The sequence below is a fragment of the Pseudomonas sp. H3_E07 genome (assembly GCF_054668895.1).
This window is the reverse complement of record NZ_CP162795.1, coordinates 1799023-1855639: the sequence shown is the minus strand read 5'-3', so window position 1 is coordinate 1855639 and position 56617 is coordinate 1799023. Positions and strand designations below refer to the sequence as shown.

General features: G+C 59.7%; 53 protein-coding genes (2 of these 53 running past the window's edge). 26 read left to right on the top strand and 27 right to left on the bottom strand.

What is annotated here, in order from left to right; genetic code table 11:
- Window positions 1–1516, bottom strand: the 5' portion of a protein-coding gene (locus tag AB4O08_RS08460) for a TonB-dependent receptor (protein WP_038452691.1). The gene continues 770 nt to the left of window position 1, outside the view; the window shows 1516 of its 2286 coding nt (coding positions 1–1516); it begins with the start codon at window positions 1514–1516; its stop codon lies beyond the left edge, outside the window.
- A gap of 204 nt (window positions 1517–1720) precedes the next feature.
- Here AB4O08_RS08460 and AB4O08_RS08455 point away from each other — a divergent pair, with 204 nt between their 5' ends.
- Both AB4O08_RS08455 and AB4O08_RS08450 read left to right on the top strand, forming a co-directional pair.
- Window positions 1721–2401 carry a Fe2+-dependent dioxygenase gene (locus tag AB4O08_RS08455; protein ID WP_187517334.1) on the top strand — a complete coding sequence of 227 codons (681 nt, stop codon included), beginning with the start codon at window positions 1721–1723 and terminating at the stop codon, window positions 2399–2401.
- Window positions 2402–2403: 2 nt separating this feature from the next.
- A complete protein-coding gene (locus AB4O08_RS08450) occupies window positions 2404–3156 on the top strand; it encodes a tetratricopeptide repeat protein (protein ID WP_021491900.1) in 753 nt (250 codons plus the stop codon).
- A 49-nt stretch (window positions 3157–3205) separates the two neighbouring features.
- On the opposite strand, the gene AB4O08_RS08445 is transcribed toward AB4O08_RS08450, so the two are convergent.
- The 5 genes from AB4O08_RS08445 to AB4O08_RS08425 form a co-directional block, all read right to left on the bottom strand.
- Window positions 3206–4369 carry a type III PLP-dependent enzyme gene (locus AB4O08_RS08445; RefSeq protein WP_010213203.1) on the bottom strand — a complete coding sequence of 388 codons (1164 nt, stop codon included), beginning with the start codon at window positions 4367–4369 and terminating at the stop codon, window positions 3206–3208.
- A gap of 478 nt (window positions 4370–4847) precedes the next feature.
- Entirely contained in the window at window positions 4848–6005 is a 1158-nt protein-coding gene (locus tag AB4O08_RS08440; RefSeq protein WP_010213202.1) for an osmoprotectant ABC transporter ATP-binding protein OsmV, read from the bottom strand.
- Window positions 6002–6655, bottom strand: a complete 654-nt coding sequence (locus AB4O08_RS08435; RefSeq protein ID WP_010213201.1) for an ABC transporter permease — start codon at window positions 6653–6655, stop codon at window positions 6002–6004. The genes AB4O08_RS08440 and AB4O08_RS08435 overlap by 4 nt, the downstream gene beginning before the upstream one ends.
- Window positions 6656–6666: 11 nt before the next feature.
- Complete coding sequence (locus AB4O08_RS08430) at window positions 6667–7563, bottom strand: glycine betaine ABC transporter substrate-binding protein (RefSeq protein WP_010213199.1); 897 nt, start codon at window positions 7561–7563, stop codon at window positions 6667–6669.
- Window positions 7564–7583: 20 nt separating this feature from the next.
- Window positions 7584–8336, bottom strand: coding sequence for an ABC transporter permease (locus AB4O08_RS08425; protein WP_232920563.1), 753 nt, complete (start codon window positions 8334–8336; stop codon window positions 7584–7586).
- Window positions 8337–8630: 294 nt separating this feature from the next.
- Here AB4O08_RS08425 and AB4O08_RS08420 point away from each other — a divergent pair, with 294 nt between their 5' ends.
- The 3 genes from AB4O08_RS08420 (at window position 8631) to AB4O08_RS08410 (ending at window position 10978) form a co-directional block, all read left to right on the top strand.
- Window positions 8631–10214, top strand: a complete 1584-nt coding sequence (locus AB4O08_RS08420) for a peptide chain release factor 3 (RefSeq protein WP_010213196.1) — start codon at window positions 8631–8633, stop codon at window positions 10212–10214.
- A gap of 83 nt (window positions 10215–10297) precedes the next feature.
- The gene (locus AB4O08_RS08415; RefSeq protein ID WP_021491899.1) at window positions 10298–10627 is read left to right on the top strand and encodes a hypothetical protein; all 330 of its coding nucleotides are present in this window, start codon (window positions 10298–10300) and stop codon (window positions 10625–10627) included.
- A 96-nt stretch (window positions 10628–10723) separates the two neighbouring features.
- Window positions 10724–10978 (top strand): hypothetical protein, encoded by a 255-nt coding sequence (locus tag AB4O08_RS08410; RefSeq protein ID WP_106118868.1) that lies wholly within the window; start codon window positions 10724–10726, stop codon window positions 10976–10978.
- Window positions 10979–11091: 113 nt separating this feature from the next.
- Here the strand turns inward: AB4O08_RS08410 and AB4O08_RS08405 are convergent, their stop codons facing one another.
- The 10 genes from AB4O08_RS08405 to AB4O08_RS08360 form a co-directional block, all read right to left on the bottom strand.
- Window positions 11092–12063 (bottom strand): peptide ABC transporter ATP-binding protein, encoded by a 972-nt coding sequence (locus AB4O08_RS08405; protein ID WP_010213193.1) that lies wholly within the window; start codon window positions 12061–12063, stop codon window positions 11092–11094.
- Entirely contained in the window at window positions 12063–13031 is a 969-nt protein-coding gene (locus tag AB4O08_RS08400) for an ABC transporter ATP-binding protein (protein ID WP_010213192.1), read from the bottom strand. Before AB4O08_RS08400 ends, AB4O08_RS08405 begins: the two co-directional genes overlap by 1 nt.
- Window positions 13032–13041: 10 nt before the next feature.
- Entirely contained in the window at window positions 13042–13953 is a 912-nt protein-coding gene (locus tag AB4O08_RS08395; RefSeq protein WP_460114798.1) for an ABC transporter permease subunit, read from the bottom strand.
- Between the two features lie 10 nt (window positions 13954–13963).
- Window positions 13964–14974, bottom strand: a complete 1011-nt coding sequence (locus tag AB4O08_RS08390) for an ABC transporter permease subunit (protein ID WP_003171721.1) — start codon at window positions 14972–14974, stop codon at window positions 13964–13966.
- Between the two features lie 76 nt (window positions 14975–15050).
- Complete coding sequence (locus tag AB4O08_RS08385; RefSeq protein ID WP_045791318.1) at window positions 15051–16649, bottom strand: ABC transporter substrate-binding protein; 1599 nt, start codon at window positions 16647–16649, stop codon at window positions 15051–15053.
- Window positions 16650–16729: 80 nt separating this feature from the next.
- Complete coding sequence (locus AB4O08_RS08380) at window positions 16730–18145, bottom strand: OprD family outer membrane porin (protein WP_010213189.1); 1416 nt, start codon at window positions 18143–18145, stop codon at window positions 16730–16732.
- 170 nt (window positions 18146–18315) lie between these two features.
- Window positions 18316–19893 (bottom strand): ABC transporter substrate-binding protein, encoded by a 1578-nt coding sequence (locus tag AB4O08_RS08375; protein ID WP_370737437.1) that lies wholly within the window; start codon window positions 19891–19893, stop codon window positions 18316–18318.
- 331 nt (window positions 19894–20224) lie between these two features.
- Window positions 20225–21853, bottom strand: a complete 1629-nt coding sequence (locus AB4O08_RS08370) for an ABC transporter substrate-binding protein (protein ID WP_010213186.1) — start codon at window positions 21851–21853, stop codon at window positions 20225–20227.
- A gap of 258 nt (window positions 21854–22111) precedes the next feature.
- Window positions 22112–23713, bottom strand: a complete 1602-nt coding sequence (locus AB4O08_RS08365; protein ID WP_010213185.1) for an ABC transporter substrate-binding protein — start codon at window positions 23711–23713, stop codon at window positions 22112–22114.
- Between the two features lie 90 nt (window positions 23714–23803).
- Window positions 23804–24517, bottom strand: a complete 714-nt coding sequence (locus AB4O08_RS08360) for an SIMPL domain-containing protein (protein WP_010213182.1) — start codon at window positions 24515–24517, stop codon at window positions 23804–23806.
- A gap of 205 nt (window positions 24518–24722) precedes the next feature.
- Here AB4O08_RS08360 and AB4O08_RS08355 point away from each other — a divergent pair, with 205 nt between their 5' ends.
- The 3 genes from AB4O08_RS08355 (at window position 24723) to AB4O08_RS08345 (ending at window position 28374) form a co-directional block, all read left to right on the top strand.
- Window positions 24723–25985: an ATP-binding protein gene (locus tag AB4O08_RS08355; RefSeq protein ID WP_010213179.1), complete on the top strand. Its 1263-nt coding sequence runs from the start codon at window positions 24723–24725 to the stop codon at window positions 25983–25985.
- Complete coding sequence (locus AB4O08_RS08350) at window positions 25978–26538, top strand: response regulator transcription factor (protein WP_010213178.1); 561 nt, start codon at window positions 25978–25980, stop codon at window positions 26536–26538. Before AB4O08_RS08355 ends, AB4O08_RS08350 begins: the two co-directional genes overlap by 8 nt.
- Before the next feature lie 111 nt (window positions 26539–26649).
- Entirely contained in the window at window positions 26650–28374 is a 1725-nt protein-coding gene (locus tag AB4O08_RS08345; RefSeq protein WP_460114797.1) for an ABC transporter ATP-binding protein/permease, read from the top strand.
- A gap of 188 nt (window positions 28375–28562) precedes the next feature.
- Here the strand turns inward: AB4O08_RS08345 and AB4O08_RS08340 are convergent, their stop codons facing one another.
- Window positions 28563–29000 (bottom strand): Z-ring associated ZapG family protein, encoded by a 438-nt coding sequence (locus AB4O08_RS08340; protein WP_003171734.1) that lies wholly within the window; start codon window positions 28998–29000, stop codon window positions 28563–28565.
- A 147-nt stretch (window positions 29001–29147) separates the two neighbouring features.
- On the opposite strand from AB4O08_RS08340, the gene AB4O08_RS08335 reads away from it, so the two are divergent.
- From AB4O08_RS08335 to zapE, 3 genes are all read left to right on the top strand, one after another.
- On the top strand, window positions 29148–29777 hold the full coding sequence (locus tag AB4O08_RS08335; protein ID WP_021491894.1) for an alpha/beta hydrolase: 630 nt from the start codon (window positions 29148–29150) through the stop codon (window positions 29775–29777).
- A 24-nt stretch (window positions 29778–29801) separates the two neighbouring features.
- Window positions 29802–31157, top strand: a complete 1356-nt coding sequence (locus tag AB4O08_RS08330; RefSeq protein ID WP_010213173.1) for a tryptophan--tRNA ligase — start codon at window positions 29802–29804, stop codon at window positions 31155–31157.
- 79 nt (window positions 31158–31236) lie between these two features.
- Complete coding sequence (gene zapE / locus AB4O08_RS08325) at window positions 31237–32331, top strand: cell division protein ZapE (protein ID WP_010213172.1); 1095 nt, start codon at window positions 31237–31239, stop codon at window positions 32329–32331.
- 148 nt (window positions 32332–32479) lie between these two features.
- On the opposite strand, the gene AB4O08_RS08320 is transcribed toward zapE, so the two are convergent.
- Window positions 32480–33400 carry a GlxA family transcriptional regulator gene (locus AB4O08_RS08320; RefSeq protein WP_175439681.1) on the bottom strand — a complete coding sequence of 307 codons (921 nt, stop codon included), beginning with the start codon at window positions 33398–33400 and terminating at the stop codon, window positions 32480–32482.
- A gap of 220 nt (window positions 33401–33620) precedes the next feature.
- On the opposite strand from AB4O08_RS08320, the gene AB4O08_RS08315 reads away from it, so the two are divergent.
- A complete protein-coding gene (locus AB4O08_RS08315) occupies window positions 33621–34757 on the top strand; it encodes an acyl-CoA dehydrogenase family protein (protein WP_010213169.1) in 1137 nt (378 codons plus the stop codon).
- Between the two features lie 112 nt (window positions 34758–34869).
- Here AB4O08_RS08315 and AB4O08_RS08310 read toward each other — a convergent pair whose 3' ends face one another.
- Window positions 34870–35910, bottom strand: coding sequence for an NADP(H)-dependent aldo-keto reductase (locus AB4O08_RS08310; protein WP_021491892.1), 1041 nt, complete (start codon window positions 35908–35910; stop codon window positions 34870–34872).
- 248 nt (window positions 35911–36158) lie between these two features.
- Between AB4O08_RS08310 and rplM the strand changes: the two genes are divergently transcribed.
- From rplM to AB4O08_RS08270, 8 genes are all read left to right on the top strand, one after another.
- A complete protein-coding gene (gene rplM, locus AB4O08_RS08305) occupies window positions 36159–36587 on the top strand; it encodes a 50S ribosomal protein L13 (protein WP_003188508.1) in 429 nt (142 codons plus the stop codon).
- 14 nt (window positions 36588–36601) lie between these two features.
- Entirely contained in the window at window positions 36602–36994 is a 393-nt protein-coding gene (gene rpsI / locus AB4O08_RS08300) for a 30S ribosomal protein S9 (protein WP_002555064.1), read from the top strand.
- A 266-nt stretch (window positions 36995–37260) separates the two neighbouring features.
- Window positions 37261–37854, top strand: a complete 594-nt coding sequence (petA, locus tag AB4O08_RS08295; protein WP_010213167.1) for a ubiquinol-cytochrome c reductase iron-sulfur subunit — start codon at window positions 37261–37263, stop codon at window positions 37852–37854.
- Window positions 37854–39065 carry a cytochrome b gene (locus tag AB4O08_RS08290; RefSeq protein WP_003171746.1) on the top strand — a complete coding sequence of 404 codons (1212 nt, stop codon included), beginning with the start codon at window positions 37854–37856 and terminating at the stop codon, window positions 39063–39065. Before petA ends, AB4O08_RS08290 begins: the two co-directional genes overlap by 1 nt.
- Window positions 39065–39844 (top strand): cytochrome c1, encoded by a 780-nt coding sequence (locus tag AB4O08_RS08285; protein WP_010213166.1) that lies wholly within the window; start codon window positions 39065–39067, stop codon window positions 39842–39844. Before AB4O08_RS08290 ends, AB4O08_RS08285 begins: the two co-directional genes overlap by 1 nt.
- 145 nt (window positions 39845–39989) lie before the next feature.
- The gene (locus tag AB4O08_RS08280; RefSeq protein ID WP_010213164.1) at window positions 39990–40607 is read left to right on the top strand and encodes a glutathione S-transferase N-terminal domain-containing protein; all 618 of its coding nucleotides are present in this window, start codon (window positions 39990–39992) and stop codon (window positions 40605–40607) included.
- A gap of 17 nt (window positions 40608–40624) precedes the next feature.
- The gene (locus AB4O08_RS08275; RefSeq protein ID WP_021491891.1) at window positions 40625–41044 is read left to right on the top strand and encodes a ClpXP protease specificity-enhancing factor; all 420 of its coding nucleotides are present in this window, start codon (window positions 40625–40627) and stop codon (window positions 41042–41044) included.
- Between the two features lie 158 nt (window positions 41045–41202).
- Window positions 41203–41952, top strand: coding sequence for a FadR/GntR family transcriptional regulator (locus AB4O08_RS08270; RefSeq protein ID WP_010213160.1), 750 nt, complete (start codon window positions 41203–41205; stop codon window positions 41950–41952).
- Window positions 41953–41962: 10 nt separating this feature from the next.
- On the opposite strand, the gene AB4O08_RS08265 is transcribed toward AB4O08_RS08270, so the two are convergent.
- Window positions 41963–42148, bottom strand: a complete 186-nt coding sequence (locus tag AB4O08_RS08265) for a hypothetical protein (protein ID WP_010213158.1) — start codon at window positions 42146–42148, stop codon at window positions 41963–41965.
- Window positions 42149–42300: 152 nt separating this feature from the next.
- Entirely contained in the window at window positions 42301–43458 is a 1158-nt protein-coding gene (locus AB4O08_RS08260) for a phosphatidylcholine-hydrolyzing phospholipase (protein WP_045791315.1), read from the bottom strand.
- Between the two features lie 234 nt (window positions 43459–43692).
- On the opposite strand from AB4O08_RS08260, the gene kdgD reads away from it, so the two are divergent.
- The 5 genes from kdgD to AB4O08_RS08235 all read left to right on the top strand — a co-directional run bounded on the left by kdgD (window position 43693) and on the right by AB4O08_RS08235 (window position 50264).
- A complete protein-coding gene (gene kdgD, locus AB4O08_RS08255) occupies window positions 43693–44604 on the top strand; it encodes a 5-dehydro-4-deoxyglucarate dehydratase (RefSeq protein ID WP_010213155.1) in 912 nt (303 codons plus the stop codon).
- Window positions 44605–44658: 54 nt separating this feature from the next.
- Window positions 44659–46104: an aldehyde dehydrogenase family protein gene (locus AB4O08_RS08250; RefSeq protein ID WP_010213153.1), complete on the top strand. Its 1446-nt coding sequence runs from the start codon at window positions 44659–44661 to the stop codon at window positions 46102–46104.
- 99 nt (window positions 46105–46203) lie between these two features.
- Window positions 46204–47568, top strand: coding sequence for an MFS transporter (locus tag AB4O08_RS08245; RefSeq protein ID WP_010213152.1), 1365 nt, complete (start codon window positions 46204–46206; stop codon window positions 47566–47568).
- Between the two features lie 11 nt (window positions 47569–47579).
- A complete protein-coding gene (garD, locus tag AB4O08_RS08240; protein WP_010213151.1) occupies window positions 47580–49133 on the top strand; it encodes a galactarate dehydratase in 1554 nt (517 codons plus the stop codon).
- A 189-nt stretch (window positions 49134–49322) separates the two neighbouring features.
- Complete coding sequence (locus AB4O08_RS08235; protein ID WP_010213150.1) at window positions 49323–50264, top strand: AEC family transporter; 942 nt, start codon at window positions 49323–49325, stop codon at window positions 50262–50264.
- Here the strand turns inward: AB4O08_RS08235 and AB4O08_RS08230 are convergent.
- The 6 genes from AB4O08_RS08230 to gatC all read right to left on the bottom strand — a co-directional run bounded on the left by AB4O08_RS08230 (window position 50261) and on the right by gatC (window position 55483).
- Window positions 50261–50641, bottom strand: a complete 381-nt coding sequence (locus tag AB4O08_RS08230; RefSeq protein WP_010213149.1) for a carboxymuconolactone decarboxylase family protein — start codon at window positions 50639–50641, stop codon at window positions 50261–50263. The genes AB4O08_RS08235 and AB4O08_RS08230 overlap by 4 nt on opposite strands.
- On the bottom strand, window positions 50638–51684 hold the full coding sequence (locus AB4O08_RS08225; protein ID WP_010213148.1) for a calcium/sodium antiporter: 1047 nt from the start codon (window positions 51682–51684) through the stop codon (window positions 50638–50640). The genes AB4O08_RS08230 and AB4O08_RS08225 overlap by 4 nt, the downstream gene beginning before the upstream one ends.
- Before the next feature lie 58 nt (window positions 51685–51742).
- Window positions 51743–52114 (bottom strand): septal ring lytic transglycosylase RlpA family protein, encoded by a 372-nt coding sequence (locus AB4O08_RS08220; RefSeq protein WP_176332062.1) that lies wholly within the window; start codon window positions 52112–52114, stop codon window positions 51743–51745.
- Window positions 52115–52271: 157 nt separating this feature from the next.
- The gene (gene gatB / locus AB4O08_RS08215) at window positions 52272–53717 is read right to left on the bottom strand and encodes an Asp-tRNA(Asn)/Glu-tRNA(Gln) amidotransferase subunit GatB (RefSeq protein WP_010213144.1); all 1446 of its coding nucleotides are present in this window, start codon (window positions 53715–53717) and stop codon (window positions 52272–52274) included.
- Between the two features lie 10 nt (window positions 53718–53727).
- Entirely contained in the window at window positions 53728–55179 is a 1452-nt protein-coding gene (gene gatA, locus AB4O08_RS08210) for an Asp-tRNA(Asn)/Glu-tRNA(Gln) amidotransferase subunit GatA (protein WP_460114796.1), read from the bottom strand.
- Between the two features lie 16 nt (window positions 55180–55195).
- Window positions 55196–55483, bottom strand: a complete 288-nt coding sequence (gatC, locus tag AB4O08_RS08205; protein WP_010213142.1) for an Asp-tRNA(Asn)/Glu-tRNA(Gln) amidotransferase subunit GatC — start codon at window positions 55481–55483, stop codon at window positions 55196–55198.
- Between the two features lie 210 nt (window positions 55484–55693).
- On the opposite strand from gatC, the gene mreB reads away from it, so the two are divergent.
- Window positions 55694–56617, top strand: partial view of a rod shape-determining protein MreB gene (mreB, locus tag AB4O08_RS08200; RefSeq protein ID WP_002555108.1) — the 5' portion only. 114 nt of this gene lie beyond the right edge of the window; 924 of the gene's 1038 nt are visible here — the first part of the coding sequence; the start codon lies at window positions 55694–55696; its stop codon lies off the right edge, out of view.

Below are 56617 nucleotides of genomic sequence, written 5' to 3'. Positions count from 1 at the left end.
CTTCTTTGATTTTGCTGCGGCCGGTCGCGGAGTCGGTGTTGGCAACGGTGTCGAAGGTGTCGTAGCGCAGGCCGACGTTCAGCAACCATTTCGGGTCCAGCTCGATGGTGTCGAACACATAGGCGCCACGGCTGGTGGCCTTGGTGGCGGTGCCGTAATAGTTGCGCGCGATGCTGCCGGTCCAGGCGTCATCCGGGTTCGGGTTGCTCAGGGAGGTGCACTGGCCGCCCAGGCTGCCTTTGGCCACGGTGCAGACCGGGTTGGTGTTGGGGCTGATGGTGTAGTTGCTCACGCGGGTTTCTTCGCCGGTGAACTCCAGGCCGGTGGAGTAGCTGTGCTTGAAGCCCAAAGCCTGGAAGCTGCCAAACAAGTCCGTCTGGTTGGTGGTGGTGGTTGTGGTCGAGACCCGGCTGTTGGCGCGGCGCCACACGGTGCCGAACCGGTTGACGTTGAATTTGCTGTCGTCCGGCTGCGTCAGGATGTAATCCTGGCCAGTGCTGCCATGGCGCAGGGTGTTTTTCAGCGTCATGTTGTCGTTCAGGTCGTGCTCGATGGAGAACGTGCTGATATCGGCGCGGGTCTTGCGGAAGTCGCGATCCTTGAGGCCGTAGAAATTGTTGCTGTCGCCGCCGTCGTTGGGTTTGTCATGCACGTGGGCAGTGGCGGTCGATGAGCCGTAGCCATAAGGAATCCCCGAATCCGGCAGGTCGTCGCTTTCCATGTGGTAGTAGCTGAGGTTGACGCGGGTAGGGGTGCCCAGGCCGAACGTCAGCGACGGCGCTACGCCCCAACGGTCGTAATTCACTGCGTCGCGGCCGGCGACGTTCTGTTCGTGGCTCATCAGGTTCAGGCGGAACGCGGCGCTGTCGTCGAGGAACTGACGGTTCACGTCGAGCACGTAGCGGCGGGTCTGGTCGGAACCATAGGTGAAGCCGCCGTTGGTGAAGTCCCGCGCTTGTGGGGTTTTGCTCACCAGGTTGAGGCTGCCACCGGCCGAGCCACGACCGCCGAACGAAGAGTTCGGGCCTTTGCTGACTTCGATCGATTCGATGTCGAAAATCTCACGGCTCTGGCCGCCGGTATCGCGCACGCCGTCCAGGTATGTGTCGCCCTGGGCGTCAAAACCACGGATGAACGGGCGGTCGCCCTGAGGGTTGCCGCCTTCACCGGCACCGAACGTGATGCCCGGTACGGTGCGCAAGGCATCCTGTAACGACGTGGCGGCGGTGTCCTTGAGCACTTGTTGCGGCACCACGGTGACCGAGCGCGGTGTGTCCACCAAGGGCGCGGTGTATTTCTGCGACGAGGCTTTTTCCACTTGGTAGGAGGTGTTGTCCTGTTCTTCCCCGGTGATGCTGGTGGCGCCGAGGGAGATGCTGTTGCGCTGGCCTTTTTGTTCAGTGTCTTCAGCCGCCTGCGCCTGATGGGCGATAGCGCTGGCGCTGAGGGCAACGCCGATGGCCGAGGCCAACATGCGAGGTGAACTGGCAGGTATTTTTGTAATGGTGCGCGACATGACGTGTCCCTTCCCCAAGGATGTGAGGCGGCGGAATATAGGGTGAACACGACTTTCTATCAATTGCGATACATTGCTAATTGCACTAAATTTACATTCTTTACACTTTTGACTTACGGTTTTTACGGACTCGTTCGTCCCGGCGTTTTACAGGGCGGATAAGAATCAATACCATTGGCGCCTTTCCGAATTCAGGTATTGCCCATGCTGCTGCACATCCCCGGCCTGTTCTCTCGTGAGGAAGTGCAGCGCATTCGCCAAGCCTTGGAAAACGCCGATTGGGCCGACGGTAAAATCACCGCCGGGCACCAGTCCGCCAAAGCCAAGCACAACCTGCAATTGCCTGAAGGCCACCCTCTGGCCAAGGAAATCGGTGCGGCGATGCTGGAGCGCTTGTGGCAGAACCCGTTGTTTATGTCGGCAGCGTTACCGCACAAGGTCTTCCCGCCGTTGCTCAACTGCTACACCGCAGGCGGCAGTTTTGATTTTCACATCGACAACGCCGTGCGCCAGCCCAAAGGCAGCCACGAACGCGTGCGCACCGATTTGTCGTCCACCTTGTTTTTCAGCGACCCCGATGAATACGACGGCGGCGAGCTGGAGATCCAGGACACCTTCGGCCTGCAGCGTGTAAAGCTGCCGGCCGGCGACATGGTGCTGTATCCCGGTTCCAGCCTGCATAAAGTCAACGCCGTGACCCGCGGTGCGCGCTATGCCTCGTTCTTCTGGACCCAAAGCCTGGTGCGCGAAGACAGCCAGCGCACCCTGCTGTTCGAGATGGACTGCGCGATCCAGCAACTGAGCGCCGATGTGCCCGACCACCCTGCGTTGATCCAACTCACCGGCACGTATCACAACTTGCTGCGCCGCTGGGTCGAGGTCTGAGCATGGGCTTTTTATTGCGCCGCGAAGAAGTGCTCAATGTCGAGCAACTGCAACGCATGCTTGACGATTCCCCCGTCCGTGCCGCCCAAGCGATCCTGATCGCGGCGAAGGAGGGCGCGGTGGATGCCCAGGCGCTGCTCGGGCAGATCCTGCTGGAAGGGCGTGGCATTGCGCGCGATGAAGCGCTGGCCTTGCGCTGGTTCCGGATTGCAGCCCAAAGCGGGCACTTGATGGCACGCAATATGGCAGGCCGTTGCCAGGAGCATGGCTGGGGGTGTGCCGTCGATGAGGTGGCCGCTGCGCGGGAATACCGGATGGCAGCAAAGGCCGGCCTGGATTGGGGTCAATACAACTATGCCAATCTGCTGGCGACCGGACGCGGCGTCGCTGAAGACCAACAACAGGCACTGGCCTTCTACCGTCAGGCGGCGGAGCAGGGGCATGCCAAGTCGATGAACTTGGTGGGGCGTTATCTGGAAGAGGGCCAGTTCTGCCCACGGGACCTGGACGCTGCCGTGGATTGGTATCGACGCTCAGCCGAAGCCGGGGATTTTCGCGGGCAGTTCAGCTATGCGGCGGTGTTGGCTGACAGCGGTCAAATCGAGGCGGCGCTGGCGTGGCTGCGCAAGGCATTGGCGGGCGGGAATCTGAAGTTCCTGCGCACGGCGCACAAGGCACTGGCAGCAGCGAATGATCCGCAGATTCGGGCGATGGCGGAGGCTTACAAAGAGCGCGCCACACACCTGAACCTGTAGGAGCCGGCAGCCGGCTCCTACAGCGGTTGATCGTTCCCGGGAGGGACGATCAGACGTAGAACGATTTCAACGGCGGAAATCCATTGAACTCAACCGCGCTGTAGCTGGTGGTGTACGCACCGGTCGACAACCAGTACAGACGATCACCAATCGCCAGGTTCAGCGGCAGGCCGTACTTGTAGTTCTCGTACATGATGTCGGCGCTGTCACAGGTCGGGCCGGCGATGACCACTTCTTCCATCTCGCCTTTCTTCTCGGTCCAGATCGGGAACTTGATGGCTTCGTCCATGGTTTCGATCAGGCCGGAGAACTTGCCCACATCCGTGTACACCCAACGCTCGACGGCGGTACGGGATTTACGCGCCACCAGCACCACTTCGCTGACCAGGATACCGGCGTTGGCGATCAACGAACGGCCTGGCTCCAGGATGATTTCCGGCAGGTCGTCGCCGAAATCCTCCTTGAGGAAGCGGATGATTTCTTCGGCGTAGGTTTCCAGGCTGTTGGTGCGGGTGATGTAGTTGGCCGGGAAGCCGCCACCCATGTTGATCAGCTTGAGGTGAATGCCGTCTTCTTCCTTCAGGCGTTCGAAGATCACTTTGACCTTGGCGATCGCCGCGTCCCACACGCTGATGTCGCGCTGTTGCGAGCCGACGTGGAACGAGATGCCGTAAGGCACCAGGCCCAGGTCACGGGCGAGGATCAGCAGGTCCATGGCCATGTCGGTCTGGCAGCCGAATTTGCGCGACAGCGGCCAGTCAGCCGTGGTCGAGCCTTCGGTGAGGATACGCACATACACTTTCGAGCCCGGTGCGGCCTTGGCGATGTTGCGCAGGTCGGCTTCGGAGTCGGTGGAGAACAGACGCACGCCCTTCTCGTAGAAGTAGCGGATGTCCTTGGATTTCTTGATGGTGTTGCCGTAGCTGATACGGTCGGCGCTGACGCCGCGATCCATCACTTTATCCAGCTCGTAGATCGAAGCGATGTCGAAGCTCGAACCCTTCTCTTTGAGCAGGTCGATGATCTCGACGGCTGGGTTGGCCTTGACCGCGTAATAGACCTTGGCGAATTCGAAACCGGCGCGCAGGTCATCGTAGGCCTGGCTGATCATCGCGGTGTCGATCACCACGAATGGGGTTTCTTGCTTGTCGGCGAACGCCTTCATTTTGTCAAAAGTGGCGCGCGCGAAATAGTCTTCGACGTTGATCGACATGCTGGGAACTCCTAAGGGCAAACTGTAGTAATCAATGGGTGCAACTGAACGTCCTCCGTATCCCCACTTTGGTTCGCCTACTTCCCAAGGCATGTCGCCGAAAGCAAAAAGGCCATGGGACTAACCGCTTCCCTTGGCCTTGCTGTCTCGTCGTCAGTACTTGAGCCGGATGGATCGTTTCCAGCATGGACGTTCGGCGCGAACTTTAGGACGTGAGAGGCCATAGATCAACTAAAAATGTCGCGTTTTTGCACGCGTTCGTCGCGGGAACCGGTGCAGCTACTTATGTAACCGACAGGTATGACGGAATGATGTTCCCCGGAAGGGGCAATTCGCTGGGATTTCCCTGGCACACCTTAGACCAAATGTGGGAGCGGGCTTGCTCGCGAATGCGGTGGATCAGTCACGCATGTGTTGACTGTCACAGCGTATTCGCGAGCAAGCCCGCTCCCACATGATTTAACCGAGTCGAGTCAGATCAGGCCAGGGCGGTCTCGGCAGGCGACACAATACTGGTCTTGCCCCCACGGGACTTACCGGAACTCAGGTACTCGGCAATCGACTCCTGGGTGACTTCGCCGAGGAATACCCGCTCCGCATCCATCACCGGCAGCCACGACCGGTTGAACTCATACATGCGCGACAACAGGATGCGCAGATGCTCGTCATACGCCGCCGTGGCGTTGAACTCGCGCAGGTACTGGCCGCAAGTCCCGGTCTGACGGTGCAGGTCGCGACGTCGTACATACCCCAGTGCCTTGTTCTCGGCACAGGTGACCACCATGTAGCGGCGGTCATGCTCATCCATCAATTCCAATGCATCGGCCACCGGCGTCTCGGGGCTCACCGAAGGCGCGTTGTCCGCCGCATCTTCGGCCTTCACCAGCAACAGGCGCTTGAGGGTACTGTCCTGGCCCACGAAGTTACTGACGAATTCGTCGGCCGGGTGGGCGAGCAGGGTGTCCGGATGATCGATCTGCAACAGCTTGCCGGCGCGGAAGATGGCGATCTTGTCGCCCAGCTTGATGGCTTCGTCGATGTCGTGGCTGACCATGATCACGGTCTTGTTCAGCGCGCGCTGCATCTCGAAGAACTCGTTCTGGATCATCTCGCGGTTGATCGGGTCGACCGCGCCGAACGGTTCGTCCATCAGCAGCAGTGGCGCATCGGCCGCCAGGGCACGGATCACGCCGATGCGCTGTTGCTGGCCACCCGACAGCTCACGCGGGTAGCGGTGCAGGTATTGCTTGGGCTCCAGCTTGATCATGCTCATCAACTCGCGGGCGCGGTCATGGCATTTCTGCTTGTCCCAGCCGAGCAATTTAGGCACGACCACGATGTTTTCCTCGATGGTCATGTTGGGGAACAGACCGATCTGCTGGATCACATAACCGATGTTGCGACGCAGGGTCACTTCGTCGAGGTCGGTGGTGTCTTCGCCATTGATCAGGATCTTGCCCGAGGTGGGCTTGATCAGGCGGTTGATCATTTTCAGCGTGGTGCTCTTGCCGCAGCCCGACGGGCCGAGAAAGACGCAAATCTCGCCTTCATTGACGGTCAGGCTTACATCGTTCACGGCCGTCACAGTCTTGCCGTTGCTTTGGAAGGTCTTGGACAGGTTTTGAAGTTCGATCATTTGAGCAATCCTTTTGGAGTCAGCGAGCGTTGCAGCCATTGCAGAAGCAGGTCGGCGAAGATGGCCAGGAGACTGACCAGCACGGCGCCAACGATCAGCATCGACATGTCGCTGCGGCTGATGGAAGCCAGAATAAGTACACCCAGGCCACCGGCGCCGATGGTGGCGGCGATGGTCATGACACCAATGTTCATCACCACGGCGGTGCGCACACCGGCGAGGATCACCGGCACGGCGATGGGCAGCTCGACCATGCGCAGGCGCTGGCCGAAGGTCATGCCGATGCCGCGTGCGGCTTCGCGAATGCCCGGTTCCACCCCGGTGAGGGCCAGGTAGGTGTTACGCATGATCGGCAGCAGGGAGTAGAGGAACACGGCGGTGATCGCCGGCATCGGCCCCAGGCCCTGGCCGAACTTGGAATAGAACGGCAGCAGCAGACCGAACAGCGCGATGGACGGTACAGTCAGCAACACGGTGGCGCTGGCTTGCAGCGGACCGGCCAGGGTCGGAAAGCGTGTCATCAGAATGCCCAGGGGCACGCCGATCAGGATCGCGAGGATCACGGCGATGCCGACCAGGGTGATGTGCTGTCCGGTCAGTTGTAGGACTTGGGCCCAATCAAGATGGGAAAAGGCGTTCAGGAATTCCATGTCTTCTCCTCTTATTGATTGATGGGATGTTGGCGCAGGAAGTCGGCGGCAACAGCGGATGGGCTTTCATGGTCGACGTCGACCCGCGCGTTCAACTGGCGCATGGTTTCGTCGTCGAACAGATCGGCCAGCGGCTTGAGTTCAGCCGCGAGGGTTGGATGCTGGTCGAGATACGCCTGACGGATCACCGGTGCGGCGGTGTAGTCCGGGAAGTAATGCTTGTCGTCTTCCAGCAGCTTCAGTTTGAAGGCGTTCAGGCGACCATCGGTGGTGTAGACCAAACCGGCAAACACTTGACCGTTACGCAGGGCGGTGTAGACCAGGCCGGCGTCCATCTGCCGGGTGTTTTTACGCGTGAGGTTCATGTCATACAGCTTGACCATGCCGCCCATGCCGTCGGACCGGTTGGCGAACTCGGTGTCCAGCGCCACCAGGCGCGTGCCTTTGGTTTTTTCCGCCAGGGCGTGGGTCAGGTCGCTGATGCTGTTGATCTGCGGGAACTCCTTGGCCACGTTCTCGGGCAGGGCCAGGGCGTAGGTATTGCTGAAGCGCGACGGCGAGAGCCAGATCAGGCCTTTTTTAGCGTCGAGTTCTTTGACTCGAGCGTAGGACTGTTCGCTGTCGAGTTTCTCGTCGACATGGTTGTAGGCCACCAGCGACACGCCGGTGTACTCCCAGATCAGGTCCAGTTGCCCGCTTTCCTGGGCACTGCGCGCCAGGTTGCTGCCCAGGCCGCCAGTCACACGGGCGTCGTAGCCCTTGGTGCGCAGGTACTGGGAAGTGATTTCGGCGAGCAGGGTCTGTTCGGTGAACACCCGGGCGCCGATGCGGATCACCGGTTTTTCGGCGGCTTGCGCAATGCCTGCAAACAGCAGGACGCAGCTCAATATCAGGGTCAGTCTTTTCATGTGATTTCCTTTGCCAAGCCTTAAGACGGACGCAACCCGCGTTCCAACCAGAGGCGGCTGGCCATGGTCACCAGACCGTCAAGCAACAACGCCAGCAGCGCGGTGCACGCGGCGCCGAGTAGCAATTGCGGCTGGTTGTTCAGGGCGATGCCGGGGAAGATCAGGCTGCCCAGGCTGTTGGCGCCGATCAGGAAGGCCAGCGGTGCGGTACCGACGTTGATCGCCAGCGCCACGCGCACGCCACCGATGATGATCGGCACGGCGTTGGGTAATTCGACGCGAAACAGCACTTGGCGCGGTGTCATACCGATGCCGACGGCGGCTTCCTTCAAGGAACCCTGCACGTTTTTCAGGCCTTCGTAGGTATTGCGCACAATGGGCAGCAAGGAGGCGAGGAACAGGGCGAAAATCGCAGGGCCGCTGCCGATGCCGAGGACGCCGAGGGCGATGGCCAGTACGGCCAGGGGAGGGACGGTGTTGCCGATGTTGAAGATCTGCATGAAGCGTTCTGCACGCCCGACCATGTTCGGTCGACTGAGCAGGATACCGGCGGGGATCCCCACAATCAGGGCGGCCAGCATGGAGACAAGAACCAGGATCAGATGAGCTTGCAGGTAAAACAACAAATCGTCGCGGTACAGTTCGATCGTGTTGATGCCGATCCAGTGGACCAGCAGGGCCAAGAGGGCGACGACAACCGCTCCTCCTATCAGCCCTTTGCCATAGCGAATAGCCACAGGCGGACTCCTTTTTTCTTCTGTCGGCGAACACATTCCTTCGTGGCATGCCATGCCTGGCTGCCTCTGAATGTGGTCGCGAAATGCAGCTCGCCGATACCGGCAACGCGGTATGCGATCGAGCCATGAGCGCAGCCTCGTCAGGCTAACTTGCTGATTTATCAGCCCCTGTTCCGAGTGCGGTAGCAGGGGAGTGGACGTCTCTACCTTTTAAAAGGTTCCACACTTGGCAGCATTTAGCCACCCCCAATGGGCTGAACGGTGGTCTGGCTGCCTGGGTTTGCGCTATACTCGCCGCCCTTTTTTGACTCACCTGCCAGGCGATTTCCCATGACCCACCAGGCCGCCGAAGTCGCGAAACGCCGCACTTTCGCCATTATTTCCCACCCCGATGCCGGTAAAACCACCATCACCGAGAAGCTGTTGCTGATGGGCAAGGCAATCGCGGTGGCCGGCACGGTGAAATCCCGCAAATCCGACCGCCATGCCACCTCTGACTGGATGGAAATGGAAAAACAACGGGGTATTTCCATTACCACGTCGGTCATGCAGTTCCCGTATCGCGACCACATGGTCAACCTGCTCGACACCCCGGGCCACGAAGACTTCTCCGAAGACACCTACCGCACCCTGACTGCGGTGGACTCGGCACTGATGGTCCTCGACGGCGGTAAGGGCGTCGAGCCGCGCACCATCGCGCTGATGGACGTGTGCCGTCTGCGTGACACGCCGATCGTCAGCTTCATCAACAAACTCGACCGCGACATCCGCGACCCGATCGAGCTGCTCGATGAAATCGAAGCCGTCCTGAAGATCAAGGCCGCACCGATCACCTGGCCGATCGGTTGCTACCGCGACTTCAAGGGCGTTTACCACCTGGCCGACGACTACATCATTGTCTACACCGCCGGCCATGGTCACGAGCGCACCGAAACCAAGATCATCGAGAAACTCGACTCCGACGAAGCCCGCGCCCACCTGGGTGACGAGTACGACCGCTTTGTCGACCAGCTGGAACTGGTGCAGGGCGCCTGCCATGAGTTCAACCAGCAGGAATTCCTCGACGGCCAGTTGACCCCGGTGTTCTTCGGTACCGCCCTAGGCAACTTCGGTGTCGACCATGTGCTCGACGCTGTAGTGGATTGGGCCCCGCGCCCGTTGGCACGTGTCGCCAACGAACGTACCGTAGAGCCGGTCGAAGAGAAGTTCACCGGATTCGTGTTCAAGATCCAGGCGAACATGGACCCTAAACACCGCGACCGTATTGCCTTCATGCGCATCTGCTCCGGTAAATACGAAAAAGGCATGAAGATGCGCCACGTGCGCACCGGCAAGGACGTACGCATCGGCGACGCCCTGACGTTCTTCTCCTCCGAGCGTGAACAGCTCGAGGAAGCCTACGCGGGCGACATTATCGGCCTGCACAACCACGGCACCATCCAGATCGGCGACACCTTCACCGAAGGCGAAGCGCTGGGGTTCACCGGTATCCCGCACTTCGCCCCGGAACTGTTCCGCCGCGTCCGCCTGCGTGACCCGCTGAAATCCAAGCAACTGCGCCAAGGCTTGCAGCAATTGGCGGAAGAGGGCGCCACCCAGGTGTTCTTCCCCGAGCGCAGCAACGACATCATCCTCGGCGCCGTCGGCGTGCTGCAGTTCGATGTGGTCGCCAGCCGCCTGAAAGAGGAATACAAGGTTGAGTGCTCGTATGAGCCGATCACTGTGTACTCCGCGCGCTGGATCGATTGCAGCGATAAGAAGAAGTTGGAAGAGTTCTCCAACAAGGCCGTGGAAAACCTGGCGGTGGATGGCGGTGGTCACCTGACCTACCTGGCCCCGACCCGAGTCAACCTGGCGCTGATGGAAGAGCGCTGGCCAGATGTGAAATTCCGCGCAACCCGTGAGCACCATTAAGTTCTGAGCGGTTTATAAAAGGGCGAGGCTGTCATGGCTTCGCCCTTTTTTGTGGGCGCTGAACACCACATTTTGATCTGCGCATGGCGATCGATTGGCAAGAAGCCCGCATCGGGTCTAGCGTATTCAACTACTTCACCCACTCACCGACGGATCAGGAGGCGACCTTGCGTATAACTCAACGTGCCGTTCAGCTGATGTTGCTGGCGGCTCTGGGGCTGGCCGGCAATTGGGCGCTGGCGGGCGCTGGAACGCCCCAATGGAAAGACACCGGCCCTGTCACCAAGAAAAAGCAGCAAGAGGTCAACTCCGGCAGCTGGAAACCGCAAGCCCAGCCCGCCCCGAAGGAAGATCAGGAAAATCCCTACAACGATGGCGAGGACAGTGAAACCTACGACGACGGCGAAACCTGATACCTGGCGCAATCCCGGCATCGCGACTAGCGTCAACGATGGCGGCGGTAAACGGCTGTCGCGTGGGATCTACCTACTGACTGGACGGAATCAACCATGAGTATTTTTCAACGAGTCGTGCTGTTGATAAAGGTGCTGGTGCTGTTGTCGTTGGGGATGTCGTCGGCCTGGGCGCATAACCCGCTGCAGAGCAGTGTTGGGTCTTCTGGGCATCGCCAGGATCTGCAATTGGCGAAGTCTGAGGCGGAGCCTGGCGACAAGGACCAGGGTGGCAGTGAGGGCGATGATGATCCCACCACCGACGAACCGGACAGTGATGATCCGGACGATGAGGGCGACAGCCAGACGTAGGCATCGCCCAAAAGAAAGCCCCTCCCACCCGGCTGATGCGCAACCTGATGGGAAGGGCTGTAGAACACTTGCAATGCCTTGGGCTGATCACCCAGGGCATTTTTGTTGCGATGTCACGCGACGAACTGCTCCGCGTAGTGGCAAGCCACCTGACGGTTATCCAACGGCCGCAGTTGCGGCTCCTCGGTGCTGCATCGCGCGGTCGCATACGGGCAGCGCTTGTGGAAGGCGCAGCCTGGCGGCGGGTTCAGCGGGTTGGGCAGCTCGCCGACGATTTTGATCTTCGGCTTGTTCGGGTCTGGATGGATGGTCGGGGTCGCCGACAGCAGCGCCTGCGTATACGGATGCAGCGGGCGTGCGTAGATGTCTTCCTTGGGACCGACCTCCACTGGGCGACCGAGGTACATCACCATCACGTCGTCGGCAACGTGTTGCACCACTGCCAGGTTGTGGGAAATGAACACGTAGGCGGTGTTGAATTCCTGCTGCAGGTCCATGAACAGGTTGAGCACCTGGGCCTGGATCGACACGTCCAGCGCGGAAGTCGGTTCATCCGCCACCAGCACTTTCGGTTGCAGCATCATGGCGCGGGCCAGGGCGATCCGTTGGCGCTGGCCGCCGGAGAACATGTGCGGGTAGCGCTGATAATGCTCAGGGCGCAGGCCCACTTGCTTCATCATTGCCTGTACCTTCTCGCGGCGTTCGGCGGCAGACAGGTTGGTGTTGATCAGCAGCGGCTCGGCCAGTTGATCACCGACTTTCTGCCGTGGGTTCAGCGAGGCGTACGGGCTCTGGAACACCATCTGCACGTCTTTGCGCAGTTGCTTGCGCTGGGCCTTGTCGGCGCCCGCGACTTCTTGTCCGGCGATTTTCAGGGACCCGGAAGACGGCTCTTCAATCAATGTGAGCGCGCGGGCCAGGGTGGATTTGCCGCAACCCGACTCGCCTACAACCGCAAGGGTCTTGCCGGCTTCGAGCTCGAAGGACACGCCATTGAGGGCACGCACCGTGGCGTGGCCCTTGAACAGGCCACGGGACACTTCGTAGTGACGGGTAAGGTCGCGGGCGGTAAGAACGACGGCCATTACGCCACCTCCTGGTTCAAGGGGTAGAAGCAGCGCGCGAGGCTGTTGGTTTTCGGGTCAAGGTCGGGACGCTGGGTACGGCAGTTTTCCTGCACGTAAGGGCAACGCGGCGACAGCAGGCAGCCCTGCGGACGGTCATAGCGGCCGGGTACGATACCGGGCAGCGTGGCCAGGCGCGTGGCGCCGAGGCTGTGCTCCGGGATCGCCTTGAGCAGCGCTTCGCTGTAAGGGTGCGCTGGAATGTCGAACAGTTGCGGTACCTGGCCGACTTCCACGGCTTGGCCGGCGTACATCACGCACACGCGCTGGGCGGTTTCCGCCACGACCGCGAGGTCGTGGGTGATCAGCACCAGGCCCATGTTCTGTTCTTTCTGCAGGGCCAGCAGCAGTTCCATGATCTGCGCCTGGATGGTCACGTCCAGTGCAGTCGTCGGCTCATCCGCAATCAGCAGTTTCGGCTCGCCGGCAATCGCCATGGCGATTGCGACACGCTGGCTCATACCGCCGGACAGTTGATGCGGGTAGGCATCCATACGGCTGGCAGCGCCTGGAATTTCGACTTTTTCCAACAACTCGATGGCACGCTTGCGCGCTTGTTTGCCGGACATTTTCAGGTGCAGGCGCAGCACTTCTTCAATCTGGAAACCCACGGTGTAGCTGGGGTTCAGTGCAGTCATCGGGTCCTGGAATACCATCGCCAGGTCTTTGCCGACGATCTGACGGCGCTGGCGGTTGCTCAGCTTGAGCATGTCCTTGCCGTCGAAGTTCAGCGCGTCGGCGGTGACGATGCCGGGGTGTTCGATCAGGCCCATCAGCGCCATCATGGTCACGGATTTACCCGAACCCGACTCACCAACGATCGCCAGTACTTCACCTTTGTCGACGGAGATGTCGAGGCCATCGACCACCGGCACGGCGGTCTTGTCGCCGAAGCGGACGTTGAGATTCTTGATTTCTAACAGTGACATGGGAATCTCCTCAGGCGGCGTTCTTGAGTTTCGGGTCCAGCGCATCGCGCAGGCCGTCGCCCATCAAGTTGATTGCCAGCACGCTGAGCAAAATGGTCAAACCAGGCAGGCTCACCACCCACCAGGCGCGTTCGATGTAGTCACGGGCCGAAGCCAGCATGGTGCCCCACTCCGGGGTTGGCGGTTGTACACCAAGGCCAAGGAAGCCCAGAGCCGCGGCATCGAGGATCGCCGAGGAAAAGCTCAAGGTGGCCTGAACGATCAGCGGCGCCATGCAGTTGGGCAGCACGGTGATGAACATCAGACGTGGCAGGCCGGCGCCGGCGAGGCGGGCGGCGGTCACGTAGTCACGGTTCAGCTCGCCCATTACCGCAGCGCGGGTCAGGCGAACATAGGACGGCAACGACACGATCGCGATGGCGATCACGGTGTTGATCAGGCCAGGGCCGAGGATCGCGACAATGGCTACAGCCAGCAGCAGCGACGGCAGGGCCAGCATGATGTCCATCAGGCGCATGATGGTCGGGCCGAGCAAGCGCGGGAAGAACCCGGCGAACAGACCCAGCAGGATCCCCGGGATCAGCGACATCACCACCGACGACAAACCGATCAGCAAGGACAGGCGCGAGCCCTGGATCAGGCGCGAGAGCAAATCACGGCCCAGTTCGTCGGTGCCCAGCAGGAATTGCATCTGCCCACCTTCCAGCCAGGCTGGCGGGGTCAGCAGGAAGTCGCGGTATTGCTCGCTCGGGTTATGTGGTGCAACCCACGGGGCAAAGATCGCGCAGAACACGATCAGCAACATGAACAGCAGGCCGGCAACCGCGCCTTTGTTCTTGGAAAAGGCTTGCCAGAATTCTTTGTACGGAGACGGGTACAGCAGGCTTTGATCGACTGCTGACACTGGACTAGGTGTGGTCATGGTCATGATCTCAGCGCTGGTGACGGATGCGTGGGTTGGCGAAGCCGTAGAGGATATCCACCACGAAGTTCACCAGGATCACCAGGCAGGCGATCAACAGGATGCCGTTCTGCACCACCGGGTAGTCCCGCGCGCCAATGGCTTCGATCAGCCATTTGCCGATGCCGGGCCAGGAGAAGATGGTTTCGGTCAATACCGCACCGGCTAACAGCGTGCCGACTTGCAGGCCGACCACGGTCAATACCGGGATCAGTGCGTTACGCAGGCCGTGCACGAACACCACGCGCGCCGGCGACAGGCCTTTGGCCTTGGCGGTGCGGATGTAGTCTTCGCGCAGCACTTCGAGCATCGACGAACGGGTCATCCGTGCGATCACCGCCAGCGGAATGGTACCGAGCACGATGGCCGGCAGGATCAGGTGGTGCAGGGCATCCCAGAACGCGTCCGGCTCGTCAGCCAGCAGGGTGTCGATCAGCATGAAGCCGGTGCGCGGCTCGATGTCGTAAAGCAGGTCGATACGCCCGGACACCGGGGTCCAGCCCAGGCTGACCGAGAAGAACATGATCAGGATCAGGCCCCACCAGAAGATCGGCATCGAGTATCCCGCGAGGGAGATGCCCATCACCCCATGGTCGAACAGGGATCCTCGTTTAAGCGCCGCGATCACCCCGGCCAACAGGCCCAGGATACCGGCGAACAACAGGGCGGCCATGGACAGTTCCAGGGTCGCCGGGAAGAGGGCGGTGAATTCAGTCCACACGCTGGTGCGGGTACGCAGCGATTCGCCAAGGTCACCCTGGGCCAGTTTGCCGACGTAATCCAGGTATTGCGCATACAGCGGCTTGTTAAGACCAAGGCGTTCCATTGCCTGTGCGTGCATCTCGGGGTCGACGCGCCGCTCGCCCATCATGACTTCGACGGGGTCGCCAGGGATCATGCGAATCAACGCAAACGTGAGCAACGTTATGCCGAAAAACGTGGGGATCAATAACCCCAGTCGGCGGGCAATAAAACTAAACATCTTGTCGTGTACCTCAATCAGCCGGTTAGGCAGGTCCGGCGCCGTCAATAGCGACGGCGCCGAGCGTTTTTCTTATTTACTTCACCTGGGTGGTGGCGAAGTTATTTGTACCCAGAGGGCTTTGGGTGAAGCCTTCTACGTTCTTGCGCATGGCGGTGAACAGTTTCGGGTAAGCCATGGGAAGCCATGGTTGGTCCTTATCGAAAACGTCCTGTGCTTGTTCATAGAGTGCAGCGCGCTGGGCGGGTTCAGCGATGGCGCGAGCTTTGTCGATCAAGTCTTGAAACTCTTTGTTACACCAGCGGGCGTAGTTTTCGCCGTTTTTCGCTGCATCGCAACTCAGGTTCGGGGTCAGGAAATTGTCCGGGTCGCCGTTATCACCCACCCACCCAGCCGAAACCATGTCGTGCTCGCCGTTTTTAGCACGCTTGAGCATTTCGCCCCATTCCATGACTTTGATATTCACCTTCAGGCCGATCTGCGCCAGGTCCGCCTGCATGCGCTGTGCGCCGAGCATCGGGTTAGGGTTGGTCGGGCCGCCGCCGTTGCGGGTGAACAGGGTGAACTCGGTGCCTTCCGGTACGCCGGCTTCCTTGAGCAGCGCGCGGGCTTTGTCCAGATCGCGGGGCGGGTTCTTCAGTTTTTTGTTGAAACCCAGCAAGGTCGGCGGATAAGGGCCGGTGCCCACCACCGCATTGCCTTTGCCGAACAGGGCTTCGGTATAGCCGGCCTTGTCGAACGCAATGTTGATCGCGTGACGGACCCGCGCATCGCTCATGTATTTGTGCGTGGTGTTCAACGCGGTGTAGCTGGTGGTCATCGCCGCCAGTTCGTCGACTTTCAGGTTCGGGTCTTTCTTGATGCTTGGAATGTCATCGGGCTTGGGAAACAACGCGATCTGACATTCGTTGGCCTTGAGCTTCTGCAGGCGCACGTTGTTATCGGTGCTGATCGCCAGGATCAACGGGTCGACTGCCGGTTTGCCACGGAAGTAGTCGGGGTTGGCCTTGAACCGCGCCTGGGCGTCTTTCTGGTAGCGGGTGAAGACGAACGGGCCCGTGCCGATGGGCTTGGCGTTGAGGTCTTCGGTCTTGCCGGATTTGAGCAACTGGTCGGCGTATTCCTTCGAATGGATTGAAGAGAATGCCATGCCCAGGTCGGCCAGGAACGGTGCTTCAGGACGGGTCAGGGTAAAGACGACGGTGTGATCGTCAGTCTTTTCTACGCTCTTGAGCAGTTCCTTGAAGCCCATGCTTTCGAAGTACGGGTAACCCACGAGGGACTTTTTATGCCACGGGTGATTCGGGTCCAGCTGACGCTGGAAACTCCAAAGCACGTCGTCGGCGTTCATGTTGCGCGTGGGTTTGAAGTAATCGGTGGTGTGGAACTTGATATCGTCACGCAGGTGAAAAGTGTAGGTCAGGCCATCGGCGCTGATCTCGGGCAAGTCTTTGGCCAGCGCGGGAACCACTTCGGTAGTGCCGGGCTTGAAGTCCACCAGGCGGTTGAACATGGTTTCAGCCGCGGCGTCAGCGGTCACGGCCGTGGTGTACAAGACCGGGTCAAAACCTTCCGGGCTGGCTTCGGTGCAGACCACCAGTGGTTTGGCCGAAACGCCGATCGCCACGCTCAACAGCGCGGCAGCCATAGCGGCTTGTAGCGGGAGCATTTTCATTCAGAGCCCTCTGCAATCGATGGGACCAGACAAGCGTAGACGGCGGGCTCGTCCTGAGCCCGCCGTCTACCTGGCGCTAATTAAAGAATGTTGAATGGGATGGTAGTAACCAGGCGGAATTCGCGCAGGTTGCCGTCAGACTGGTTTTCGCTGGCGCGGTGCGTCACGTAGGTGGCGCGAACAGTAGTCGCTTTCAGAGGACCGCTCTGGATCGCATAGGAAGAACCAATGCCGTATTCCTGGTGGTGTTCGCCGTTCTGGGCCTGGATGCCGTTGTAGGCGAAGTCTTTCACGCCGTTGTCGCCACGGTAGTGAGTCCCGTCAATGCCCCAGCCGCGTGCCGAGTAGATGTTGAACTTCAGGCCTGGAACGCCGTATTCGGCCATGTTGATGGCGTAGGCAACCTGGAAGGACTTCTCGTTTGGACCGTTGAAGTCAGAGGTCAGGGAGTTGGCCAGGTAGATGCCGTTGGTTTCGTGCAGGTAGTCGAAGTACTCGTTACCGTTCACTTCCTGGTACGAGAAGGTCAGGCTATGAGCTTGGTGAGTCAGGCCGAGCGACAGCGAGTAGGTATCGTTGTCGATTTCGCCCATCAACTTTTTGCCTTCGTCGACGGTCTTGTAGTAGTTCAGGCCTGTGGTCAGGCTCAGTACCTGGCTGTCACCCAGTTCATGGGTAGCGCCGAAGTAGTACTGGTTCCAGAAGTCTTTGACGTTAGCGGCGAAGACGCTGGTTTTCAGGCTTTTCAGCGGCTGGTAGTTGAAGCCCAGGGTGTAGACCTTGTCGGTCTCAACGCCGCTGCTGCTGTACTCACTGCGGAATTTCGACAGGCTTTGTTCGGTACGTGGCGAAACGCGGTCAAACACGCCACCTTGGAACGACAGGTTGCTGAATTCTTCGCTGTTGAAGCTCACACCTTCAAAGCTCGAAGGCAGCGCACGGTTGCCGATGGTGTCCATGATGCCGCTGCTGAAGTTCTGGCGACCGGCGGTCAAGGTCGTGTTCGAAACACGGAACTTGACGTTGGCCAGGCCCAGTTTGCTCCATTGGCCTACGGCGTCACCGTAAGTGTGGGCCAGGGTGCGGTTGGAGCCGCCAGCGATATCTTTTTGATCATCGATCAACGCGATGTAGTTATAGGCCGCCACTTCGGTGGCCACGCCAACGGTGCCCTGGGTGAAGCCCGAGGAGTAGTTGAGGATGGTGCCTTGGGCCCAGTTGTAACGGCGGGAAACGTTGGTTTTTACATCTGCGGCTTTATCGGCGGCATTTTTGTAGTAACCGAATTTCTGACCACGAAATTTCATTTCGTTGGAGTACCAGTTACGCGTGGTACCGCCCAGGCTTTGACCGTCGATAAAGCCTTTGGCCTCACTTTGGGCGCTGGTGCCGGCCAAAGTGGTCGGAACGAAGTCCTGGCTGGTGGTTTCAGCGTAGGCGGTAGCCGTGATGCTGCTGATGGCCAGGGCCAGAAGCGCTTTGCTGCTCAGTTTCATGAATGAAGCTCCTTTGGTTCTCTTTTTAATGCCGGTCTTTTTTGGTGATCCGGCTATTGGGTGTGTAACTCGTTCAAGCTCATGCAAACGTTTGGCGTAGGAAAAATCCCAACAAAAGGCCGCGCGTTTGCAGCAAGGCGGGGCCCGCCCTGCGCAATCCGGTTATTTTCTTATGGGGTGATACTGACGCCCGAGAACACGTTGCGGCCGAAGGGGCTCACTTTGAAACCTTCGACTTTGGCGCTTAACGGCTGGTTGACCGTCGAGTGGGCGACTGGCGTGATGGGCACCTGCTGCTTGAGCAGTTGCTGCGCCTGTTTGTACAGAACAGTCCTTTGTTCGCGGTCGGTCACGACCTTGGCTTGCTTGATCAGCTTGTCGTACGCCGGGTCACACCACATGGAGTAGTTGTTCCCGCCGATGGCGTCGCAGCTGTAGAGAGTGCCCAGCCAGTTGTCCGGGTCACCGTTGTCACCGGTCCAGCCGATCAGGCTGACATCGTGCTCACCGTTCTTGGTGCGCTTGATGTACTCGCCCCATTCGTAGCTGACAATCTTGACCTTGAGGCCGATCTTGGCCCAGTCGCTTTGCAGCATCTCGGCCATCAGCTTGGCGTTGGGGTTGTACGGACGTTGCACCGGCATCGCCCACAGGGTGATCTCGGTACCTTCCTTCACCCCGGCAGCCTTGAGCAGTTCCTTGGCTTTTTCCGGGTTGTAGGCGGCGTCCTTGATGCTGTCGTCGTAGGACCACTGCGTCGGTGGCATGGCGTTGACCGCCAATTGCCCCGCGCCCTGGTACACGGCGTTGAGGATGCTCTGCTTGTTCACCGCCATGTCCAGCGCCTGGCGCACTTCGAGCTGGTCGAACGGCTTGTGGCGCACGTTGTAGGCGATGTAGCCGAGGTTGAAGCCGGGCTTGGTCAGCAGTTTCAGGTTCGGGTCGGCCTTGAGGGCGTCGACGTCAGCCGGGCGCGGATGCAGGGTGACCTGGCATTCGCCGGCCTTGAGTTTCTGCACCCGCACCGAAGCGTCAGTGTTGATGGCGAAGATCAGTTGGTCCAGCTTGACCCGGCTCGGGTCCCAGTACTGTTTGTTGGCCACATAGCGGATCTGCGAGTCTTTCTGATACCGCTGGAACACAAAGGGGCCAGTGCCGATCGGCTTCTGGTTGATGTCGCTGGGCTTGCCGGCCTTGAGCAATTGCTCGGCATATTCAGCCGACAGGATCGCGGCGAAACTCATGGCGATGTTTTGGATGAACGCGGCGTCGACCGTATTCAGGGTCATCACCACGGTGTGCGGGTCGGTTTTTTCGACCTTGGCAATGTTCTTGTTCAGGCTCATCCCGTTGAAGTAGGGGAACTCGGTGGGGTAGGCCTTGCGAAACGGATGGTCGGGGTCAAGCATGCGGTTGAAGGTAAACAGCACGTCGTCGGCGTTGAAGTCCCGCGTCGGCTTGAATTCCTTGTTGCTGTGGAATTTCACCCCTTCACGCAGGTGAAAAGTATAGGTCATGCCATCTGGCGAAATATCCCACTTGGTTGCCAACGCAGGTACGACACCGGTCTCGCCCTTTTCAAACTCAACCAGGCGGTTGTACAGCGGCTCGGCCGCGTCGTTGTCGGTGGCGGTGGTGTATTGCGCAGTATCAAAGCCTGCCGGGCTGCCTTCCGAGCAGAACACCAGGCTCCGCTTGTCGGCGGCGTGGCCCATCGTGGCCACAGCCAGCAGGCTGGTGGCAAACATTGCGGATAGAACGGTGGTATGGCGCATGACGATCCCGATCCTTGTTTGTAGTTGTCATCAGCGAGCAACCACCCGGGCGTTCGGCCAAGGTGACATCGCTGATCCCATACGCAGCAAGTGCCTTTCCGCATTTGGAGACTCTGCTGTCCTACGACGTTATGGGTCGCGGAGCTGGCAGTAAATGCACCAAATCGGATTGACCTTGTAGGCAACGGCGTCACGCATCGCAATTCGTTGCTGTAGGACGCAACGATTGCGAGCGTGGTCTGTTTCCTACGGTCCAGGCGGATGCAATAACGGCGACGTTAAGAAACGTCGCCGTCAATGATCCTTACTTGCCGCTGACGCTCACGCCGTAGAAGGAGTTCAAGCCAAACGGGCTGATCTTGAAGTCCTGCACGGTGGAACGCATGGGTTGATACACCGTCGAGTGCGCGATAGGTGTCATCGGGACAGCATCTTTGAGGATATGTTGCGCCTGCTTATACAGCTCGGTGCGTTTGGCGACGTCCGACGTAGCCTTGGCTTCTTTCACGATGCCGTCGAATTTCTTGTCGCACCATTTGGAGAAGTTGTTACCGGACAGCGAGTCGCAGCCGAACAGCACGTTCAGCCAGTTGTCCGGGTCACCATTGTCACCGCTCCAACCAATGATCATGGCCTGGTTCTCGCCACCTTTGGAGCGCTTGATGTACTCGCCCCACTCGTAGCTGGTGATCTTCACGTTGAGACCGATCTTCTTCCAGTCGTTTTGCAGCATTTCAGCCATCAGCTTGGCGTTCGGGTTGTACGGACGCTGAACCGGCATGGCCCACAGAACGATTTCGGTACCTTCCTTGATGCCCGCTTCCTTGAGCAGCGACTTGGCTTTCTCAGGGTCGTACTTGGCATCCTTGATGGTGGTGTCGTACGACCATTGGGTCGGTGGCATGGCGTTGACAGCCAGCTGGCCGGCGCCCTGGTAGACGGAGTCGATGATCTGCTGCTTGTTCACCGACATGTCCAGCGCCTGGCGTACGCGCAGGTCGGCCAGTGGGTTTGGCTGGTCGCTGCCCTTGACCTTGTCCATGACGTTGTAAGCGATGTAGCCCAGGTTGAAACCGGCCTGGTGCGGCAGTTTCAGGTCCTTGTCATCGCCCAGCGCCTTGAGGTCGGCCGGACGTGGGAACAGGGTGATCTGGCATTCGTTTTTCTTGAGTTTCTGGATACGCACCGACGGGTCGGTGGTGATAGCGAAGATCAGGTTGTCGATCTTCACGTCTTCAGGTTTCCAGTAGTCCTTGTTGCCGGTGTAACGGATGTTCGAGTCTTTCTGGTAGCTCTTGAACACGAACGGGCCAGTGCCGATCGGCTTCTGGTTGATGTCCGCAGGCTTGCCTTCCTTGAGCAGTTGAGCGGCGTATTCAGCCGACTGGATCGAGGCGAAGCTCATTGCCAGGTTCTGGATGAAAGCGGCGTCCACGGTGCCAAGGGTGAACTTGACAGTGTGCTCGTCGACTTTCTCGATGTTCTTGATGTTGGTGTCCATCCCCATGTCCGTGAAGTACGGGAACTCGGTGGGGTAGGCTTTGCGGAACGGATCGTCCTTGTTGATCATGCGATTGAACGTGAACAGTACGTCATCGGCATTGAAGGTACGGGTCGGCTTGAAGTACGAAGTGGTGTGGAACTTGACGCCATCACGCAGGTGAAAGGTGTAGGTCAAGCCATCCGGGGAAACGTCCCAGCTGGTGGCGAGCCCAGGAATCACAGCGGTACCGCCGCGTTCGAACTGGGTCAGGCGGTTGAACATGGTTTCGGCCGAGGCATCGAAGTCTGTTCCGGTGGTGTACTGGCCTGGGTCGAAACCGGCCGGGCTCCCTTCGGAGCAGAACACCAGGTTAGTCGCCGCTTGGGCGAAAGGAGCTGCGGCCATAAGGCCAGCGCTAACAATTAACGGAATGACTGCGTGTTTAAGCATGTTGGCCTCATGATTTGTTGTCATTTTTGGTGGTGAGGGCGACCTCGTGAGTCGGCCTGCGGATACTTATGCAGGCGCCATACCCATTGCAAGATGCTGAACCGTCGCGAGGCTGAAACAGTGGTACGAACGTACAGGAATGTCGCAATTATGAAAATTTGTACATATTTGCGTATATTTTGAGGGTTTTTTCGGTGCAGGAGGTGCACCAAAAATGACCAACCGAGGCGTCTAGCGCACTCGGTTGGGGCGTTGCTGTTACTTATCTAGACTCACGCCATAGAACGGCGTCAGCCCAAAGGGGCTGATCTTGAAGTCTTTGACTTCCTTGCGCAGCGGCTGGAAAACCGTCGAGTTCGCAATAGGCGTTATAGGTACTTGTTCCTTAAGGATTTTCTGTGCCTGTTGATACCACTTGATGCGCTGTTCGCGGTCGTTGCTGACCTTGGCCTGCTGCACGAGTTTGTCGTAGGCCGGGTTACACCATTTGGCGTAGTTGCTGCCCTTGACCGCAGCACAACTGTAGAGCACGCCGAGCCAGTTATCCGGGTCACCGTTGTCGCCGGTCCAGCCATAAATCATCGCGTCATGCTCGCCATTTTTGGCGCGTTTGATGTATTCGCCCCACTCATAACTGACGATATTGGCCTTGATGCCGACCTTTTCCCAATCCTGCTGGATCATTTGTGCCGACATGCGCGCGTTCGGGTTGGACGCGCGTTGTACGGTCATTGCCCACAGGTTGACGGTGGTACCGGGTGCAACCCCTGCTTCTTTTAGTAGCGCCTTGGCCTTGGTCGGGTCATAGGGTGCATCCTTGATGGTGGGGTCATAAGACCACTGCGCTGGAGGGAGGGCATTCTGCGCCAATTGTCCGGCGCTCTGGTACACGGCCTTGATGATCGCCGGCTTGTCGATGGCCATGTCCAGGGCCTGACGCACCTTGAGCTGATCAAGTGGTGGGTGGGTCACGTTATAGGCCAGGAAACCCAGGTTGAAACCGGCTTGTTGCAGCACATGCAGGTTCGGGTCCTGCTTCATCACCTCGATATCTGCAGGGCGCGGGTAACCGCTGACCTGGCATTCGCCGGCCTTGAGCTTCTGCAGGCGCGACGCCGCATCCGGGGTGATGGCAAACACCAGGTTGTCGAGCTTCACGTCCTCGGGTTTCCAATACTGTTTATTGGCCACGTAACGGATCTGCGAATCCTTCTGGTAGCGCTTGAACACGAACGGCCCGGTGCCCACCGGTTTCTGGTTGATCTCTTCGGCCTTGCCTTGCTTGAGCAGTTGCGCGGCGTACTCGGCGGACTGCACCGAGGCGAAGCTCATGGCCAGGTTCTGGACGAACGACGCATCGACGTTGTTCAGGTTGAACCGCACGGTGTGGTCATCGAGTTTGTCGACGCTCTTGATCGTGGTGTTCAACCCCATGTCGGTGAAGTACGGCGACTCGGAGGGGTAGGCCTGGCGAAATGGGCTTTGCGCATCGAGCAGGCGATTGAAGGTAAACAGCACATCATCCGCGTTGAAATCGCGGGTAGGGCTGAAGAAATCGGTGGTGTGGAACTTGACGCCATCGCGCAGGTGGAAGGTGTAGGTCAGGCCGTCTTGGGAGATATCCCAGCTTGTCGCCAGGCCAGGTTCGACTTCGGTGCCGCCGCGCTTGAACTGGGTCAGGCGGTTGAACACGGTTTCGGCGGACGCATCGAAATCGGTGCCGCTGGTGTACTGGCTGGGGTCGAAACCGGCGGGGCTGGCTTCGGAACAGTAGACCAGGGTACTGGCCGCCTGGGCCAGCGGCATGCAGGCCAGCAGGCCGGCAGCGAGGAGGAGCGGTTTTAAGGCGATTCTTTCCATGGAGACCCCTGAAGTGGCAGGCATATGTAAGCTGCCCAAACGAAAACGGCGCTACCGAGGGTAACGCCGTTCAGGTTTATCAGGTAGGGGTCACGGCATCTGCACTTCAATCACGCCATCGGCGCTCATGTTGACTTGGCTGGTGCCGGCTTCCACTTCTGGCGTAGGTGCCGAATCGGCCATGGCGGCTTTCATCATCATGCCGCCACGGGCATAGGGCATCGGGTAGCCGTTGGTGTTGAAGTTCAGGTTGACGATCTTGTAACCCTTGCCACCCAACGCATCGGTGGCCAATTGTGCGCGTGCTTTGAACGCGGCGACCGCATCTTTGAGCAGCGCATCTTCGCTGGACTTGCGCGTAGCGTCGGCGATGGAGAACTCCATGTTGTCCATTTTCAGGGTGCTCTGCAGTTCGCCGGTGAGCTTGGACAGCGCCGGGAAGTCTGCGCTTTCCAGGCGCAGTTCGGCGCGTTCACGCCAGCCGGTGATTTTCTGGTTCTTGCTGTCGTAGATCGGGTAGCTGTTGCGGCTGCCCTGGCGCAGGGTCACGCCTTTGACTTCACGGGCCTGGCCCAGGGCCTTGTTCATGGTGGTGGTGATTTCGGCGGCGAGCTTGGCCGGGTCGCTGTTCTGGGATTCGGTGTACAGGGTCACGATCATCTTGTCGCGGGCCACCTCCTGGCTGACCTCGGCGCGCAGGGAAATCTGGTTGTAGTTCAGTGCGTCAGCGGCCAGTGCTGGCAGGCTGACCAGAGTGCCGACGCTGAGGGTGAGGGCGGCTGCACTGCGAGTGAAACGAGACATGGAAGCTCCTTGAGATAGTCGTGTTCGGTATGACTGTAGACGGTGACATCGGGTTCTTCGGGTTTACACATTCGCTACAAGTTGTGGGGATGCCGACGAACGGTCATTTGCCTGGCCTGCGGCAAAGAGCCACACGCGCCGTGCCAGCTTGCCTGCTTCGTTTATACTCCTGCCGATCCGCCTGCAGCGCTCACCGGGAGAGCACATGCTCGCCGCCGTAAAACTGACTTCCGCCACTCGCCAGAACCTCTGGCGCCTGACGTTCATCCGTACCTTGGTACTGGCCGCACAGGCCGGCTCCGTCGGGCTCGCCTATTGGTTCGACTTGCTGCCGCTGCCGTGGCTGCAACTGGGTGTGACCCTGGGTTTCTCCACCGTGCTCTGTGCGTTTACCGCGATCCGGTTGCGCACCACCTGGCCGGTGACCGAGCTGGAATACGCCCTGCAACTGGCCTGCGACCTGTTTATCCACAGTGTGTTGCTGTATTTCTCCGGCGGTTCCACCAATCCGTTTGTTTCGTATTACCTGGTGCCCCTGACCATCGCCGCGGTGACGTTGCCGTGGCGCTACTCGGTGGTGCTGTCGGGCATCGCCTTGACGCTTTACACCTTGCTGCTGGCACGGTTCTACCCGCTGCAAACCTTTCCGATTGCCCGGGAAAACCTGCAGATCTACGGCATGTGGCTGAGTTTTGCCCTGTCCGCCGCAGTGATCACGTTCTTCGCCGCGCGCATGGCCGAAGAACTGCGTCGCCAGGAAGAATTGCGCGCCATTCGCCGTGAAGAAGGCCTGCGCGACCAGCAGTTGCTGGCCGTTGCCACCCAGGCTGCCGGCGCCGCCCATGAACTGGGCACACCTTTGGCCACCATGAGCGTGCTGCTCAACGAAATGACCCAGGACCATCACGACCCGGCGCTGCAGGAAGATCTCGGCGTGCTGCGCGAACAGGTCAAGCAATGCAAGCAGACGTTGCAGCAACTGGTACGCGCCGCCGAAGCCAATCGCCGCCTGGCAGTGGAGATGCAGGACGTGACCCAGTGGCTCGACGAAGCCCTGAACCGCTGGCACCTGATGCGTCCCGAAGCCAGTTACCGTTTCCACCTGCTGGGCCAGGGCAGCGTGCCGCGCATGGCGCCGCCACCGGATCTGACCCAGGCGCTGCTCAACCTGCTGAACAATGCGGCCGACGCCTGCCCTGACGGCCTGGGCGTGCAATTGGACTGGGACGCCGAAGACGTGACCATCAGCATTCGCGACCACGGCGCGGGCGTGCCGCTGGCCATTGCCGAGCAGATCGGCAAACCCTTCTTTACCACCAAGGGCAAAGGCTTCGGCCTCGGCCTGTTTTTGAGCAAGGCCAGCGTGACCCGCGCGGGCGGCTCAGTGAAGCTCTATAGTCATGAGGAAGGTGGCACGCTCACCGAGCTGCGCCTGCCCCGTGTCGCACGAGGAGATATCGATGAGTGACGAGATCCAAGTCGAAGGCGAAGAACTGCCGCACCTGTTGCTGGTAGATGACGACGCCACCTTTACCCGCGTGATGGCGCGCGCCATGAGCCGTCGCGGTTTCCGTGTCAGCACTGCAGGGTCTGCCGAGGAGGGTTTCACCATCGCCCAGGCCGACCTGCCGGACTACGCGGCGCTCGACCTGAAAATGGACGGCGACTCCGGCCTGGTGCTGCTGCCCAAGCTGCTGGAGCTCGACCCGGAAATGCGCGTGGTGATCCTCACCGGTTACTCCAGCATTGCCACGGCCGTCGAGGCGATCAAGCGCGGCGCCTGCAACTACCTGTGCAAACCGGCGGACGCCGACGACGTACTGGCTGCCTTGCTCTCCGAGCACGCCGACCTGGACACCCTGGTGCCGGAAAACCCGATGTCGGTGGACCGCCTGCAGTGGGAACACATCCAGCGCGTGCTGACCGAGCACGAAGGCAACATCTCCGCCACTGCCCGCGCCCTGGGCATGCACCGCCGTACCTTGCAGCGCAAGCTGCAGAAGCGCCCGGTCCGCCGCTGAGCCTGATCTGAACAACAGCTGAACAAGCTGCTTCAGGCCGCACGGAGTCCCGAACCGATCCACTATGATCGGTTCGAACGCGTGTCATCTTTTTCCTACCGAGCCTGAACGATGAATCCGAACGCTGAGTACTCCGCGGTCAACGACGCGGTGCGTGGGCAATTCTTCCGCCGCACCTGGGCGATGATTACGCCCTATTGGCGCAGTGAAGAGAAGGGCAAGGCCTGGTTGTTGCTGGCGGTGGTGATCGGTTTGTCGCTGTTCAGCGTGGCGATCTCCGTGTGGCTCAACCACTGGTACAAGGATTTTTACAACGCCCTGGAGAACAAGGACACCGCCGCCTTCTGGCAACAGATCGGCTATTTCTGCGGTATCGCCACCGTGGCGATTCTTGGCGCGGTGTACCGTCTCTATTTGACACAGATGCTGACCATTCGCTGGCGGGCGTGGTTGACCGAAAAGTATTTTGCACGGTGGCTGGGCCACAAGAATTACTACCAGCTGGAGCAGGGCGGCTACACCGATAACCCGGACCAGCGGATTTCCGAAGACCTCAATAGCTTTACCTCGAACACCTTGAGCCTTGGCCTAGGCCTGCTGCGCAATGTGGTGAGCCTGGTGTCGTTCTCGATCATCCTGTGGGGCGTGTCGGGCAGCATCGACGTCTTCGGTATCACTATTCCAGGCTACATGTTCTGGTGTGCCTTGGTTTACGCGGCAGTCGGCAGCTGGTTGACCCATCTGATCGGTCGCCGTTTGATCGGCTTGAGCAACCAACAACAACGTTTCGAAGCAGACCTGCGTTTTTCGATGGTGCGGGTGCGGGAGAACGCCGAAAGTATCGCCCTGTACAACGGCGAGCCCAACGAGAATCAACGCTTGAGTGCTCGCTTCGGGAAGGTCTGGCATAACTACTGGGACATCATGAAGGTGTCCAAGCGCCTGACGTTTTTCACTGCCGGTTACGAACAGATTGCCACCGTGTTTGCGTTTATCGTGGCAGCACCGCGCTATTTCTCCGGCAAGATCGAGTTGGGTGAGCTGATGCAAATCAACTCGGCGTTCGGCAACGTGCAAGGCAACTTCAGCTGGTTTATCAGCGCGTACTCGGACCTGGCCGGCTGGCGCGCGACCAGTGACCGTCTGCTGAGCTTTCAGCAGGCCATGCGTGACAACGAGCAACGTCCAGCGGCCATCGATGTATGCGCCGAGGGCGAACGCCTGGTGGTGCAGGGGCTGGGCATGGATCTGGTCGATGGCCGCCACCTGCTGACCGACGCCCATATGATCGTTGAGCCGGGGCAGCGTGTGATGCTCAGTGGCCGTTCCGGCAGCGGCAAAAGTACCTTGTTGCGCGCGATGGGGCATCTCTGGCCCGCCGGCCACGGCAGCATTCGTCTACCGGCCAAGCGTTACCTGTTCCTGCCACAAAAGCCCTACTTGCCGATCGGCACGCTGAAGGCCGTATTGAGTTATCCACAGGACGACAGCGTCTACCCGGCAGAACGTTATGCACAGGTCCTGGAAACCTGCCGCCTGCCTCATCTGGTCGGCCGGCTGGAGGAAGCCAACCACTGGCAGCGCATGCTCTCGCCGGGCGAGCAGCAACGCCTGGCTTTTGCCCGTGCCTTGTTGTTCGCGCCGCAATGGCTGTACATGGACGAAGCCACGTCGGCGATGGATGAAGAGGATGAAGCGACGCTGTATCAGGCGTTGATCGATGAGTTGCCGGGGCTGAGCATCGTCAGCGTCGGCCATCGCAGCAGCCTCAAGCGCTTCCATGGGCGGCATGTGCGCATCGAGGGTGGGCGCTTGCAAGAACAGCAATTGGCGTAAGGTCAAACTCGGTCAATGCGGGGGCGGGCTTGCTCGCGAATAGGGTCTATCAGTTACCGATGTGCTGACTGACCCACCGCTTTCGCAAGCAAGCCCGCTCCCCCATTTGATTGATGTTGTTTGTGAGACTCACAAAAAAGCCCGGCTGATCATCGATCAGCCGGGCTTTTTAGTGTTTGAGAATCAGGTTACTTCTTCAAACCGTAATGCTCATCCAGCATGCCTGGAGCGTTCGGCGTTTTTGGCGCGTAGTCCCGTGGTGGCTCCTGGTTTTCCCGTGGCGGGGTCAGGCGTTCCCGTGGGGTTTGCGGTGCATCGGAATGCAGCGCGGCCAGCAGGCGCTGACGGGTGATGTCGTCGAGGGCCAGGCGGTTGGCGCCATCGGCGAGGTGATCCTGTACTTCCTGGTAGCTCTGGGTGAGCTTCTTGACCAGGGTCGCGGTGCTGTTGAAGTGGGTAACAACCTCGTTCTGATAACTGTCAAAACGTTCCTGAATGTCATCCAACTGACGCTGCGTGCGGTTAGGCGCGGCATTCGGCAGCAAGCGAGCAACCAGGAAACCAATGGCGACACCGGCAACCAGGGCAAGAGTCGGCAACAACCAAACTAAGAGCGAGTGTTCCACGAGTCCTTCCTCTATAAACGGCTTTGCTTTACGTTAACGGCTCAAACCTGCGCTGTATACCGCGATTAAGCTCGCAATGATGCCATGCACAGACTTTTAGCTAGACGAGTCGACCCTTTGTGAGGTCACGGAGTTCATCTCTTGCTCATGCGTGAAACCCCCGTTTTGATCGATGGCCCGGTAGGCCAATTGGAAGCCTTGTACCTGGATCACCCCGAGCCACGTGGCCTGGCGCTGATCTGCCACCCCAACCCGGTGCAAGGCGGGACCATGCTCAATAAAGTTGTATCGACCCTGCAACGCACCGCTCGCGATGCCGGTTTGATTACCTTGCGTTTCAATTACCGTGGCGTTGGCGCGAGCGCCGGCACCCACGATATGAGCACCGGCGAAGTGGATGACGCCGAAGCGGCCGCCACTTGGCTGCGGGAAAAACACCCGGACCTGCCGATCACCTTGCTCGGTTTTTCCTTCGGTGGCTACGTCGCTGCCAGCCTCGGCGGGCGCTTGGAAGCCAAGGGTGAAAAACTGTCACATTTGTTCATGGTTGCGGCGGCGGTGATGCGTCTTCGCGATACCGATGCGCTTCCCCAGGGCTGCCCATTGACGCTGATCCAGCCGGAAACCGACGAAGTGGTCGACCCGCAGACCGTCTACGCTTGGTCCGCCGCCTTGAATCGCCCCCATGAGCTGCTGAAAGTGGCAGAATGCGGACACTTTTTTCACGGCAAGCTCACCGATCTGAAGGATCTGGTGCTGCCGCGACTTTCGAATTGATAGCAGTCTGATAAGCGATTACCCATGACGACTCGTACCCGTATCCTCACCGGCATCACCACCACCGGCACGCCGCACCTGGGCAACTACGCCGGTGCGATCCGCCCGGCGATCCTTGCCAGCCAGGACGCCAATGCCGACTCCTTTTACTTCCTGGCCGACTACCACGCCCTGATCAAATGCGATGACCCGCAGCGCATCCAGCGTTCGCGCATGGAAATCGCCGCGACCTGGCTGGCCGGTGGCCTGGACGTGAACCGGGTGACCTTCTACCGCCAGTCCGACATCCCGGAAATCCCCGAGCTGACCTGGCTGCTCACTTGCGTTGCCGCCAAGGGCCTGCTCAACCGCGCCCATGCGTACAAGGCCTCGGTAGACAAGAACGTGGAAGCCGGCGAAGACCCGGATGCGGGCATCAGCATGGGCCTCTACAGCTACCCGGTGCTGATGGCGGCGGACATCCTGATGTTCAACGCGCACAAGGTGCCGGTGGGTCGCGACCAGATCCAGCACGTGGAAATGGCCCGCGACATCGGCCAGCGCTTCAACCACCTGTTCGGTAACGGTAAAGAATTCTTCACCATGCCCGAGGCGTTGATCGAAGAAAGCGTCGCCACCTTGCCGGGCCTGGATGGTCGCAAGATGTCCAAGAGCTATGACAACACCATTCCGTTGTTCACCAGCGCCAAGGACATGAAGGACGCGATCTCGCGCATCGTCACCGACTCCCGCGCGCCGGGCGAAGCCAAGGACCCGGACAATTCGCACCTGTTCACCCTGTACCAGGCGTTTGCCAGCAAGGCCCAGGAAGAAGAGTTCCGTGCCGAACTGCTGCAAGGGCTGGGCTGGGGCGAGGCGAAGAATCGTCTGTTCCAACTGCTGGACGGCCAGCTTGGCGAAGCCCGCGAGCGTTACCATCAATTGATGTCGCGCCCGTCGGACATGGAAGACCTGCTGCTGGTCGGCGCCAACAAGGCCCGTGCCGTGGCGGCACCTTTCCTGGCCGAGCTGCGCGAGGCGGTAGGCCTGCGTTCGTTCGTCAACCCGATCGCAGCGCCGGTCGCGACCAAGAAGAAAGCTGCAAAAGCCGCGCGCTTCGTGAGCTTCCGTGAAGACGACGGCAGCTTCCGCTTCCGCCTGCTGGCGGCCGAGGGTGAGCAACTGCTGCTGTCGCGAAACTTTGCTGACGGTAAAGCGGCGGGCGCGGTGACCAAGCAACTGCAAAGCGGCGATGGGCTGGACGTACGCACCGAGGCCCTGAGCTTCAGTGTATGGCTGGACGGCGCCGCAGTGGCCGACAGCGCCGAGTTCGCCGACGAAGCGTCCCGTGATGCTGCCATCGCCGCTCTGCGCGTTGCGTTGACCCCCCTCGAGGATTAACCCGACCAAGGGTTGATTGCCATTATCCGGGGCCGTCGTTACAGTGACGGCCCGTTTTTGTTGCCTTGCTAACGAAATTATGACGCCCCTAGAACGATATCAAGCTGATCTGAAACGCCCTGAATTCTTCCATGACGCGGCCCAGGAAACGGCGGTGCGTCATTTGCAGCGCCTGTACGACGACCTGGTTGCGGCCTCGCAAAGCAAGCCGGGGATGCTCAGCAAGCTGTTTGGCAAGAAAGACCATACGCCGGTCAAGGGCCTGTATTTCTGGGGCGGCGTGGGGCGGGGCAAGACTTACCTGGTCGACACGTTCTTCGAAGCGTTGCCGTTCAAGGAAAAAGTACGGACGCACTTCCACCGCTTCATGAAGCGCGTGCACGAAGAGATGAAGACCCTGCCGGGCGAGAAAAACCCGCTGACCATCATCGCCAAGCGCTTCTCCGAAGAAGCCCGGGTGATCTGCTTCGATGAGTTCTTCGTCTCCGACATCACCGATGCCATGATCCTCGGCACCCTGATGGAAGAGCTGTTCAAGAACGGCGTGACCCTGGTCGCCACCTCGAACATCGTGCCCGACGGCTTGTACAAGGACGGCCTGCAGCGCGCGCGCTTCCTGCCGGCCATTGCGCTGATCAAGCAGAACACCGAAATCGTCAACGTCGACAGCGGCGTCGACTACCGCCTGCGTCACCTGGAGCAAGCGGAGCTGTTCCACTTCCCGCTGAACGAAGCGGCGCACGAAAGCCTGAAGAAGAGCTTCCGCGCCCTCACGCCGGAATGCACCCAGGCGGTGGAAAACGACAAGCTGATGATCGAGAACCGCGAAATCATCGCGCTGCGTACTTGCGATGACGTGGCTTGGTTCGAATTCCGCCAGCTGTGCGACGGCCCGCGTAGCCAGAACGACTACATCGAACTGGGCAAGATCTTCCATGCGGTGATCTTGAGCGGCGTGGAGCAGATGAGCGTGACCACCGACGACATCGCACGACGTTTTATCAACATGGTCGACGAGTTCTACGACCGTAACGTCAAGCTGATCATTTCGGCGGAAGTCGAGCTGAAGGATCTGTACACCGGCGGGCGCTTGAACTTCGAGTTCCAGCGCACGCTGAGTCGCTTGCTGGAAATGCAGTCCCACGAGTTCCTGTCGCGCGGGCACAAACCTTAGCAGCAACCCAACACAAATGTGGGAGGGGGCTTGCGCCCGATAGCGGTGGTTCAGTCAATATCTACAGTGACTGACACGCTGCCATCGGGGGCAAGCCCCCTCCCACATTTTGGTTTCTGTGCACCCTTGGTTACGCGGCTTGCTGGAGTTACGCGGCCTGCTGGAATTGCTGGCGGTACTGGTTTGGCGACAGTTCAGTGTGCTGTCGGAACAGCCTGGCAAAGAAACTCGCATCGTCATAACCCACTTCATAACTGATGGTCTTGATGCTCTTGCGGCTGCCCGAGAGCAGTCCCTTGGCCGTCTCGATGCGCAGACGTTGCAGGTAATGCAGCGGCTTGTCGCCGGTAGCGGTCTGGAAGCGACGCATGAAATTGCGGATGCTCATGCCGTGTTCCCGGGCCACGTCTTCGAAGCGGAATTTGTCGGCGAAGTGCTCTTCGAGCCAATGCTGGATCTGCAGGATGATCACGTCCTGGTGTAACTTCTGCCCGCCAAACCCAATGCGTCCAGGCGAATAGCTGCGCTGCACTTCGTAGAGAATGTCGCGGGCCACCGCCTGGGCGATGTTGGCGCCGCAGAAGCGTTCGATCAGGTAGATATAGAGGTCGCACGCCGAGGTGGTGCCGCCGGCGCAATACAGGTTGTCGGCGTCGGTGAGGTGCTTGTCCTGGTTGAGCTGTACCTGGGGGAAGCGTTCGGTGAACGCGTTGAAGAAGCGCCAATAGGTGGTCGCTTCCTTGCCATCGAGCAGGCCGGCTTCGGCCAGCCAGAACACCCCGGTGGCTTCGCCGCACAACACGGCGCCGCGTGCGTGTTGCGCACGCAACCATGGCAGCACCTGGGGGTAGCGGGTGCAGAGGGCGTCGAAGTCATCCCAGAAAGCCGGTAGCACGATGATGTCGGCGTCTTCCAGGCCGCCGTCCACCGGCATGATCACATCGCTGAAGCTGCGCACCGATTGCCCGTCGGGGCTGACCAGGCGCGTTTCAAACGCGGGGGTCAGGCCCAGGCCTTGCTGTTTGCCGTACCGCAGGCTAGCGAGGTGGAAGAAATCCTTGGCTTGCATGAGGGTTGAAGCGAATACCCGATCAATGGCCAAAATGCTGACGCGCCGCAACGGCGTGGAGATTTGGTTAGACATAATTTCATTTATTCTTATAGGGGAAAGTGGTCACCAGACGGCTGGATCGTCTTATTTTTTGTCGCATGTGTCCAGTGTCCCGTGATGCCTTCGCGGCATAGTCTCTGTGGGCTCGTCCTTGTCCGACAATCCACGCAGGTGACCCATGATTCCCAGAACCTTGTTCAGCCCGGAACACGAACTCTTCCGCGAGAGCGTGCGCACCTTCCTCGAAAAAGATGCCGCGCCGTTTCATGGACACTGGGAGAAGCAGGGCTATATCGACCGCCGCTTATGGAACAAGGCCGGGGAGGCGGGCATGCTGTGTTCCCATCTGCCGGAGGAATATGGCGGGCTGGGTGCGGACTTTCTCTACAGCGCGGTGGTGATTGAAGAGATCAGCCGGCTGGGCCTGACCGGTATCGGTTTTTCCCTGCATTCGGACATTGTTGCGCCGTACATCCTGCATTACGGCAGTGAGGCGCTGAAGCACAAATATTTGCCCAAGCTGATCTCCGGCGAGATGGTCACGGCCATTGCCATGACCGAGCCGGGCGCCGGTTCCGACCTGCAAGGCGTGAAGACCACGGCGGTGCTGGACGGTGACGAATACGTGATCAATGGCTCCAAGACCTTCATTACCAATGGCTACCTCGCGGAGTTGGTGATTGTGGTGGCCAAGACCGATCCCAAGGCTGGCGCGAAGGGCACCAGCCTGTTTCTGGTGGAGGCCGACACGCCGGGCTTCGACAAAGGCAAGCGCCTGGAGAAAGTCGGCATGAAAGCCCAGGACACGTCGGAGCTGTTCTTCCAGGATGTGCGGGTGCCCAAGGAAAACCTGCTGGGCCAGGCCGGCATGGGCTTCGCGTATTTGATGCAGGAGTTGCCCCAGGAGCGACTGACGGTAGCGATTGGCGCGTTGTCATCCGCCGAGGCAGCGCTGGAGTGGACCCTGGAATACACCCGCGAGCGGAAGGCATTCGGCAAGGCGATTGCGGATTTCCAGAACACTCGCTTCAAGTTGGCGGAAATGGCCACCGAGATTCAGATTGGCCGTGTGTTCGTCGACAAATGCATGGCGCTGCACCTGGAAGGCAAGCTGGATGTGCCCACGGCGGCGATGGCCAAGTATTGGGCCACGGACTTGCAATGCAAGGTGCTCGATGAGTGCGTGCAGTTGCACGGCGGCTACGGCTTTATGTGGGAATACCCGATTGCACGGGCGTGGGCGGATGCGCGGGTGCAGCGGATCTACGCGGGGACCAACGAGATCATGAAGGAGATCATTGCGCGGGCGCTTTGACCTTTAGTCTTGTTGAAGGCCTCTTCGCGGGCAAGCCCGCTCCCACACTTTGATTTGTGAATACATTCAAATGTGGGAGCGGGCTTGCCCGCGAAGGCGGCTTAAGGGGCCATCAAGGCGCTGGGTTCGGATGATCCTTCTGAATCGCCTCAATCCCTTCCAAAACCTCTTTCGAGAGTTTCAGGTCGGCACTGGCAATGTTGCTGTCCAGTTGCTCCAGGCTGGTGGCGCCAATGATGTTGCTGGTCACGAACGGCTGCTGGGTCACGAACGCGAGCGCCATCTGCGCCGGGTCCAGGCCGTGTTCCCGTGCCAACGCCACATAACGGCTGCACGCCGCTTCCGACTGCGGGTTGAAGTAACGGCTGAAGCGGCTGTACTCGGTCAACCGGGCCTTGGCCGGGCGTGCGCCACCTTCGTATTTGCCACTGAGCATGCCAAACGCCAGCGGCGAATACGCCAGCAGGCCGCACTGTTCACGAATCGCGACTTCCGCCAAACCTACCTCAAAGCTACGGTTGAGCAGGTTGTAGGGATTCTGGATCGACACCGCACGGCTCCAGCCACGGGCTTCGGCCAGGGCCAGGAATTTCATGGTGCCCCATGGGGTTTCGTTGGACAGGCCGATGTGGCGAATCTTGCCCGCCTTAACTTGCTCGTCCAGCGCTTCGAGGGTTTCCTCCAGCGGGGTGAGATCGTCTTCGTCCTTGTGCTTGTAGCTCAGTTGGCCGAAGAAATTGGTGCTGCGTTCCGGCCAGTGCAACTGGTAGAGGTCGATCCAGTCGGTCTGCAAGCGTTTGAGGCTGGCATCCAGGGCGTCGACGATGTGCTTGCGGTTGTGGCGCAGGTGGCCATCGCGGATATAGTCGATGGTGTTGCCGGGGCCGGCGATCTTGCTCGCCAGGACCCAGTCGGCACGGTCGCCACGACTTTTGAAGTAATTGCCGATGTAACGCTCGGTGGTGGCATAGGTGTCGGCCTTGGGCGGCACCGGGTACATTTCCGCCGTGTCGAGGAAGTTGATCCCCGCGGCCTTGGCCCGCTCAATCTGTGCGAAGGCCTCTGCCTCGCTGTTCTGCTCGCCCCAGGTCATGGTGCCCAAGGCTATCGCGCTCACGTTCAGATCCGTACGGCCCAGCTGTCGATAATCCATCGGGTACTCCTTCAGGGAAAACAATCATAAAAGCAGGTTGAATTTTTTTTCGCAATCTGCATAATTGCCCACCTCTTTCTGCAGTGGAAGTGATGCGCCGCCTGCCGAAGAATCTTGCCGTTGAACGGACGCGCCGACCCGAGCCCCCGATAGCGTCTGTATCCGGCTGCCTTTGACTTGTCAAAGTACGCACTATTCAGTAAGATCCGCCGTCTAATTTACAGGGCGGCCCCTGAGGCTATTAAAGAATGACAACTTTTACTGCAAAACCGGAAACAGTTCAGCGCGACTGGTTTGTCGTCGACGCCGCTGGTCAGACCCTGGGTCGTCTGGCCACTGAAGTCGCCAGCCGTCTGCGTGGCAAGCACAAGCCTGAGTACACCCCTCACGTTGACACCGGTGACTACATCGTGATCATCAACGCTGAGCAGGTTCGTGTAACCGGCAACAAAGCAAGCGACAAAATGTACTACCGTCACTCCGGTTTCCCAGGCGGTATCAAGTCTTCCAACTTCGAAGGCCTGATTGCCAAGAAGCCTGAAGCCCCGATCGAAATCGCGGTCAAAGGCATGCTGCCTAAGGGCCCACTGGGTCGCGATATGTTTCGCAAGCTGAAAGTCTATGCGGGCGCTGTACACCCTCATGCTGCTCAGCAGCCCCAAGAACTGAAGTTTTAACGGAATAGTTCATTATGTCGGCGACTCAAAATTACGGCACTGGCCGTCGCAAAACCGCAACCGCTCGCGTTTTCCTGCGTCCGGGTACTGGTAACATCTCGATCAACAACCGCTCCCTGGACAACTTCTTCGGCCGCGAAACTGCCCGCATGGTAGTTCGTCAGCCGCTGGAATTGACCGAGACCGTTGAAAAGTTCGACATCTACGTCACCGTTATCGGTGGCGGTGTAAGTGGTCAAGCTGGCGCAATCCGCCACGGTATCACTCGCGCTCTGATGCAGTACGACGAAACCCTGCGTGGCGCTCTGCGCAAAGCTGGCTTCGTGACTCGCGATGCCCGTGAAGTTGAACGTAAGAAAGTCGGTCTGCGTAAAGCGCGTAAGCGTCCGCAGTACTCGAAGCGTTAATTCGCTTTACGTTCCACAGAAACGCCCAGCCCCTTCGCGGAGCTGGGCGTTTTTTATTGCCTGCGATTTATGCATAAATTTGTGCGTGACAACTTGCCACATCCGTAGACCCCCTATACTACAAGGCCTGGAGGCTGAGCTCCCGGCAATTCCCTTGTCATACGTGGGGCTTTTCATTACCATCCGTCAAAATTTTTATAAGTAAAGATTCAACACTTAGTAGACGCCTGATTTAACAGGCCAAAAAGCTGATGGGAGAGGACTGAATGAGCAATGACGGCGTGAATGCAGGCCGGCGTCGCTTCTTGGTAGCAGCCACATCCGTGGTGGGTGCTGCAGGAGCGGTGGGGGCTGCGGTCCCGTTCGTGGGGTCATGGTTTCCCAGTGCCAAGGCGAAAGCCGCAGGTGCACCGGTGAAGGTGAATATCAGCAAGATCGAGCCAGGGCAGCAGATGATTGCTGAATGGCGCGGCCAGCCGGTCTTCATTGTTCGTCGTACCGAGGAAATCCTGGGGAATCTCAAAAAGATCGAAGGCCAGTTGTCTGACCCTCAATCCGAGAAGTCCGACCAACCCGCCTACGCCAAGAATGAAGTGCGTTCGATCAAGCCGGAGATCCTGCTACTGGTCGGTCTCTGTACCCACCTGGGTTGCTCGCCTACCTTCCGCCCGGAAGTGGCCCCTGTCGACCTGGGCAAGGATTGGGTCGGCGGTTATTTCTGCCCCTGCCACGGCTCCCACTACGACCTCGCTGGCCGCGTCTACAAATCCCAGCCTGCTCCCTTGAACCTGCCGGTTCCTCCGCACACCTACGAAACTGACGACCTCATTGTCATTGGCCTCGATAAGGAGAACGCGTGATGAGCAAGTTCATGGATTGGGTGGATGCGCGCTTCCCCGCCACTAAAATGTGGGAAGACCATCTCAGCAAATATTACGCGCCAAAAAACTTCAACTTCTTCTACTTCTTCGGCTCCCTGGCACTGCTGGTGCTGGTCAACCAGATCGTCACCGGCGTCTGGCTGACGATGAGCTACACCCCGTCGGCGGAAGAGGCGTTTGCTTCGGTCGAGTACATCATGCGTGACGTCGAGTACGGCTCGATCCTGCGTCTGCTGCACTCCACGGGCGCGTCGGCGTTCTTTATCGTCGTCTACCTGCACATGTTCCGCGGCCTGCTCTATGGCTCGTACCAGAAGCCCCGCGAGCTGGTGTGGGTGTTCGGCATGCTGATCTACCTGGCGCTGATGGCCGAAGCCTTCATGGGCTACCTGCTGCCCTGGGGCCAGATGTCGTACTGGGGCGCCCAGGTGATCATCTCGCTGTTCGGTGCGATCCCGGTGATCGGCAACGACCTGACCCAGTGGATCCGGGGTGACTACCTGATCTCGGGCATCACCCTGAACCGCTTCTTTGCCCTGCACGTGGTGGCCTTGCCGATCGTGATCCTGGGCCTGGTGGTACTGCACATCCTGGCGCTGCACGAGGTGGGTTCCAACAACCCGGATGGCGTGGACATCAAGAAGCACAAGGACGAAAACGGCATCCCGCTGGATGGCATTCCGTTCCACCCTTACTACACCGTGAAAGACATTGTCGGCGTGGTGGTGTTCCTGTTCGTGTTCTGCTCGATCGTGTTCTTTTTCCCGGAGATGGGCGGTTATTTCCTGGAGAAACCTAACTTCGAACAGGCCAACGCCTTCAAGACACCTGAGCACATTGCCCCCGTCTGGTACTTCACACCGTTCTACGCGATCTTGCGGGCGATCCCCGACAAGCTCATGGGCGTGATTGCCATGGGCGCGGCCATTGCGGTGCTGTTCGTGTTGCCTTGGCTTGACCGCAGCCCGGTCAAATCCATGCGCTACAAGGGCTGGCTAAGCAAGATCTGGCTGTGGGTGTTCTGCATTGCGTTCGTGATCCTGGGTGTACTCGGTGTCTTGGCGCCGACTCCAGAGCGTACGCTGCTGTCGCAGGTCTGCACCTTCCTGTACTTCGCCTACTTCATTCTGATGCCGTTCTATACCCGGCTCGAGAAGACCAAACCGGTTCCGGAAAGGGTGACTGGCTGATGAAAAAGTTATTCGTTGCATTGATGCTTGCGGCACTGCCGCTACTGTCCTTCGCTGCCGAGCATGGCGGACCGGAGCTGGAAAAAGTCGATATTGACGTGTCTGACAAGGCTGCCATGCAGGATGGCGCGCGCACGTTCGCCAACTATTGCATGGGCTGCCACAGCGCCAAGTTCCAGCGTTACGAGCGTGTTGCCGATGACCTTGGCATCCCCCATGAAATGATGCTGGAAAAGCTGGTGTTCACGGGCGCCAAGATCGGCGACCACATGACCATCGGCATGAAGCCTGCAGACGCCAAGACCTGGTTCGGCGCAGCGCCGCCTGACTTGACCCTGGTAGCCCGTGTGCGGGGTACCGACTGGCTCTACGGCTACCTGAAATCCTTCTACGAAGACCCGGCACGTCCGTATGGCGTGAACAACCGTGTGTTCCCGAACGTCGGCATGCCTAACGTTCTGGTCGGCCTGCAAGGCAAGCAAGTGGTAGGATGCAAGCAGATCCAGGTCGTTGAAGACGGCAAGAAGCAATACGATCCGTTGACCGGCACACCTTTGACTCATGAAGCGTGCGATCAACTGAAGATAGAAACCCCAGGTTCGTTGACAGACGAGCAGTTCGACGAGAAGGTCAAGAACCTCGTGACCTTCCTGGCCTACTCGGCCAATCCGGTCAAACTGGAGCATCAGCGCATCGGTACGTATGTGTTGCTGTACCTGGCCTTCTTCTTCGTATTCGCCTATCTGCTCAAACGCGAATACTGGAAGGATGTGCATTGATCCAACTGTAAGCAATTGCTGTTAATCTTGCGCGCCCAGCGGCATCTCTGACGTAGCGATCGGTTGAACCGGACGTTACAGAGATGCTCTCTGGGCGCGCTCGTTTTTGAGCTTTCGATAATTTCAACAAGCGAGGAGGACCGCCATGGGCGTGACCAATCGGTTGGCCTGTTACTCCGACCCCGCCGACCACTATTCCCACCGAGTGCGCATCGTGCTCGCAGAGAAGGGTGTCAGCGCCGAGATCATCAGTGTGGAGGCGGGCCGTCAGCCGCCAAAACTGATCGAAGTGAACCCTTACGGCAGCTTGCCCACCCTGGTCGATCGTGACTTGGCGTTGTGGGAGTCGACCGTCGTGATGGAATACCTGGATGAGCGTTACCCGCATCCGCCTTTGCTGCCGGTGTACCCGGTGGCGCGTGCCAACAGCCGGCTGCTGATCCATCGGATCCAGCGTGACTGGTGTGGTCTGGTGGATGTGATTCTGGATACCCGCAGCAAAGAGGCGGCACGTGTACAGGCGCGTAAGGAATTGCGCGAAAGCCTGACCGGCGTTTCGCCGCTGTTCGCCGATAAACCTTTTTTCCTCAGTGAGGAACAAAGCTTGGTGGATTGCTGCCTATTACCGATACTCTGGCGTTTGCCGATACTTGGTATTGAACTGCCGCGGCCTGCCAAGCCGCTGCTTGATTACATGGAGCGCCAGTTTGCGCGTGAGGCTTTCCAGGCGAGTCTGTCTGGTGTCGAACGCGATATGCGCTAAGGCTTAAGGAGCCGCTGATGAACTCCAGTCGACCCTACCTGGTCCGCGCGCTCTATGAGTGGATTGTGGACAACGATTGCACCCCGCACATGCTGGTCAATTCCGAATTTCCTGCGGTTCAGGTACCGGAGGGTTTTGCCAGTGATGGGCAGATTGTGCTGAACGTATCGCCGAGTGCCGTGCGCCACCTGCACATGGACAACGAAGCCGTGAGCTTCGAAGGGCGTTTCGGCGGCGTGCCGCATACGCTGTTCGTGCCGATTGGCGCCATCCTCGGCATCTATGCCCGGGAGAACGGCCAAGGCATGGTGTTCGATCTGGAGTCGCCTTTCGAGGATGACGAAGCGATCGAAAACGAAGGCGGCGATGACTTGCCGCCACCGGATTCCGAGCCACCGCGCCCTAGTGGCCGGCCGAGCTTGAAAGTGGTGAAATAACGGGCGTTCCCTCAGGGGAGCACTGAGAAAATGCCTCGACGTGTGTCGGGGCATTTTTTTGCGCGAAGGATAGGGATGAAAGTCGCGCCTGGACGGTGATCGTACAACCACCATGGGCTATGATGCGTGCTCAAGCTCACCGAGAAAGATGATTCATCATGGAAAACGCCAACATCGCCCCTCGTCTTCCCCGCAAGCGCCGCAGCCTTGCCCAGGAATTGGTCACGGTGTTGTCCGAGCAGATCCGCGACGGCCAGCTCAAGCGGGGCGACAAATTGCCCACCGAGTCGGCGATCATGGACGCCCATGGGGTCAGCCGCACGGTGGTGCGTGAAGCCATCTCGCGCTTGCAGGCGGCGGGGCAGGTCGAAACCCGTCATGGTATCGGCACCTTTGTACTGGATACGCCCAGCCCGAGCGGTTTCCGCATCGACCCGGCCACGGTAGTGACCCTGCGGGATGTGCTGGCGATCCTGGAGCTGCGGATCAGCCTGGAGGTGGAATCCGCAGGCTTGGCCGCGTTACGTCGCAGCGACGAACAACTGGCCGCCATGCGCGCGGCGCTTGATGCCTTGAATGAAAGCGCGGCTCACGCCGGCGATGCGGTGGCGTCCGATTTTGCATTCCACCTGGAAATTGCACTGTCCACCGGCAACCGCTACTTCACCGACATCATGACCCACCTGGGCACCAGCATCATTCCGCGTACGCGCCTGAATTCGGCGCGCCTGGCCCATGATGACCAGCAGCACTACATGGGGCGTTTGAGTCGTGAGCATGAAGAGATTTATGAAGCGATCGCGCGTCAGGATTCGGACGCGGCGCGGGCGGCGATGCGGTTGCATTTGACCAATAGCCGGGAGCGGCTGCGCCATGCCCATGAAGAGGCGGAGGCGCAGCGGGGTTAAGCTGGCGTTCTCAGGCCAGGTCGAACTCGATTTCGGTCACGCTGCCATTGGCGTCGTAATGGAACGTCTTCTTGGTAACCTCCAATACCTGACCGTCCATATTGAGGTAATCGCCTTTATTGGGCAGTTCCTCAATTTTGACGTTCGAAGTGCTGTTTTTTTTGCCTTTGAATTTAACCTGAATGTTGTTAGCCATGATTAAGCCTCATTGAGCAGGAAGAAAGTTAGGTGAAGGCCCGCACATCATGTGCGGGCCTCATCACGTTAGGAGGGGTGGAAATGTGCTGATACTGTCAGAATTCACAGTTCTGACGAGCGGTATCAGGCACGCCTGGAGCGGACCCCGGCTCAAGGCCGCGGCGTATTTGGCTTGTAGTCCTTCAACAACAAATACGTACTCCACCCCCACCAATCGTTCGTCCAGTGCTTGTCGTTCAAGTCATTCACCTCCTTACGACGCAGCACCTTGTCCCCCTCCATTTTGAACAGCGGCGAGAAGTTGTTCGCCGGGTTCTGCGCCGCATTCAGGTCTGGCACATACAGCGGCGCCTTGAAGTTGGCCGGAGAGGGCGCGATACCGCTGATGAAGGTTTCGAAAATTTCATCCGCCGAAGCCTGCACCGCACGTTTGACCTGCACCCGATTGTCCGCATCGATGGCGTCGAAGTAGCGTTTGTCTCCATACGCGTGCCACTGATCGCCCATGGCGTTACGCACCTTGAGTCCGAATTTGCTGTCTTCGTCGTGCATGAAGCGGCTGATCAGCGAACCCAGTTCACCGGGAGTGACCACGGCGGCGAGTTGTTTGCGTGGTACTCGCAGATGGCCAGCGGAGAACAGGTCGGTCAAAAAGTGATCAGCAAAACTGTTCATGGCATACGCCAGTTCCAGCGCTGGGTCGGTGCCGGTCTGGTGCGCCACGACGGCTTGTTGCAGCGCCGCCGTGTGCCCCGCCAGATAGGCCGACAGCGCCCATTCGCCGAAGTGGTCGGCATTGTCCGCCGCCAGTTTCAGGTAACGTCCCAACGGAATCAACGCCGAAACTGCGCTGCCGCCGCCCGTGATGCGGTTCCATTCCTCGGACAACGTATCACCCAGCGCGTCGTAGGCTTCATGGGCTTGTTTGCCGTCCTTGATCGCCTGCTTGACCGCATTGATCTCCTTTTGCATCACCGCAAGGATCTTGTGCGCTTCTTCCCGCGAGGCGGGCAGCACGGCGAGCGTATTGAAGGCTGCGGTAAAGCGTTGGACGCGCTCGACGGGGGAGGCGCCATCGCTGATCGGTTGGCCGGGGACGCCATAGAAGTCGCCCCCGAGGGCGATCACTTGGCCATAGGTCAGCGCCAGCCCATTGGGCAGGTGCAGCTCGACCTGGCGTGCGGGAATCGCCGGGGCATCCTTGACGAAGCGCAACAGGGTGTCATCGCCGATGGCAGTGTGTTCACCGCCTTCGAAGCGCAATGTGGGTGGGTTCTTTTCGGGTGCGGCGAGTTCAAGACCTGACATGTTAGCTCCTTGCTATGTCGTAGGAATCTTCCGTGATAGCTGTATGTATATACAGCTAAATCGAGCATAGAGTAAAAAAATCCTACGTCAAGAAGGCGCGCATTCAACGCTCTCAGAACGAAGTCTGATGAATTGCAGTTGACGAATTGTTTTATAGTTGTACGATGACGTACGACATCACCAAAACCAACAACAACCTTTCGATAGAAAGTCTTCGCCCAGGGTGTTCGAATAATGAATCCACAAGAACTGAAGTCCATCCTTTCCCACGGTCTGCTGTCTTTCCCGGTGACCGATTTCAACGCCCAGGGTGATTTCCACCAGGCGGGCTACATCAAGCGCCTTGAATGGCTGGCCCCTTACGGCGCCACGGCTTTGTTCGCTGCTGGCGGTACCGGTGAGTTCTTTTCCCTCGCGGCCAGCGAATATTCCCAGGTGGTGAAAACCGCAGTGGATACCTGCGCGACCAGTGTGCCGATCCTCGCCGGTGTGGGCGGTTCGACACGCCAGGCCATCGAGTACGCTCAGGAAGCCGAACGCCTCGGCGCCAAAGGTCTGCTGCTGCTGCCGCACTACCTCACCGAAGCCAGCCAGGATGGCGTTGCGGCCCACGTTGAGGCCGTGTGCAAGTCGGTCAAGATCGGTGTGGTGGTCTACAACCGTAACGTCTGCCGCCTGACCGCTCCGCTGCTGGAACGCCTGGCCGAGCGCTGCCCAAACCTGATCGGCTACAAGGATGGCCTGGGTGATATCGAGTTGATGGTGTCGATACGTCGCCGCCTCGGTGATCGTTTCAGCTACCTCGGCGGCCTGCCGACTGCAGAGGTTTACGCCGCTGCCTACAAGGCCCTGGGAGTTCCGGTGTACTCCTCGGCGGTGTTCAACTTCATCCCGAAAACCGCGATGGACTTCTACCACGCGATTGCCAAGGACGATCACGCCACCGTTTCCAAGATCATCGACGACTTCTTCCTGCCATACCTGGACATCCGTAACCGCAAGGCCGGGTATGCCGTCAGCATCGTCAAGGCGGGTGCAAAAATCGTCGGCTACGACGCAGGTCCGGTACGCACGCCGCTGACCGACCTGTTGCCGGAAGAATATGAAGCCCTGGCCGCGCTGATCGACAAGCAAGGCGCGCAATAACTCATCTACAAGGCCGCTGAGCAATCAGCGGCCTTTTGCGTCAGGAGAAGATTCGTGTCCCAAGCCCAACGTTTTGACAACTACATCAATGGCCAGTGGGTGGCCGGCGCTGACTATTGCGTCAACCTCAACCCGTCGGAGTTGTCCGATGTCATTGGTGAATACGCCAAGGCGGATGTTACCCAGGTCAACGCCGCCATCGATGCGGCCCGCGCGGCATTCCCGGCCTGGTCCACTTCCGGGATCCAGGCGCGCCATGACGCTCTGGATAAAGTCGGCAGTGAAATCCTCGCGCGCCGCGAAGAGCTCGGCACCCTGTTGGCCCGTGAAGAGGGCAAGACCCTGCCCGAAGCCATCGGCGAAGTGACCCGCGCCGGCAATATTTTCAAGTTCTTCGCCGGTGAATGCCTGCGGCTGTCCGGCGACTACGTGCCGTCGGTTCGCCCGGGCGTCAATGTAGAAGTCACTCGCGAAGCCTTGGGGGTGGTCGGCCTGATCACGCCGTGGAACTTCCCGATCGCCATCCCCGCCTGGAAAATTGCCCCGGCCCTGGCCTACGGCAACTGCGTGGTGATCAAGCCCGCCGAGCTGGTACCGGGTTGCGCCTGGGCCCTGGCAGAGATCATTTCCCGCGCCGGTTTCCCCGCCGGTGTGTTCAATCTGGTGATGGGCAGCGGTCGCGTGGTCGGCGACGTGCTGGTCAATAGCCCGAAAGTCGATGGCATCAGCTTCACCGGTTCTGTCGGTGTTGGTCGTCAGATCGCCGTCAGTTGTGTGTCGCGCCAGGCCAAAGTTCAGTTGGAAATGGGCGGCAAGAACCCGCAGATCATCCTCGACGACGCCGACCTCAAGCAGGCCGTCGAGCTGTCCGTACAGAGCGCGTTCTACTCCACCGGCCAGCGTTGCACAGCGTCCAGTCGCCTGATCGTCACCGCCGGTATCCACGACCAGTTCGTCGCGGCCATGGCTGAGCGCATGAAGTCGATCAAGGTCGGCCACGCGCTGAAAAGCGGCACCGACATTGGCCCGGTGGTTTCCCAGGCCCAGTTGGACCAGGACCTCAAATACATCGACATCGGCCAAAGCGAAGGTGCGCGGCTGGTCAGCGGTGGTGGCCTGGTGACCTGCGATACCGAAGGTTACTACCTGGCACCGACGCTGTTTGCCGACAGCGAAGCCGCCATGCGTATCAGCCGTGAAGAGATCTTCGGCCCGGTCGCCAACGTCGTGCGCGTAGCGGACTACGAAGCAGCGCTGGCCATGGCCAATGACACCGAGTTCGGGCTGTCGGCGGGCATTGCCACCACATCGCTCAAGTACGCCAACCACTTCAAGCGTCATTCCCAGGCCGGGATGGTGATGGTCAATCTGCCGACGGCAGGTGTGGATTACCACGTTCCCTTCGGCGGCCGTAAAGGCTCGTCCTATGGCTCGCGGGAGCAAGGTCGCTATGCGCAAGAGTTCTACACCGTGGTGAAAACCAGCTACATCGGTTCGTAATACGCAACACCCAGTGGGGGCCGGATGCCTGTCGGCTCCCCACGGCAAAAACAGAAAACCATTACCCGCAAAAAAAATAATTAGTGGGAGTACTTCTTCATGCAAGCGACCAAGCCGACCCATGTCCGCTATTTGATCCTGCTCATGCTGTTCCTGGTGACCACGATCAACTATGCCGACCGGGCCACTATCGCCATCGCAGGCTCCAGCCTGCAAAAAGACCTCGGCATCGACGCGGTCACGCTCGGTTACATCTTCTCCGCATTCGGTTGGGCCTACGTGGCCGGGCAAATTCCCGGTGGCTGGCTGCTGGACCGGTTCGGCTCGAAAAAAGTCTATGCCCTGAGCATCTTCACCTGGTCTCTGTTCACCGTGCTGCAAGGCTATGTCGGTGAGTTTGGTGTCTCCACCGCCGTGGTTGCGCTGTTCATGCTGCGCTTCATGGTGGGCTTGGCCGAAGCGCCGTCGTTTCCCGGAAATGCCCGTATTGTGGCGGCGTGGTTTCCTACGGCAGAACGCGGTACGGCTTCAGCGATCTTTAACTCTGCGCAATACTTCGCCACGGTGCTGTTTGCGCCGCTGATGGGGTGGATCGTCTACAGCTTCGGCTGGCAGCACGTGTTTATCGTGATGGGCGTGATCGGCATCATTTTCTCGCTGATCTGGTTGAAAGTTATCCACAGCCCGCGCCAGCATCCGATGATCAACGAAGCCGAGTTCAACCATATCGCCGCCAATGGTGCGATGGTCGATATGGATCAGGACAAAGGCAAGGGTAAGAAAACCGACGGTCCGAAGTGGGACTACATCCGCCAACTGTTGACCAACCGCATGATGCTCGGCGTGTACCTGGGCCAGTACTGCATCAACGGCATCACCTACTTCTTCCTTACGTGGTTCCCGGTGTACCTGGTGCAGGACCGTGGCATGACGATCCTCAAGGCCGGTTTCATCGCCTCGTTGCCGGCGATCTGCGGGTTTATCGGCGGCGTGCTCGGCGGGGTGATTTCCGACTACCTGCTGCGCAAAGGCCACTCCCTGACCTTCGCCCGCAAGGCGCCGATCATTGGTGGCCTGCTGATCTCCAGCAGCATCGTGGCCTGCAACTATGTGGATATCGAATGGATGGTGGTGGGCTTCATGGCCTTGGCCTTCTTCGGCAAAGGCGTTGGCGCACTGGGTTGGGCGGTGGTGTCCGACACCTCGCCGAAACAAATCGCCGGTCTCAGTGGTGGTTTGTTCAACACCTTCGGTAACCTTGCGTCGATTACCACGCCGATTGTGATCGGCTACATCATCAGCACCACCGGTTCTTTCAAATGGGCCTTGGTGTTTGTCGGCGCCAACGCGCTGGTGGCGGTGTTCAGCTACCTGGTCATCGTTGGCCCGATCAAGCGTGTAGTACTCAAAGAGCCGCCTACCCAGGGGCCTGAGTTGACCCGCCTAACCGAAGCGCATTCCTGAGGGGCCGTGTGATGCAGTTGATTGAACATGCCGACTCGCCGCGCTCGATTCGTTTGCACGAACGCGACAACGTGGTGATTGTGGTCAATGACCAGGGCGTACCGGCCGGGACCGAGTTCCCGGACGGCCTGGTGACCGTGGACTTCATCCCCCAGAGCCACAAGGTGACCCTGGAAGATATCCCCGAGGGCGGTCAGATTATTCGCTACGGCCAGACCATCGGTTACGCCCTGGCGCCGATTCCGCGCGGCAGTTGGGTGCAGGAGGATCAGCTGCGCATGCCTACCGCGCCGCCGTTGGACAGCTTGCCGCTGTCCACCGAGGTGCCTGAGGCCCAGGCACCGCTGGAAGGGTTTACCTTCGAGGGCTACCGTAACGCGGATGGCACTGTGGGCACGCGCAATATCCTCGGCATCACCACCACGGTGCAGTGCGTCACCGGTGTGCTGGACCATGCGGTCAAGCGTATCAAGGACGAATTGCTGCCCAAGTACCCGCACGTCGACGACGTGGTGGCGCTGACCCACAGCTACGGCTGCGGCGTGGCGATCACTGCAACGGATGCCTACATTCCGATCCGTACCGTGCGCAACCTGGCGCGCAACCCGAACCTGGGCGGTGAAGCCCTGGTCATCAGCCTGGGCTGCGAGAAATTGCAGGCCGGGCAGGTGATGCACGACAACGACAGCTCGGTCGACCTGAGCGAGCCCTGGCTGTACCGGTTGCAGGATTCCAGCCACGGTTTTACCGAAATGATCGAGCAGATCATGGCACTGGCCGAGACGCGCTTGAAGAAACTCGACCAGCGCCGCCGCGAAACCGTGCCGGCGTCCGAGTTGATTCTGGGCATGCAGTGTGGCGGCAGTGATGCGTTTTCCGGCATCACCGCCAACCCGGCGCTGGGCTATGCCTCGGACTTGCTGCTACGGGCCGGGGCGACGGTGATGTTTTCCGAAGTCACCGAAGTGCGCGATGCCATTTACCTGCTGACGTCTCGCGCCGAAAACACGCAAGTCGCCCAGGAACTCGTCCGGGAAATGGATTGGTACGACCGTTACCTGGCCAAGGGCGAGGCGGACCGCAGCGCCAACACCACGCCGGGCAACAAGAAGGGCGGGTTGTCGAACATCGTCGAGAAGTCCCTGGGCTCCATCGTCAAATCCGGCAGCAGCGCGATCAACGGCGTGCTGGGCCCAGGCGAGCGTTTCAAGGGCAAGGGCCTGATCTTTTGCGCAACACCGGCCAGTGACTTTGTGTGCGGCACCTTGCAATTGGCGGCGGGGATGAACTTGCACGTGTTCACCACCGGGCGTGGCACACCTTACGGATTGGCAATGGCGCCGGTGGTCAAGGTCTCGACCCGTACGGAGTTGGCGCAGCGGTGGCCGGACCTGATCGATATCGACGCCGGGCGCATTGCCACCGGGCGCGCGACCATCGAGGAGCTGGGTTGGGAGTTGTTCCATTTCTACCTGGATGTGGCCAGCGGCAGGAAGCAGACGTGGGCGGAGCATCACAAACTGCATAACGACATCACCTTGTTCAACCCTGCGCCCATTACCTGAGACCGGGTCGCCTGCCTTCGCGAGTAAACCCGCTCCCACACTTGACCGCATTCTCATGCTGGAACTCGGTCAAGGGTGGGAGCCGCGGTGCGACGATTCGACTTGCTCGCTAAGGCGTCCTACCAGACGCCGCAGGGCTGCATGGCTTATCATTAGCCACCTACCGACGCTCACCAAGGCTTTTCCGGCATGCTGGCAATTTTCCTCACCACCCTCACCATCACCGCGCCGGTGTTTGCCATGCTGTTCCTCGGTGTGCTGCTCAAGCGCGTCAATTGGATCAACGACAACTTTATCCACACGGCCTCGTCCCTGGTATTCAACGTCACCATGCCGGCGCTGCTGTTCCTCGGCATCCTGCATGCCGACCTGCACTCGGCGCTCAAGCCGGGCTTGCTGATCTATTTTGCCGTCGCCACCTTGCTCAGCTTCGCGCTGGCCTGGGGTTGGGCGATCTTTCGGTGCCCGCGTGAAGACCGCGGCATCTATACCCAGGGTGCGTTTCGCGGCAATAACGGCGTGATCGGTCTGGCGCTGGCTGCCAGCATGTACGGCGACTACGGCATCTCCCTCGGCGCGATTCTCGCGGCACTGGTGATCCTGTTCTACAACACCCTGTCGACCATCGTGCTGGCGGTGTACAGCCCGGTGATCAAGTCCGATCCGTGGAGCATCTGCAAGAGCGTGGTGGCCAACCCGCTGATCATCAGTGTGATCGCAGCCACGCCGTTCGCGGTGTTCCAGATTGGCTTGCCGGGTTGGCTGGAGTCTTCGGGCCAGTACCTTGCGGACATGACCTTGCCGCTGGCGCTGATCTGTATCGGTGGCACCCTGTCGCTGGCGGCCCTGCGCAAAAGCGGGAGCATGGCCCTGAGCGCCAGCCTGGTGAAGATGATCGGTTTGCCGGTTGTCGCGACGCTGGGCGCCTGGCTGTTGGGTTTCCGGGGGGCGGAGCTGGGGATTCTGTTCCTGTACTTCGGTGCGCCGACCGCAGCCGCCAGTTTTGTGATGGCCAGGGCAGCCGAGGGTAATCATGAGCTGGCGGCAGCGATTATCGTGATCACCACCTTGATGGCGGCGGTGACCACCAATATCGGAATCTTTGTGTTGCAGGCGGGCGGCTGGATCTAGCCCTCTTTCTGATAGGTTTCGATCACTTCCTGCGCCGCACGAAACGCATCAATCGCCGCCGGCACACCGGCATACACCGCGCAATGCAGCAGTGCCTCGCGGATCTCTTCCACGGTACAGCCATTGTTCAGCGCACCGCGCACATGGCCCTTGAGTTCCTGCGGGCACTTGAGCGCGGTGAGGGCTGCGAGGGTGATCAGGCTGCGGGTCTTCAGCGGTAGACCTTCGCGGTTCCACACGCTGCCCCAGGCATGTTCATTGACGAAGTCCTGCAGCGGCTGGGTGAACTCGGTGGCGTTGCCCAAGGCGCGGTCGACGAACACATCGCCCATGACCTGGCGACGCATCTCAACCCCGGGCTTTTTCTGATCGGTCATTGCGGCTCCCTCTTGTGTTGGCGGCGCCAGGCTCGCAGCGTGCTGAACAACAGAAAAGCCACCAGCACTGGCAGGACGTAATACAGCATCAGTTGTTCAAGCTTGCTGGCCAGGGGCATGCCGGTGGTAAAGGCCATCACATGCAGGCCGTACGCCAGGTACAGGCCCAGCAGCACCAGGCCTTCGGCGCGGGTCACGCGGTAGCCGGTGTAAAACACCGGCAGGCACAGCACCACCACGCCGAGCATCACCGGCAGGTCGAAATCCAGGGCATTGGGCGATACCGACAGCGGCGAGGGCGCGAGCAGGGCGGTCAGGCCCAATACGCCCAGCAGGTTGAACAGGTTGCTGCCAATCACGTTGCCCACGGCGATTTCCCGTTCGCCACGCAGGGCGGCAATCAGCGAGGTCGCCAGGCATGGCAGCGAGGTGCCGACGCCGATCAAGGTCAGGCCGATCACACGTTCCGACAAGCCCAAGTCGCCCGCCACATCGACGGCTGCGCCCAACAGCAAATGGCCGGCCAGCACCAGAATCAGCAGCCCGCCAAGCATCAGCAGCACGCTGCTCAGCCAGGGCGCGCGGGCCACGGTGTCCAGCGTGCGCGGGCGGCGGGAATGACGGGTCTGGTAGTGCAGCACACCGAGGTAGGCGACCAGGGCAACGAGCAGCACCAGGCCGTCGAGTGGCGTGAGTGCTTCATTGGCGGCGAGGGTGAACACCAGCAGCCCGGCCAGGATCATTACCGGAATATCCAGGCGCACCAGCTGGCGCGAGACCCGCAGCGGAATGATCAGCGCCGACAGGCCCAGGGTGACCAGAATGTTGAAGATACTGCTGCCGATCACGCTGCCCACCGCGATATCGGTGTTGCCGGCCAGCGTGGCTTGCAGGCTGACGGTCATCTGCGGTGCGCTGCTGCCGAAGGCCACGATCGTCAGGCCGATGATCAGCGGCCGCACCTTGAGGCTCGCGGCCAGGCGCACGGCGGCGCGCACCAGGATTTCGGCGCCGATGATCAGCAGGACCAGGCCGCTGACCAATTCCAGCAGGCTCCAGGGCGAGAGGGCGGTTAATCCGAAAATGGTCAGGGCTCCGTATTCAGTTGCTCAGGGCTTGCACGCGCACACGCGCGGTGCCGCTGCTGATCATACCCAGTTGCTGGGCAGCCTTGCGCGAAAGATCAATCAAGCGCCCACGGGTATGCGGGCCGCGATCATTGATGCGGACAACCACGGATTTGTCGTTGTCGAGATTGGTGACCTTGACCTGGGTGCCGAACGGCAATCGCCGGTGGGCGGCGGTCAGGGCGTTCTGATTGAAAGGTTCACCGCTGGCTGTCTTATTGCCATGGTGCTTGGTGCCGTAATAGGAGGCGGTGCCGGTTTCGTCGTAGCCGTTGGGGTTGATGATGCCGCTGGCGCAACCGGCCAGTAGGGAGAACAAGGCCAGGAGGCCGAGTAGACGCTTCATGTTCAAGATGCCCCATAACAAATGTGGGAGCTGGCTTGCCTGCGATGCAGATAACTCGGTGTCTCAAGAACATCGAGGGGATGCAATCGCAGGCAAGCCAGCTCCCACAGGGTATCCGGGTGGGAAGTGAAATTTCCGCCCGGACTGTCCATCGCTATCAGCCTTCGAGCTTGCTTTTCAGCAGTTCGTTCACCTGTTGCGGGTTGGCCTTGCCTTTGGAGGCTTTCATCGCCTGGCCGACAAAGAAGCCGAACATCTTGCCGCGCTTGGCTTCGTCCGCCGCACGGTACTGTTCGACCTGCTCGGCGTTGGCTGCGAGCATTTCATCCAGCACGGCCGAGATCGCGCCGCTGTCGGTGACTTGCTTGAGACCGCGTTTCTCGATGATTTCATCGGCGCTGCCTTCACCGCTGGCCATCGCTTCAAACACGGTCTTGGCGATTTTGCCGGAGATGGTGTTGTCCTTGATGCGCAGCAGCATGCCGCCCAATTGCTCGGCAGAGACCGGGGCTTCGTCGATTTCCAGGCCCTGCTTGTTCAACAGGCTGCCCAGTTCAACCATCACCCAGTTGGCCGCCAGCTTGGCGTCACCGGCAATGCTCACGACTTTTTCAAAGTAGTTGGCTTGCTCACGGCTGGAAGCCAGCACGCTGGCGTCGTAGACCGACAGGCCGAACTGCGCCTGGAAGCGCTCGCGTTTCTGCTGCGGCAATTCCGGCAGGGTGGCCCGGATGTCGTTGAGGAACGAGTCCTCAAGCACCACCGGCAACAGGTCCGGATCGGGGAAGTAACGGTAGTCGTTGGCTTCCTCTTTGCTGCGCATGGCGCGGGTTTCATCTTTGTTCGGGTCGTACAGGCGGGTTTGCTGGATGACCTTGCCACCGTCTTCGATCAGCTCGATCTGGCGACGCACTTCGCTGTTGATCGCTTTCTCGATGAAGCGGAACGAGTTGACGTTCTTGATCTCGCAGCGAGTGCCGAACTCGACCTGGCCCTTTGGACGGATCGACACGTTGCAGTCGCAACGCAGCGAACCTTCAGCCATGTTGCCGTCGCAGATGCCCAGGTAGCGCACCAGCGCGTGGATGGTCTTGACGTAGGCTACGGCTTCCTTGGCACTGCGCATGTCCGGCTCGGACACGATTTCCAGCAGCGGCGTGCCGGCACGGTTCAGGTCGATACCGGTGGCGCCCGGGAATTCTTCGTGCAGGCTTTTACCGGCGTCTTCTTCCAAGTGCGCGCGGGTTACGCCGACGCGCTTGATGGTGCCGTCTTCCAGAGGAATGTCCAGGTGGCCCTTGCCGACGATCGGCAGTTCCATCTGGCTGATCTGGTAGCCTTTGGGCAGGTCCGGGTAGAAGTAGTTCTTACGCGCGAACACGTTGTGCTGGCCGATCTCGGCGTCAATTGCCAGGCCGAACATCACCGCCATGCGTACCGCTTCCTGGTTCAGCACCGGCAGTACGCCGGGCATGCCCAGGTCGACCAGGCTGGCCTGGGTGTTGGGCTCGGAGCCGAACGTGGTGGCGCTACCGGAGAAAATCTTCGATTGGGTGGCGAGCTGGGTATGAATCTCCAGCCCGATCACAACTTCCCATTGCATAGTGTTCTCCTCAGAAGCCGGTAGGGGTGCGAGTGTGCCAGTCGGTGTTCAACTGGTACTGGTGCGCCACATTGAGCAGGCGGCCTTCCTGGAAATACGGGGCGAGCAATTGCACGCCGACCGGCAGGCCATCGACGAAACCGGCAGGCATGGACAAGCCCGGCAGGCCCGCGAGGTTGGCGGTGATGGTGTACAGGTCTTCCAGGTACTCGGCGATCGGGTCGCCGGTCTTGGCGCCGATCTTCCAGGCCGGGTTTGGCGTGGTTGGGCCGAGGATCACGTCGACTTCTTCAAAGGCTGCCATGAAGTCGTTCTTGATCAGGCGACGGATTTTCTGCGCCTTGAGGTAGTACGCGTCGTAGTAACCGGCCGACAGGGCGTAGGCACCGACCATAATCCGGCGTTGCACTTCGGCACCGAAACCTTCGCCACGGGAGCGCTTATAAAGGTCGGTGAGGTCTTTCGGGTTTTCGCAGCGATAGCCGAAACGCACGCCGTCGAAGCGGGACAGGTTGGAAGAGGCTTCTGCTGGCGCGATCACGTAGTACGCAGGAATTGCGTGCTGGTTGTTCGGCAGGCTGATTTCCTTGATGACGGCACCCAGGCTTTCCAGCGTCTTCACGCTGTTGTGCACCAGCTCAGCAATGCGCGGGTCGAGACCGGCGCTGAAGTATTCCTTCGGCACACCGATACGCAGGCCCTTGAGCGACGTGTTCAGGCTGGCGCTGAAGTCCGGCACGCGCTCGTCGATGCTGGTGGAGTCCTGTTTATCGAAGCCTGCCATGCCTTGTAACAAAATTGCGCAGTCTTCAGCGGTGCGCGCCAGAGGGCCACCCTGATCGAGGCTGGAGGCGTAGGCGATCATGCCCCAACGGGAAACGCGACCGTAGGTCGGCTTCAGGCCGGTGAGGTTGGTAAAGGCCGCTGGCTGGCGGATCGAACCGCCGGTATCGGTGGCCGTGGCGGCGGGCAGGAAGCGCGCAGCAACTGCGGCCGCCGAACCACCCGACGAACCGCCAGGCACGTGGTCCAGGTTCCACGGGTTTTTCACCGCGCCGTAGTAGCTCGACTCGTTGGCCGAACCCATGGCGAATTCGTCCATGTTGGTCTTGCCCAGGGTCACGGCCCCGGCGGCAGCCAGCTTGGACACCACAGTGGCGTCGTAGGGAGCCTTGAAGTTGTCGAGCATCTTCGAGCCGCAGCTGGTGCGGATGCCCTGGGTGCAGAACAGGTCCTTGTGGGCGATCGGTGCGCCAAGCAGTGCGCCATTTTCACCGTTGGCGCGACGTGCGTCGGCGGCCTTGGCCTGGCTCAAGGCCAGCTCTTCGGTGAGGCTGATGAAGCTGTTGACCTTGGGATCGTGCTCGGCGATGCGCGCCAGCAGGGTCTTGGTCAGCTCTTCGGAAGAAAACGTTTTGTCGGCGAGACCGCGGGCGATCTCGGCCAGAGTCATATGATGCATTGCAGGCTCTTTCCCTTTAGTCGATGACTTTCGGAACCAGATACAGGCCGTTTTCGACCGCTGGCGCGATGGACTGGTAGGCCTCGCGATTATTACTCTCGGTCACGACGTCTGCGCGCAGGCGCTGGCTGGCTTCCAGCGGGTGAGCCAGGGGCTCGATACCGTCGGTATTTACGGCCTGCATTTGGTCGACCAGCCCGAGAATGCTGTTCAGGGCTGCGGTGGTCTGTGGAAGATCGGCATCATTGAGGCCAAGCGAGGCCAGGTGCGCGATTTTTTCCACGTCGGAGCGTTCAAGCGTCATGGGAATCTCCAGTGGAAAACAGAACGGAGGCTGTCCGTGTGTTAGATTGTCGGAACACTACCGCATTTCTACGGTCTTACGGCCGCGATTGTGGGGTTAGGTGCACAGAAAGTCGGCCAATTTAGCACATTGGCGCCTTGCCCAAAATCCCTGTCGTTGTTAGAGTTTGCCGCACTTTTTTACCCACGCGTTGCCTAGGGTCCCTTTCCCATGTTCAAGAAACTGCGTGGCATGTTTTCCAGCGATCTTTCCATTGACCTGGGCACTGCCAACACCCTTATTTACGTGCGCGAGCGCGGTATCGTCCTGAATGAGCCATCGGTTGTGGCCATTCGGACCCATGGTAATCAGAAAAGTGTCGTTGCCGTCGGCACCGAGGCCAAGCGCATGCTCGGCCGTACACCAGGCAATATTGCTGCCATTCGTCCGATGAAAGACGGCGTGATCGCCGACTTCAGTGTCTGCGAGAAGATGCTGCAGTACTTCATCAACAAGGTTCACGAAAACAGTTTCCTGCAGCCCAGCCCTCGTGTGCTGATCTGCGTTCCATGCAAGTCCACCCAGGTTGAGCGTCGTGCCATCCGTGAATCGGCCCTTGGCGCCGGTGCCCGTGAAGTGTTCCTGATCGAAGAGCCAATGGCTGCTGCGATCGGTGCCGGCCTGCCGGTTGAAGAAGCCCGCGGTTCGATGGTGGTGGATATCGGTGGTGGTACCACTGAAATCGCCCTGATCTCCCTGAATGGTGTGGTGTATGCCGAATCCGTACGCGTAGGCGGCGACCGCTTCGACGAAGCGATCATCACTTATGTACGTCGTAACTACGGCAGCCTGATCGGTGAATCCACCGCTGAGCGCATCAAGCAGGAAATCGGCACCGCCTACCCAGGCGGCGAAGTGCGCGAAGTCGATGTGCGCGGTCGCAACCTGGCCGAAGGCGTTCCACGTGCCTTCACCCTGAACTCCAATGAAGTGCTGGAAGCTCTGCAAGAGTCCCTGGCCACCATCGTTCAGGCGGTGAAAAGCGCCCTGGAGCAATCGCCGCCGGAACTGGCTTCCGACATCGCCGAGCGTGGCCTGGTACTGACCGGTGGTGGCGCCTTGCTGCGCGACCTCGACAAGCTGCTGGCCCAAGAG

Excerpts from the sequence above, each read along its gene's own strand:
- AB4O08_RS08390 (WP_003171721.1), bottom strand. The coding sequence starts at position 14,974 with ATGTTTAGTTTTATTGCCCGCCGACTGGGGTTATTGATCCCCACGTTT.
- AB4O08_RS08285 (WP_010213166.1), top strand. The coding sequence starts at position 39,065 with ATGAAAAAGTTATTCGTTGCATTGATGCTTGCGGCACTGCCGCTACTG.
- AB4O08_RS08440 (WP_010213202.1), bottom strand. The coding sequence starts at position 6,005 with ATGATCGAACTTCAAAACCTGTCCAAGACCTTCCAAAGCAACGGCAAG.
- AB4O08_RS08395 (WP_460114798.1), bottom strand. The coding sequence starts at position 13,953 with ATGACCACACCTAGTCCAGTGTCAGCAGTCGATCAAAGCCTGCTGTAC.
- AB4O08_RS08320 (WP_175439681.1), bottom strand. The coding sequence starts at position 33,400 with ATGCAAGCCAAGGATTTCTTCCACCTCGCTAGCCTGCGGTACGGCAAA.
- AB4O08_RS08310 (WP_021491892.1), bottom strand. The coding sequence starts at position 35,910 with ATGGATTATCGACAGCTGGGCCGTACGGATCTGAACGTGAGCGCGATA.
- AB4O08_RS08260 (WP_045791315.1), bottom strand. The coding sequence starts at position 43,458 with ATGTCAGGTCTTGAACTCGCCGCACCCGAAAAGAACCCACCCACATTG.
- rpsI (WP_002555064.1), top strand. The coding sequence starts at position 36,602 with ATGTCGGCGACTCAAAATTACGGCACTGGCCGTCGCAAAACCGCAACC.
- AB4O08_RS08415 (WP_021491899.1), top strand. The coding sequence starts at position 10,298 with ATGGCGATCGATTGGCAAGAAGCCCGCATCGGGTCTAGCGTATTCAAC.
- AB4O08_RS08400 (WP_010213192.1), bottom strand. The coding sequence starts at position 13,031 with ATGTCACTGTTAGAAATCAAGAATCTCAACGTCCGCTTCGGCGACAAG.
- zapE (WP_010213172.1), top strand. The coding sequence starts at position 31,237 with ATGACGCCCCTAGAACGATATCAAGCTGATCTGAAACGCCCTGAATTC.
- AB4O08_RS08425 (WP_232920563.1), bottom strand. The coding sequence starts at position 8,336 with ATGTGTTCGCCGACAGAAGAAAAAAGGAGTCCGCCTGTGGCTATTCGC.
- gatC (WP_010213142.1), bottom strand. The coding sequence starts at position 55,483 with ATGACGCTTGAACGCTCCGACGTGGAAAAAATCGCGCACCTGGCCTCG.
- AB4O08_RS08385 (WP_045791318.1), bottom strand. The coding sequence starts at position 16,649 with ATGAAAATGCTCCCGCTACAAGCCGCTATGGCTGCCGCGCTGTTGAGC.
- AB4O08_RS08370 (WP_010213186.1), bottom strand. The coding sequence starts at position 21,853 with ATGCTTAAACACGCAGTCATTCCGTTAATTGTTAGCGCTGGCCTTATG.
- AB4O08_RS08380 (WP_010213189.1), bottom strand. The coding sequence starts at position 18,145 with ATGAAACTGAGCAGCAAAGCGCTTCTGGCCCTGGCCATCAGCAGCATC.
- AB4O08_RS08410 (WP_106118868.1), top strand. The coding sequence starts at position 10,724 with ATGAGTATTTTTCAACGAGTCGTGCTGTTGATAAAGGTGCTGGTGCTG.
- AB4O08_RS08265 (WP_010213158.1), bottom strand. The coding sequence starts at position 42,148 with ATGGCTAACAACATTCAGGTTAAATTCAAAGGCAAAAAAAACAGCACT.
- kdgD (WP_010213155.1), top strand. The coding sequence starts at position 43,693 with ATGAATCCACAAGAACTGAAGTCCATCCTTTCCCACGGTCTGCTGTCT.
- gatA (WP_460114796.1), bottom strand. The coding sequence starts at position 55,179 with ATGCATCATATGACTCTGGCCGAGATCGCCCGCGGTCTCGCCGACAAA.
- AB4O08_RS08335 (WP_021491894.1), top strand. The coding sequence starts at position 29,148 with ATGCGTGAAACCCCCGTTTTGATCGATGGCCCGGTAGGCCAATTGGAA.
- AB4O08_RS08275 (WP_021491891.1), top strand. The coding sequence starts at position 40,625 with ATGAACTCCAGTCGACCCTACCTGGTCCGCGCGCTCTATGAGTGGATT.
- AB4O08_RS08430 (WP_010213199.1), bottom strand. The coding sequence starts at position 7,563 with ATGAAAAGACTGACCCTGATATTGAGCTGCGTCCTGCTGTTTGCAGGC.
- AB4O08_RS08290 (WP_003171746.1), top strand. The coding sequence starts at position 37,854 with ATGAGCAAGTTCATGGATTGGGTGGATGCGCGCTTCCCCGCCACTAAA.
- AB4O08_RS08270 (WP_010213160.1), top strand. The coding sequence starts at position 41,203 with ATGGAAAACGCCAACATCGCCCCTCGTCTTCCCCGCAAGCGCCGCAGC.
- rplM (WP_003188508.1), top strand. The coding sequence starts at position 36,159 with ATGACAACTTTTACTGCAAAACCGGAAACAGTTCAGCGCGACTGGTTT.
- AB4O08_RS08355 (WP_010213179.1), top strand. The coding sequence starts at position 24,723 with ATGCTCGCCGCCGTAAAACTGACTTCCGCCACTCGCCAGAACCTCTGG.
- AB4O08_RS08330 (WP_010213173.1), top strand. The coding sequence starts at position 29,802 with ATGACGACTCGTACCCGTATCCTCACCGGCATCACCACCACCGGCACG.
- AB4O08_RS08235 (WP_010213150.1), top strand. The coding sequence starts at position 49,323 with ATGCTGGCAATTTTCCTCACCACCCTCACCATCACCGCGCCGGTGTTT.
- garD (WP_010213151.1), top strand. The coding sequence starts at position 47,580 with ATGCAGTTGATTGAACATGCCGACTCGCCGCGCTCGATTCGTTTGCAC.
- AB4O08_RS08365 (WP_010213185.1), bottom strand. The coding sequence starts at position 23,713 with ATGGAAAGAATCGCCTTAAAACCGCTCCTCCTCGCTGCCGGCCTGCTG.
- AB4O08_RS08230 (WP_010213149.1), bottom strand. The coding sequence starts at position 50,641 with ATGACCGATCAGAAAAAGCCCGGGGTTGAGATGCGTCGCCAGGTCATG.
- AB4O08_RS08435 (WP_010213201.1), bottom strand. The coding sequence starts at position 6,655 with ATGGAATTCCTGAACGCCTTTTCCCATCTTGATTGGGCCCAAGTCCTA.
- AB4O08_RS08375 (WP_370737437.1), bottom strand. The coding sequence starts at position 19,893 with ATGTTTGCCACCAGCCTGCTGGCTGTGGCCACGATGGGCCACGCCGCC.
- AB4O08_RS08405 (WP_010213193.1), bottom strand. The coding sequence starts at position 12,063 with ATGGCCGTCGTTCTTACCGCCCGCGACCTTACCCGTCACTACGAAGTG.
- AB4O08_RS08350 (WP_010213178.1), top strand. The coding sequence starts at position 25,978 with ATGAGTGACGAGATCCAAGTCGAAGGCGAAGAACTGCCGCACCTGTTG.
- AB4O08_RS08245 (WP_010213152.1), top strand. The coding sequence starts at position 46,204 with ATGCAAGCGACCAAGCCGACCCATGTCCGCTATTTGATCCTGCTCATG.
- petA (WP_010213167.1), top strand. The coding sequence starts at position 37,261 with ATGAGCAATGACGGCGTGAATGCAGGCCGGCGTCGCTTCTTGGTAGCA.
- AB4O08_RS08315 (WP_010213169.1), top strand. The coding sequence starts at position 33,621 with ATGATTCCCAGAACCTTGTTCAGCCCGGAACACGAACTCTTCCGCGAG.
- AB4O08_RS08280 (WP_010213164.1), top strand. The coding sequence starts at position 39,990 with ATGGGCGTGACCAATCGGTTGGCCTGTTACTCCGACCCCGCCGACCAC.
- AB4O08_RS08450 (WP_021491900.1), top strand. The coding sequence starts at position 2,404 with ATGGGCTTTTTATTGCGCCGCGAAGAAGTGCTCAATGTCGAGCAACTG.
- AB4O08_RS08455 (WP_187517334.1), top strand. The coding sequence starts at position 1,721 with ATGCTGCTGCACATCCCCGGCCTGTTCTCTCGTGAGGAAGTGCAGCGC.
- AB4O08_RS08420 (WP_010213196.1), top strand. The coding sequence starts at position 8,631 with ATGACCCACCAGGCCGCCGAAGTCGCGAAACGCCGCACTTTCGCCATT.
- AB4O08_RS08445 (WP_010213203.1), bottom strand. The coding sequence starts at position 4,369 with ATGTCGATCAACGTCGAAGACTATTTCGCGCGCGCCACTTTTGACAAA.
- AB4O08_RS08345 (WP_460114797.1), top strand. The coding sequence starts at position 26,650 with ATGAATCCGAACGCTGAGTACTCCGCGGTCAACGACGCGGTGCGTGGG.
- AB4O08_RS08360 (WP_010213182.1), bottom strand. The coding sequence starts at position 24,517 with ATGTCTCGTTTCACTCGCAGTGCAGCCGCCCTCACCCTCAGCGTCGGC.
- gatB (WP_010213144.1), bottom strand. The coding sequence starts at position 53,717 with ATGCAATGGGAAGTTGTGATCGGGCTGGAGATTCATACCCAGCTCGCC.
- AB4O08_RS08220 (WP_176332062.1), bottom strand. The coding sequence starts at position 52,114 with ATGAAGCGTCTACTCGGCCTCCTGGCCTTGTTCTCCCTACTGGCCGGT.